This is a genomic window from Pseudooceanicola marinus (assembly GCF_002786295.1).
In the GTDB taxonomy this organism is placed as follows: domain Bacteria; phylum Pseudomonadota; class Alphaproteobacteria; order Rhodobacterales; family Rhodobacteraceae; genus Pseudooceanicola; species Pseudooceanicola marinus.
The window spans coordinates 2,501-57,535 of record NZ_PGTC01000015.1 but is presented as its reverse complement, the minus strand read 5'-3'; the positions used below and the strand labels follow the sequence as shown (position 1 = coordinate 57,535).

Sequence of the window (55,035 nt, the reverse complement as noted above, 5' to 3'; positions counted from 1 at the left end):
CCAGACGGCCTTCGATCCGGCCCACGACAGCCTGCGCCAGAACTTCAACGAGGCCATCGCGGAACTGCGAGGCACCGTGCAACAGGTGATCCGCAACGCCCGCTCGGTCTCCGAAGACGCGGATTCCATCGCCACTGCCTCGGATTCGCTGGCCAACCGGACGGAACGCCAGGCCCATTCCCTGCAGGAAACCGCGAACGCCATCCAGGAGATCAACCAGAATGTCCGCTCCACCGCCGAGGCCGCACGCAGCGCCTCCGGCGTGGCGGAGGAAGCACGCTCGCGCTCGGCGGTTTCGGATACGGTGGTGCAGCGCACGGTCAACGCCATGGCGGCCATCGAAACCTCTTCGTCGGAGATCCACAAAATCATCCAGGTGATCGAGGACATCGCCTTCCAGACCAACCTGCTGGCCCTAAACGCCGGGGTCGAGGCTGCCCGGGCGGGCGAGGCCGGGCGCGGCTTCTCCGTCGTGGCAACCGAGGTGCGGGCCCTGGCTGCGCGCTCCTCCACCTCCGCCCGCGAGATCTCGCAACTGATCGCCAGGTCTTCGGAGCAGGTGCAGAACGGCGTCGACCTGGTGAACGAAACCGGCGAGGCCCTGCGCAGCATTGCCGAAGCGGTCTCGGACGTGGCCGAACTGGTGGCGCAGATCGCCTCCTCCGCCAACGAACAATCCGGCTCCATCGCGCTAATCGATCAGGCCATGAAGGAGCTGGACCAGGTCACGCAACAGAACGCCGCCATGTTCGAGGAAACCAACGCCGCCTCCTCGGCTCTGAACCGCGAGGCGGAGGCCCTGTCGACACTGATGCTACGGTTCCAGACCGGCGAGGACCATGAGACGGGCGACGACAGTATGGGGATCTTCACTCCGTTGGACAGCGCGCCCCGCGCCCCCGTGGCGCAGAAAAAGGTGGTCAACGCCCCGCCCGCTGCGGCCAGCGACGAATGGAGCGAGTTCTGACGCATCCCCCTGGGCCCGGGCGTCGCCCTGCGCCCATCCTGCCGGACCGACAGACGAGGGTATCGGCCCGCTGATCCACACCCAGCTGATCCACGAGATGTGTCCTGCGCCCAGGTGTCAAAGGCGGTCTGTGCGGGGGCTGGGCAAGAAAAAGCCCGGGCAAAGCCCGGGCCAGTCCAACAGGGAGGTACATATCTAACCCGGATATGTGCGGGTTGGTTCCCGGGAACCTTTCTCTTGTTACGCGGCACAGCCCAAAGGAGAAAGTCCGGAATTCCTTACATTCGAAGCGGGTTCACGCCACCAGCCGATATCCGCCGCTTTCGGTCACCAAAAGGCGGGCATTGGATGGGTCGGGCTCGATTTTCTGGCGCAGGCGATAGATATGCGTCTCCAGCGTATGGGTCGTGACCCCGGCGTTGTAGCCCCAGACCTCATGCAGCAGCACATCGCGCGGCACCACGCTCTCGGTCGAGCGGTAGAGGAACTTCAGGATATTGGTTTCCTTCTCGGTCAGCCGGATCTTCCTATCCTCCTCGGTCACCAGCAGCTTCATCGCCGGGCGGAAGGAATACGGGCCCAGCTGGAACACGGCGTCCTCGCTTTGCTCATGCTGGCGCAGTTGCGCCCGAATGCGGGCCAGCAGGACCGGGAACTTGAAGGGCTTGGTGACGTAGTCATTGGCGCCGGAATCCAGACCCAGGATCGTGTCGGCGTCGCTGTCATGCCCCGTCAGCATCAGCACCGGGCTCTTCACGCCCTGCTTGCGCATCAGCCGGCACAGCTCGCGCCCGTCGGTGTCGGGCAGACCCACGTCGAGGATGATCAGCTCGAACAGGCCTTCCTTGACCTTCTGCATCGCCTCCGCGCCGGACCCGGCCTCGAAGACGTCGAAATCCTCGGTCATCACCAGCTGTTCGCTCAGCGCTTCGCGCAGATCGTCATCATCGTCGACCAGCAGGATCTTCTTCAGTTGTTGTGCCATGGCGCGCGCCTCCGCTGCAATTTCATCTGTCCTGTCAGACAGGTGGACGGGGGCTGCAAGGGTGACAAGATTTGCTGCAAATATCTCACGCATCCGTGTCCCCCACGCGGGGATTGTTTCAAACACCGTCAAGTCAGGCTATGACAACCGCCAGTTTCAAGGAAGCGCCCGATGAGTCTCGCCCCCGACATCACCGAATGCCTGGCCCGTGCGCGGACCGACCTGCGCCTGGGCGTGCCGGTGGTGTTGGCGGCCCATGGCGGCGGCGCGCTGGTGCTGGCGGCGGAGACCCTGACGCCAGCCCGACTGGCCGAGGTGCAGGGCCTGCCCGGCACTGCCGACCTGGCCCTGACCGCCCGCCGGGCCGAGACGCTGAAGGCCCGCCCCTATGACGGCGACCTGGCCCGCCTGCCGCTGCCGAAGGGCGCCGAAACCAGCTGGGTCCGGGCGCTGGCAGACCCGGCGGATGACCTGCGCCACCCGATGAAGGGCCCGCTGATGGCGCGCCGCGACGGCGAGGCGGCGCTGCACCGCATCGCGCTGAAGCTGGCGAAAACCGCCCGCCTGCTGCCCGCCGCCCTGCTGCTGCCACTGGACGCGCCCGAGGCCTTCGCCCGCAACTGGAACCTCACCCTGCTGGCGGCCGATGACGCGGCGCTGCACCTCGACCGGTTCAGCCCGATGCGCCCCGTGGTCTCCGCCCGGCTGCCGATCGAGGTCTCGGAGGCCGGACGCCTGCACATCTTCCGCCCCGAGGACGGCGGCGAGGAGCACTACGCGGTAGAAATCGGCCGCCCTGCCCGCGACACCCCCGTGCTGGCGCGGCTGCATTCGGCCTGTTTCACCGGCGACGTCCTGGGATCGCTGAAATGCGACTGCGGCCCGCAGTTGCACGCGGCCCTGGCCCAGATGGGCCAGGAGGGCGCGGGCGTGCTGCTCTACCTCAATCAGGAGGGACGCGGCATCGGTCTGGCCAACAAGATGCGCGCCTATTCCCTGCAGGACCAGGGCTTCGACACGGTGGAGGCCAACCACCGGCTGGGCTTCGAGGATGACGAGCGGGACTTCCGCCTGGGGGCCGAACTGCTCGACCGGCTGGGCTTCTCCTCCGTCCGGCTGCTGACCAACAACCCGCGCAAGATCGCGATGATGGAAAAGAACGGCATCGACGTGGTTGACCGCGTGGCCCTGAAGGTCGGCGAAAATGCCCACAACCGCGGCTACCTCGCCACCAAGGCCTCGAAGTCGGGGCATCTGCTGTGAGCCTCCGCGCGCGCCTCACACCGCAGGGCCTGCGGATCGGCAACCGCACCTTCCCCTGCGCCATCGGCCGCGGCGGGCTGAGCGACGCAAAGCGCGAAGGGGACGGTGCCACACCGATTGAGACCCTGCGCGTGGGCGAGCTGTGGTATCGCGCCGACCGCCTGGCCCGCCCGGCCCCCTGGGCCCGTCCCATCGGCCCCGGCGACCTGTGGTGCGACGCGCCCGACCACCCCGACTACAACCACCATGTCCGCGCGCCCTTTGCCGCCAGCCACGAACGGCTGCGCCGTGCCGATCCGCTTTACGACCTGGTCTTCGTGCTGGACTGGAACTGGCCCGAGGCGACACCGGGGCGGGGCTCGGCCATCTTCCTGCACCAATGGCGCCACCCCCGCTTTCCGACCGAGGGCTGCCTGGCCCTGCGCCGCGACCACCTGCACGCCCTGGCGTGCGCCCTGCCCCCGGGCTCGGAGATCACGATCCCGCCCCTCTTCGGTCTCTGACACCTCATCGGGACAGGGCCTCCCCCTTCCATCTGCCGCGCTCCAGCGGCTTGGGCAGAGCCCCTCCCCCGCCACCACCCTTGCCAGAGCAACGGTTTTCCGCCAAACCCGACGGGACGAAACAAGGGGGCCGGAATGAGCCGTATCGACGCGAAATTCGCCGATCTGAAGGCGCAGGGGAAGAAGGGCTTCGTCGCCTACATCATGGCTGGCGACCCGGACGAGGCACGCTCGCTCGCGGTGATGAAGGGGATGCCCGCCGCAGGGGTCGACGTGATCGAACTGGGCCTGCCCTTCACCGATCCCATGGCCGACGGCCCGACGATCCAACTGGCCGGCCAGCGCGCGCTGGAAGCGGGCATGACCCTGGACAAGACCCTGGCGATGGCCAAGGCCTTCCGCGAGGAGGACGACACCACCCCGATCGTCCTGATGGGCTACTACAACCCGATCTACTCGCGCGGCGTGGACACCTTCCTGGATCAGGCCAAGGCCGCCGGCATCGACGGGCTGATCATCGTCGACCTGCCCCCCGAGGAAGATGACGAGCTCTGCCTGCCCGCCCAGGCCAAGGGGCTGAACTTCATCCGCCTGGCGACGCCCACCACCGACGACAAACGTCTGCCGAAGGTGCTGACCAATACCTCGGGCTTCGTCTACTACGTGTCGATCACCGGGATCACCGGCTCGGCCGAGGCCTCCGCCGAGATGGTCGCGCCGGAAGTGCAGCGGATCAAGGCGGGCACCGACCTGCCGATCATCGTGGGCTTCGGCGTGAAATCCCCCGAGACCGCGAAAAACATCGCGGGCGTGGCCGATGGCTGCGTCGTGGGGTCCGCCATCGTGAACGAAATCGCCTCGGGCAAGCCGGTCGAGGAGATCCTGGCCTTCATCAAGAGCCTGGCCGACGGCGCCCACAGCGCCTGAGCGCCGGTGGCCTGATTGCCGGACAGACCGAAGGCCGCCCCAAGGGCGGCCTTTTTCATGGCATCCGAGGCCGTCTAGTTGCAGGTGCAATACTGCTGGTACGACGGGCCTTCGGGGTCCAGGTGCCGGCACAGCAACCCGTTGTCGACGACCTTGGAGCAGGCCTCCATGCCGCGCAGCACCAGCGGCCCCTGCGGCAGGGTGCCCGGCACCTGCGACGGCACGCCGGGCGTGCCCGGGTCGGGGTTGCCCATCCCGCGCCGATAGAGCTCCTGCATCTCGGCCAGCTGATCGAAGGTCAGCGTCGACACGCCCCGCGACAGTTCCTCGTAACGCAGCAGCTCCGCCGGCGAGAGGTTCAGCAAGGGTTCGCTTCCGCCCAGCTCCGCCACGTTGCCCGACAGGGAGGTCAACGGGTTGCTTTGCAGGCGATAATCATCGACCACAGCGCGCGCCTCGGCGGTCAGGGACCCCGGGTAGCCCGCACCGAGCGGCCCCGACGTGCTGTCGCGCTGTGCCCGCAGGACGGCCGTGCGCCGATAGGGATCGACCTCGCCCGAGGTCAGGTCGTGGCCCGTGACCTCCGGCGGCAGGATGCTGTGACCGGACAGCGCCCGCACCGAGCCGATCACCGAGGCGCCATAGTCGCGCTGCGTGATGGCGGAGGGATCGAAGCGCATGTCGACACCCCGGGGCACCATGATTTCCACCCCCAGCTGGGCCCGCGCCGCGCCCGTTCCAAGAAGCGAAAGAGAGACACCCAGTAGAAACGCCGCAATTCTGCCCATCCTTAGATCCCTCGCATCTGACAGCTGTTCGGCCACAGCCTAGCACGGCCCGGGCGCCCGGTCAGCGCCGCAGTGGCCCCGAAGGCACCCCCTAATCAGGTGAAAATGCAGGGTTTTCGAGTGTTTTCGGACCAGTTCCGGCCCACCAAAGCGCACGCCCCCGCCGGGCACGCGCCGAATGCGCCTCAGTCGCGCAGCGGGGACCGCGCCCAGCGTTGCGCCAGGATTGAGCTCAGCAGCAGCTGCGAGAGGTGGAACAGCATCGTCGGCAGGACGATGGCGCCCACGGCCGCCGCCGGGAACAGGGCCGAGGCAATGGGCAGACCGCTGGCCAGGCTCTTGGTCGAGCCGCAGAACAGCAGCACGACCCGATCCTCCCCCGGCAGGCCGAAGCGCCGGCCCATCCCCGCCATCAGCCCGAAGGCCAGCGCCAGGAACAGCCAGACCACCGCCAGCAGGATCACCAGGCTGAGCGCCGGGATCTGCGTCCACAGCCCCGCCACGGTGCCGGCGCTGAAGGCGGAATAGACGATCAGCAGGATCGCGCCCCGGTCCACCAGCATCGTCAGGACCTTGTGCCGTGCGACGAAGCCACCGATCCAGCGGCGCAGCAACTGGCCGATGACGAAGGGCAGCACGATCTGTTCGCCGATGCGGATCACCGCGTCCAGCGAAACGCCGCCGCCCTCCTGGTGCAGCACCAGCGCCGCCAGCAGGGGCGTCAGCACGACCCCCACCATGTTCGACACCGAGGCGGCACAGATGGCGGCGGGCACGTTGCCACCGGCGATGGAGGTGAAGGCGATGGAGCTTTGTACCGTGGAGGGCAGGATCGACAGGAACAGCAGCCCCGTCGTCATCTGCGGCCCCAGCACCCCGCCGAAAAGCGCGGCCATCAGCAGCCCGAGCGCCGGGAACAGCAGGTAGGTGGCGGCGAAGGTCAACCCCTGCAGCCGCCAGTTCAGGAAGCCCGCCCGGACCGACCCCGGGTCCAGCTTCGCCCCGTAGAGGAAGAACAACAGCGTGACCGCCCAATAGCTGGCGATGCCCAGCCCTTCGGCGGCGATCCCGCGCGCAGGCAGCAGGGCGCCGGCCAGCACCATGACGAACAGCAGGATCATGTAGGTGTCGATCCCGATACGTTTCAGAAAGCTCACGCGCCTCTCCCCATCTTTGGTCCGGCTCTCGCCTGAGGCATCGGCGCGGCCAAGTCAATCTCTGCCGCTCTTGCGGCGGTGTCCGGGCCTGTGCGCCCCTGTCCCTTGCCGCGCCGCGGCAGGATTGGTAAGAAAACCTGACCACCTATCCCGGGGAGCCTGCCCATGCCCGTCATCACCTGCATCGACGACCTGAAACGCCTGCACAAGCGGCGCACGCCGAAGATGTTCTACGACTACTGCGAAAGCGGCTCCTGGACGGAACAGACCTTCCGCGAGAACACCACCGACTTCCAGAAGATCCGCCTGAAACAGCGGGTCGCGGTGGACATGAGCGACCGCAGCCTGGAGACCGAAATGATCGGTCAGAAGGTCGCCATGCCCGTGGCCCTGGCCCCCGTCGGCCTGACCGGGATGCAGCACGCCGATGGCGAGATCCTGGCCGCCCAGGCGGCCGAGAAATTCGGCGTGCCCTTCACCCTGTCCACCATGTCGATCTGTTCGATCGAGGACGTGGCCGAGAACACCTCGGCCCCCTTCTGGTTCCAGCTCTACACGATGAAGGACGACGATTACCTGCGCCGGCTGATCGAGCGCGCCAAGGCGGCGAAATGTTCGGCGCTGGTCATCACGCTGGACCTGCAGATCCTGGGCCAGCGGCACATGGACCTGAAGAACGGTCTTTCGGCCCCGCCGAAACTGACCCCGAAATCCATGGCCGACCTGGCGACCCGCTGGTCCTGGGGGCTGAAGATGCTGCAGACGAAGCGCCGCGGCTTCGGCAACATCGTGGGCCACGTGGACGGGATCACCGATCCCTCGTCGCTGATGTCCTGGACCTCGGAACAGTTCGACCCGCGTCTGGACTGGAAGAAGATCGAGCAGATCAAGGAGATGTGGGGCGGCAAGGTGATCCTGAAGGGGATCCTGGACCCCGAGGATGCGAAGATGGCCGCCAAGGTGGGCTGCGACGCGATTCTGGTGTCGAACCACGGCGGGCGCCAGCAGGATGGCGCGCTCAGCTCGATCCGGGCGCTGGACCCGATCCTGCAGGCCGTGGGCGGCGAGGTCGAGGTGCATCTGGATAGCGGCATCCGGTCGGGCCAGGACGTGCTGAAGGCGGTGTCGATGGGCGCCACTGGCACCTTCATCGGCCGCGCCTTCGTCCACGGGCTGGGCGCCATGGGCCGCGAGGGGGTGGAGAAGGCGCTGGAGGTGATCGCCAAGGAGATGGACATCTCCATGGCGCTGTGCGGCAAGCGCAAGATCACCGACATGTCCCGCGACGACCTGCTGATCCCGGAAGATTTCTCGGGTCGCTGGACGGCCTGAGCGCCGGGGGCCGAAGGCGAAGCGAACACGGGGGGCTCTGCCCCCCGTCTCAGCACGCTGAGTCCCCCGGGATATTCTTGGCAAAGAGAAGACTGGGGCGGCGGATGCCGCCGCGCGGGGCGCTACCGGTCGGACGCGGATCCGGCGCCGGTATCGTCGTAAAGCTGCAGCACCTCCAGGGGCACGACTTCCAGCGCGCGGATATGCGTGGCCTCCAGCCGGACCTGGGGCGCGCAGCCCTCGTCATGGGCCTGCAGGAACCGCGCGGCGCAAAGGCACCAGCGGTCCCCGGGGCGCAACCCGGGGAAGTTGAACTGCGGGATGGGTGTCGAAAGGTCGTTGCCGACGTATTTCGAATAGGCCAGGAATTCCGCCGTCATCACCGCGCAGACCGTGTGGCTGCCCTGGTCCTGGGCGCAGGTGTCGCACTGGCCATTGCGGAAGAAGCCCGTCATCGGATGGGTCGAGCAGGGTTCGAGCACGCCGCCCAGGGCGTTGATCGAGGGGTCCTTGTCCATGGTCATGGCGCCGCTCCTTTCCGGATTTCACCCTCAGCTTAACAGCATGAACGGCCTGCGGCGAGGGGGCGCTCAGGCCGCGTGAAACCAGCGGCCGTGGAAATCCATCCGCCCCAGCACCTGCACCGCGCCGTCGGGCCAGGTGGTCAGCCGCAGAAGCGCGCCGGGCCGGTTGCCGTCCGCCTCGAAGGACAGGCGCGCCAGGGGCGCCGCCTCGGTCGCCCGGGCGCCGGCGGCCTCCAGCGCGGCGAGGCAGGCGGCCTTGGTCACCTCCGGGAAATACTGCCAGGCAATGGTGTGATAGACCAGATGCAGCCGGCCTTCCGCCGGGGGCGCCAGCCGTTCGGCCAGCCAGGCGGCCGCATCGCCCCGATCGACGCGGGGGGCCTTCACGGCCAGCGCCGCGTCAAGCAAGGCGCGCCGCTCGGGCTGATCGGGCCAGAGATAGCTGCGCAGGCGCAGCACGTCCTCCGGTTTGCCGGGATCAAGCGGGTTCAGATCGACCCCGCGGGCATCGGCCACCTGGAAGGTGCCCTCGGGCGGCAGCGGCCCCTCCCAGTCGGGTGAGAGCGTCAGCACCGGATCACGCGCGCCCCAGCCTCGCCCCCCCACCTGCAAGGCATAGCGGTCGAACCCCAGGTTCAGACCCGCCGAGGCCCCCAGTTCGGAGAGTTTCAGCGGCAGGCCCGGAAACCGTGCCGCGAGGATCTGTGCGCCGAGGATCAGCCCGGCAGCGCGGCGGATCTCGTTGGTCTGCGGCGCGCTGTCGAGCCAGTGCAGCAGATGCGCCTCATGGGTCAGCAGCGCCGGGGCCAGAGCCTCCCAAAGGGCTTCGCCCCCAACGTGATGCGGCGGATACACCGCCGCCAGCGCCCGGTCGCGGCCCATCAGGACCAGCGCGTGCAGACCACCGGCCAGCCGCAGGGCCACCGCGTCTGGGCCCAGCTGATCGGGCGCCCAATGGGCCACCCGCCGCGCCACGGCGCCGCCGCGCATCCGCTGTGACAGCAGGCGCAGCAGCCCGGCGGTGAAATCGGATCCAAGCCCCTCGCAGGACTCGGCCTGGTGCAGGAAATGCGCCTGCCAGGGGGCCGGGGCCGCGCCGGTCACCGGAACTTGTCCTTCAGCTTCTGCAGGGGCGTGCGGCGGTCCCTGGCATCGGCGGCGGCCTTCATCTGCTGCGCCTTCTGGGCGGCAGCGGCCTGGCTGCCGGAGGCGGGGGCCGGCTTGTCGGACGTCTTGCTTGCCGCATTGTCCTTGTTGCGCGGCGGGTTCACCCGCAGGGCCACGGCGTTCTGGAACTTGCCGCCCTCGCCCGCCGCCAGCTCCGGCGCGCCCTCGGCGCAGCCGCGCAGCACGTCGTCCAGCCAGCCCTGATCGGCCTTGGCGAAATCGGACAGCACGTAGGGCGCCACCTTGTCCTTGTGCCCTGGATGGCCCACGCCCATGCGCACCCGCTGGTACTCCGCCCCGATGTGCTGATGGATGGAACGCAGGCCGTTGTGCCCCGCGTGCCCGCCGCCCTGTTTCAGCCGCAGCTTGCCCGGCGCCAGGTCCAGCTCGTCATGGAAGACGGTCACATCGGCCGGCGTCAGCTTGTAGAAGCGCATGGCCTCGCCCACCGACTGGCCGGAGTTGTTCATGAAGGTCATCGGCTTCAGCAGCAGCACTTTCTCGCGCCCCAGCACACCCTCGGTGATCTCGCCCTGGAACTTGCCCTTCCACGGCCCGAAACCGTGATCTTCGGCGATCCGGTCCAGCGCCATGAAACCGATGTTGTGGCGGTTGCCGGCGTATTTGCCCCCGGGATTTCCGAGGCCGACGAAAAGCTGCATGGGAACCCTCCTTCTGCCCGGCAATATCTAGTGGAAGGGTGGGGGCGGGTCCAGCCGGGCGCGGCGGGCGGCCCCCTGAAACGCAAGACCCCCGCCGGGCCTGCGCCGGGCGGGGGTCTGTCATCAGATCCCGATGGGAGGGGAGGATTACTCCTCGCCGCCCTCTTCGGTTTCCGCTTCGTCCTCTGCGTCGTCCTGGGCAGCCAGGCCGGAGGGGGCGGTGATGTTGGCGATCACGAAGTCACGCTCGATGGTGGGCTTCACGCCTTCGGGCAGGGTCACTTCGCTGATGGTGATGGTGTCACCGATCTGCTTGCCCGTCAGGTCGACGGTGATGTGATCGGGGATGTCACCGGCGATGACCGACAGGTCGACGTCGGCACGCACCACGGTCAGCACGCCACCACGCTTCAGGCCGGGGGCCGCTTCGTGGCCGACGAACTCGACGGGGATGTGCAGGTTCACGCGGGTGGTGCGACGCAGACGCAGGAAGTCGACGTGGGTCGGCAGGTCCTTCACGACGTCACGCTGAACGGCGCGGCAGATCACGCGCACGTCTTCCTGGCCCTCAACCTTCAGGTTGTAGAGGGTCGCCAGGAAGCGGCCTTTCTTCAGGCGGGTCAGCAGGTCGTTGAAGGGCAGCTCGATTGCCAGGGGCTCAACATCGCCACCGTAAACGACACCAGGAACCATGCCAGCGCGACGCGCTGCGCGAGCGGCGCCCTTGCCCGTCCCCGCACGTTCCTGGGCCACGAGATCAGGAATTTCTCCAGCCATTTTCATTCTCCTAATGGGGCGGGTATCCTCCAAGGCTGTATACCCGCGTTCAAGTCCCGCGCGCTTACACGGATTCCTGCGCGAAGGGAAGCGGGATTCGCCCCCAGGCACCGTCTGCCGCGCACATGGCGCGTTTTGGTCCCTCTCCCCCATGCCCGCGCCCGGGCGGCGGCGGGCCGCACCCCCTGCCCTTGACCCTGCGGCGCGCCTGGGTCCATATCACGGGTGATGCCAGCCCGGCGCCCTGTCGCGTCCTGCCCGCTCCTCCCCCCACATCAGCGAAAGACACGACATGACCTTCATTGCCATGAACCGATTCAAGGTGCGCCCCGGCCACGAGGCCGCCTTCGAGGAGATCTGGGCCACCCGCGAAAGCCGCCTGAAGGAGATGCCCGGCTTCGTCGAGTTCCGCATGCTGCGCGGCCCCGAGGCCGAGGATCACCGGCTCTATTCCTCCCACACGGTCTGGGACAGCAAGGAGTCCTTCGAGGCCTGGACCAAGTCCGAGCAGTTCCGCGATGCGCACAAGAACGCCGGCAACAGCAAGACCAAGGACGCCCTGATGGGCCCGCCCAGCTTCGAGGGCTTCGAGAGCTTCCTGGAAGAGAGCTGATCCTCTGCCCGGGCGGCAAATCCTGTCGCCCGTGGCCTGGCGCCTAGACCTCTCCGTCGGTGCGGATATGGACCAGGGCGCCGCAATGCTTGCAATGCACCGCGTCCGGGTCATGCAGCAACAGCCCGCACTCGTCGCATTCGTGGCGCACCTTGGTGGGGCGGAACAGCACCTGCAATAGGCGCAGGAACAGCGACACGCCGAAGATCATCACCCCCACGGCCAGCATTCGGCCCCAGGTGCCCATCGGAGTGATATCGCCGAAGCCCGTCGTGGTCAGCGTGGTCACGGTGAAGTACAGTGCATCGGCATAGTTCCCGATGTCGGGGTTCACCCCGTATTGCGAGGCATAGATCAGCCCGGTCATCACGAAGAGGAAGACCGTCAGGTTGACGATGGCCAGCACCACTTCCTCGTTGGCGCGGAAGAAGGGCAGGTCCTGGCGCAGGCGGATCAGCGTCTGGTAGGCATGCAGAAGCCGCAGGGTGCGCAGGATCCGCAGGAAACCCAGCCCCTCGCCGGCGATCGGCGCCAGGAAGGACACCAGCGCCGCGATGTCGGCCCAGGTGGCCGGACGCAGGAACATCCGCCCCCGCCGCCGTTCCAGCCAGACCCGCACCAGGAAATCCGCCAGGATCAGCACGCCGAAGACCGCATCGGCGATCTCCACCGCCCGCGCATGGTGGAAGAAGGAGGTGACGATGACGAAAAGGATCGTCACCGCATCAAAGGCCAGAAGGGCGTAGCGGAACCGATGCGCCGCCGCGCTGTGGCCTTCGTATAGCTCGCGGATCTTCGCCTTCATTACCCCTCCGTCCTTTCGGGTCCGGCCAGTCTGCCGCCCCGTCTGCCCCTTGGCCAGTCCTGCCTTGGCGGAAGAGAGATGGGCCGAAACGAAACGACCCCGCCGGAGCGGGGTCGCAGTGGTTTCAGGCGGACCGGGGCCGCGTCACGCGCCGCTCACTCGACCTTGCGGCCCTCGGCGGCCCCGCCGGTGTCGGTCATGTCGAAGCCCAGGTAATCGGCCACGGTGAAGATGTCCTTGTCGCCACGGCCCGACAGGTTGATGACGATGATGTGGTCCTTGGGCAGGTCGCCCGCGATCTTCATCACGTGGGCGACGGCGTGGCTGCTTTCCAGCGCCGGGATGATGCCTTCGGTGCGACAGCACATCTGGAAGGCGTCCAGCGCCTCCTTGTCGGTGACGGGGACGTATTGCGCCCGGCCAATGTCGTGCAGCCAGCTGTGTTCGGGGCCGATGCCGGGATAATCCAGACCGGCGGAGATCGAGTAGCCTTCCAGGATCTGGCCGTCATCGTCCTGCAGCAGGTAGGTCCGGTTGCCGTGCAGAACGCCCGGACGCCCGCCGGTCAGCGAGGCACAATGCTCCATCCGGTCGTCGACGCCCTTGCCGCCGGCCTCGACACCGATGATCGCCACCTCCTTGTCGTCGAGGAAGGGATAGAAAAGGCCCATGGCATTGGACCCGCCGCCGACCGAGGCGATGACGGTATCGGGCAGGCGGCCCTTGCCTTCCTGCTCTTCCAGCTGCCAGCGGGTTTCCTTGCCGATCACCGACTGGAAATCGCGGACCATGGCCGGATAGGGGTGCGGCCCGGCGACGGTGCCGATGCAGTAGAAGGTATCGTGCACGTTGGTCACCCAGTCGCGCAGCGCGTCGTTCATCGCGTCCTTCAGGGTGCCGCGGCCGGATTTGACCGGCACCACCTCGGCGCCCAGCAGGCGCATGCGGAAGACGTTGGGCGCCTGGCGCTTCACGTCATGGGCGCCCATGTAGACGATGCACTTCAGGCCGAACTTGGCACAGACGGTGGCGGTGGCCACGCCGTGCTGGCCCGCGCCTGTTTCCGCGATGATCCGGGTCTTGCCCATGCGCCGCGCCAGCAGGATCTGCCCCAGCACGTTGTTGATCTTGTGCGCGCCGGTGTGATTCAGCTCCTCGCGCTTCATGTAGATCTTCGCGCCACCCAGCTCCTCGGTCATCCGCTCGGCGTAATACAGTGGCGAGGGACGGCCGACGTAATGGGTCCAGAGCTCCCGCATCTCCGCCCAGAAGTCGTCGTCGGTCTTGGCCTTCTCGTACTCGGCCTCCAGGTCGAGGATCAGCGGCATCAGGGTCTCGCTGACGAAGCGTCCGCCATGCAGGCCGAAGCGCCCCTTCTCGTCCGGGCCGGTCATGAAGCTGTTGATGAGATCGTCCATGGAAAGCTCCTGTTTCCGGGCTGCGGGGTTTCGCCTGATGTAGCCGGAAGGACCCCACCGGGCAAGGGAAACGCCACGCCGCAGGCACCGGCGGCGCCACACGGGGACCAGCGCCCGGTCTTCTCTTTGCCGGACATATCCCCCCCGTGAGGTGAATTGCGCGCGCCTCGCGCAAGGGGGCAGCACCACCGGCCCTCCGGTCTGCCCATTGCGCCCGCCCCCGTGCCACAAAACCGCCACAAGACGCCCTCAGGTTGAATTAAATACGAGCTGAGATGTTAAGAGTGATGAGGTTTGGGTGATGATTGACGGCTATATCCTGTGCTCCTCCCCGCGCAGCGGCGCGACCCTGTTGACCAACATGCTGCGCGACAGCGGCGTCGCAGGATGGCCTGGCGCCTATGTGCGCGGCGCGGGCATGCGGGCGCGGCTGCACAGCATGGAGGCCGAGGTGCCCGGCGACGTCACCGCGGCCGAGCTGGCCCGCGAGGGCTATCGTCTGGCGCGCGCGAAGGGGACCCGAGACGGGATCTTTGCCCTGCGCCTGCAACCCAGCAGCCTGGCGACCTTCCGCCTTGCCCTGAAGGCCCTGCACCCCGACCAGCCGAACGACGCCGCCCGCATCGCGGCGGACATGGGGCGCCACCGGATCATCTACCTGAGGCGCGCCGACCTTCTGGGCCGCGCCGTCTCGATGCTGCGCACGCTGCAGACCGGCTACTGGTACGAGGATGCCGAGGGCAACGAGACCGACGGCACCGCCCCGGACAGTATCCCCGTCTACGACCGCACTGCGATCGCCGGGAAGATGGAACAATTTGCCGAGATGGACGCCACCTGGGAGAGCTGGTTCGCCTCCGAGGGCATCGAGCCGATTCTGCTGGAGTATGACGACCTGGCGGCCGATCCCGAAGGGGTCCTCGCCCGGCTGCTGACGGAGCTGGGCCTTGACCCTGCCGCGGCGGAAGGGGCGGCCCCCGCCCCGGAGCAGGTTCCCGACGCGGGCGACGACGAAAGCCGCGACTGGATCCGGCGTTTCCAGGAGGACACGATGGCCTGAGCCGGGATCAGGCGGATCAGACGGCGGCGAGGGCCGCGGCGGTGAAGGCGGCGATCTTCTCCGCGTCCTTCTCGCCCGGGGCGCGTTCCACGCCCGAGCTGACATCAACCTGGCGCGCGCCGGTCAGGCGGATCGCCTCGGCCACGTTGTCGGGGCTCAGGCCCCCGGCCAGCATCCAGGGCGCCTTCCAGGTGCGGCCCGCGATCAGGCGCCAGTCGAAGGACAACCCGTTGCCGCCGGGCAGATCGGCCCCTTTGGGCGCCTTGGCATCGACCAGCACCTGGTCGGCGACTTCCTCGTAATCAGCCAGGGCCGCCAAGTCGGCCTCCTCGGCCACGCCCACGGCCTTCATCACCGGCAGGCCGGTTAGCGCACGAACCTCGGCCACCCGTTCGGGGCTTTCCTTGCCGTGAAGCTGGATCATGTCCAACGGCACCGCGTCGGTGACGGCGTGCAGCAGAGCATCATCGGGGTTCACCATCAGCGCGACCTTCGCCAGCCCCAGGGGCGCCTCGACGGCCAGGGCGCGGGCGGTCTCGATCTCGACGTGCCGCGGGCTTTTGGGGAAGAAGACGAAGCCGCCGTAGACAGCGCCGGCGCGCGCCGCGGCCTCGACATCCGCAGGGCGCGTCAGCCCGCAGATCTTCACGCGGACGGCGGGGGCACGGTTGGGCTGGACGAGCACGGGCATGGGGCACCTCGGAAACGAAAGACCGCCGGGCGCACAAGCGCCGGCGGTCTGGTCCTACACCTGACGGCGGGGCGTGACCAGCGCGAGGGGCACGCCCTCACGCCGCGCGGATCACTCCAGCAGCGCCAGGACATCGTCCTGGCCGTGCTTCTCGCCCTTCAACCTCTTCACTTCCCGCTTCAGCTTGTGGGCCTCACGCGACTGGCGACGGGCCTCGGCGCGGTGCTTGTGCTCGCGCATCCACTCCCAGAGGAAGCCGATCAGCAGGCCCACGACGATGCCGCCGAAGATCACCGCGTAAAGCGGCAGCGTGACCCCGGTGTTGAAGGCAAAGATGTCGGCCAGACCTTCGGGCAGCAGGGTCAGCTCCACCGGCTGGCGGTTCCCCAGGGCGACGGCGACCAGCGCGATGGCGATCACGGCCCAGATGGCGTAGCGGATGTATTTCATTCGTCGGCATTCCCGTTCAGGCGATCGCGCAGCAGCTTGCCGGTCTTGAAGAACGGCACATGCTTCTCCTCGACCTCAACGGCTTCGCCCGTCCGCGGGTTCCGCCCGGTGCGCGCCTCGCGCTTCTTCACCGAGAAGGCGCCGAAGCCGCGCAGTTCCACGCGGTTGCCGCGTGCCATGGCCTCGGTGATCTCCTCGAAGATCGTGTTCACGATCCGCTCCACGTCCCGTTGATACAGGTGCGGATTCTCATCTGCGATTTTCTGGATCAGTTCAGAACGGATCATCTGGTTATGTCTCCCCGAGCGATGGTCTTTTTTTCACACCATGTTCCGGGAATATAAGAGCTTTCCGGCGACACGGGAACAAGAGAGACGTCCCACGAGGAGACAATTTCCGCAGAAATCCGGCGGTTCGTCGCCTTTCGCCGCGATCATGGCGCGGCTTTTTCCGGCAATGGCGGCGCGGGCGCGATGCTGCACTGCAGCCAAGAGATTGATTCGCCAAGGTTTATGGCCCCCGTCGAATCCCTGTCGCGGCAGTCAGATAGACCCCCGGAAAATCCATCCCCCCGCACATCCGCCAGGCAAGTCCAACCCGGTCGCATACGCCCCCGTCCGGCCACGAAAAAGGCCCCGCGCAATACGCGGGGCCTTCCTGTCTTTCGCACGGTCGGTGCGATCCTTACTCGTCGTCGCCTTTCAGCGCGGCGCCCAGGATGTCGCCCAGCGATGCACCGGAGTCGGAGGAACCGTACTGTTCCACGGCCTCTTTCTCTTCGGCGATCTCGCGCGCCTTGATCGACAGACCCAGACGACGGGACTTGCTGTCCACGTTGGTCACGCGCACATCGACGTGGTCACCGACCGAGAAACGCTCGGGGCGCTGTTCGGCACGGTCACGCGACAGGTCGGAGCGGCGGATGAAGGACTTCATGCCTTCGTATTCCACTTCGATGCCGCCGTCTTCGATCGCCGTCACGTTGACGGTGATGATCGAACCGCGCTTCACGCCACCAACGGCTTCGGCGAACTTGTCGCCGCCGACGTTCTTGATGGACAGCGAGATGCGTTCCTTGTCGATGTCGACTTCGGAAACCACGGCCTGAACCATGTCGCCCTTGCGGTAGTTCTGGATGGCGTCTTCGCCACGCTCGTCCCAGCTGAGGTCGGACAGGTGAACCATGCCGTCGATGTCGCCCGGCAGGCCGACGAACAGACCGAATTCGGTGATGTTCTTGACTTCGCCTTCGACAACGGTGCCCTCGGGGTGCGTCTCGGAGAAGACTTCCCACGGGTTACGCATGGTCTGCTTGAGACCCAGCGAAACGCGGCGCTTGGCCTGGTCGATTTCCAGAACCATGACTTCGACCTCTTGCGAGGTGGAGACGATCTTGCCGGGGTGCACGTTCTTCTTGGTCCAGGACATTTCCGAGACGTGGACCAGACCTTCGACACCGGGCTCCAGCTCCACGAATGCACCGTAGTCGGTGATGTTCGTGACGCGGCCGGTGTGAACCGAAGACAGCGGGTACTTGGCGGCAACCAGATCCCACGGATCTTCCTGCAGCTGCTTCATGCCCAGGCTGATACGGTGGGTTTCCTTGTTGATCTTGATGACCTGGACCTTGACGGTCTCGCCGATCGACAGGATCTCCGAGGGGTGGTTGACGCGGCGCCATGCCATGTCGGTGACGTGCAGCAGGCCGTCCACACCGCCCAGGTCGACGAAGGCGCCGTACTCGGTGATGTTCTTGACCACGCCTTCCACGGCCTGACCTTCCTGCAGGTTCGAGATGACCTCGGCACGCTGCTCGGCACGGGACTCTTCGAGGATCGCACGACGCGACACCACGATGTTGCCGCGACGGCGGTCCATCTTCAGGATCTGGAACGGCTGCTTCAGACCCATCAGCGGGCCGGCATCGCGCACGGGGCGCACATCGACTTGGGAGCCGGGCAGGAAGGCCACGGCACCGCCCAGGTCGACGGTGAAGCCACCCTTGACGCGACCGAAGATCGCACCTTCGACGCGCTGGTCGTCGGCATAGGCTTTTTCCAGACGGTCCCAAGCTTCTTCGCGGCGGGCCATCTCGCGCGAGATGACGGCTTCGCCACGGGCGTTCTCGGCAGCGCGCAGGTAGACCTCGACCTCGTCACCGACGGAGATCTCGGGCGCTTCACCGGGGTTCGCGAATTCTTTCAGCTCGACGCGGCCTTCCATCTTGTAGCCGACGTCGATGATGGCCTGGCCCGCTTCGATCGCGATGACCTTGCCTTTGACAACCGAACCTTCGTTCGGGGTGTCCATTTCGAAGCTTTCGTTCAGGAGGGCTTCGAATTCCTCCATCGATGTGTTCTGAGCCATGTGGTCTCTGGTGTCCTAACGTATATCGCTATGCTGGCCGAGCGGTTGTCTCCGCCGGTCTTGGGGTTGGTCATTTGGGTCACCGCAAAACAAAGAGGGCCGGTTTAGTCCCGACCCCTGCTCGATCCTTCGTTGCGCGGCGTTTACGCCTGTCGACGCCGGGGAGGTAGCCAAGACGGGCCTGCAAATCAAGGGAAAAGCGACTCCACACCCGCTCTGGGCGGGTTTTGTCGGGCCTCGACGGCGCTGGCAGCGGTCGCGGCCCGGGCGACGTTAACCCGATTGAAACCGATTCCCCGCTTGGCTTGGGCCAGATCCCAGCGAAGGGCGACGAGATGACATCCCCCTATGACCAGGCCCCTCCCTCGGCTTTCTGGAGCCGTACCGCCGCCCGGCGCGCGGCCGACGAGGTGGCCGATTTCTACCAGCCCCGGCACCGGATCACCCGGGCCGATCCCATCGCCACCGCCGGATCCTGCTTTGCCCAGCACGTGGGCCGCACCCTGCGCGAGCACGGATTCAAGGTGCTGGATGCCGAACCGCTGCCGCCTATCGTGCCGCGCGACATCGCCCAGACCTGGGGCTACGGCCTCTATTCCGGGCGCTACGGCAACATCTACACGATCCGCCAGATGCGGCAGCTGCTGGAGGAGGCCTTTGTCGACCGGCGGCCCACCGAGCGGGTCTGGTCTGGCTTCGGCGCCGCCGAGGGGCGGTTCTTCGATGCGCAGCGCCCGGGCGTCGATCCCGGGGGCCTGCCCGATGCGGCAACGGTTCTGCGGCACCGTGCCTTCCACCTGTCCCGGCTGCGAGAGCTGTTCACCAAGGCGCGGCTGCTGGTCTTTACCTTCGGCCTCACCGAGGCCTGGATGAGCGCCGACGGCGCCACCGTCTTTCCCACCGCGCCGGGCACCCTGGCCGGGGAATATGACCCCGCGCGCTACCGCTTCCACAACTTCCGCTTTGCCGAGATGGTCGAGGATTTCCTCGCCGTCCGCAGCCTGCTGCGCGGGCTGGCGCCCGATTACCGCTTCCTGATCACCGTCTCCCCCGTGCCGCTGACCGCCACCGCGACCGACCAGCATGTGGAGGTCGCCACCAGCCGCTCGAAGTCCCTGCTGCGCGCCGTCTGTGCCGAACTTTACGAGACGCTGGAGGATGTCGACTATTTCCCCAGCTACGAGATCATCACCGCCCAGGCGGCGCGCGGCAGCTTCTATCGCCCCAACCTGCGCTCGGTCTCCGAGGAAGGGGTGGCCACCGCCATGGGCGCCTTCCTGGCTGCCCAGACCGGCGAAGGGGCCGTCCCTGCGGCCCAGCGCGCCCCGGGCACTCCACCCGGCCCGACCCCAGCCAGCGACGAGGATGTGATCTGCGAGGAAATGCTGTTGGAAAGGTTCGCCGGACAATGACCCAACCAACCGCCCCGCCGCGCATCCTGGTCCTGGGATCCTCCCATACCGTCGCTCTGAAGGAGGGGCATGCCCGCCTGCCCGAGGAACTGCGTGCGGCGCTGGACGTGACCTTCTTCGCGCTCGGGGGCAGCCTGATTTCCCACTACACCGTCGATGCCGCCGGCCAGTTTCGCCTGCGCGACGACGTTGCCCCGGCGCTGGCCTCGCAATGTCGCGAACAGGCCCGGGCGATCAATGACGGCACCGAGGAGGTCGATCTGGCGCCCTTCGACGTGATCTGCCTCGCGGGCACCTTCAACGGGCTGGACCCGATGATCCGCCTGCTGCCCCAGGTGGGGGTCGACGGCATGCACGACCCCGACACCGCCGCCGCGCGCGGCACCCTTCTGTCGCCAGAGGCCCTGGAGGGGATCGCGGCGCGGATGATCGACCGGGCGATCCCGGCCTGGGATTTCACCGCGCTGGCGGGCAAGCGGCTGTTCGTCATGGCCCCGCCCCTGCCCTTCGAGAAGGTCCTGCGGCCGGAGGTCGGCGGGCGCCTTGGGGCCCAGATCACGGAAGAGATCCGGGCAAACCCCGCCTATGTGCCCTGTATCCAGGCCTACCTGGCCGATCTGACCGAGGCCCTGCAGGCGCGCGCCGGGATGACCCTGCTGCCGCAGCCGCCCGAAACCCTCTCTGCGCATGGCATCCTGTCTGCGGACAGCTATGCCGACGGGGCGAAGCGGATCGGTGGCGGCGACCAGCCCGACCGCGACTTCCTGCACGGCAATGCCCGTTGGGGAGAGCTGTTCTGGACCCGTTTCGCCCCGCTCTGCGCCGCCGCCTGAGATCAGGGTGCATCGGTGGGCCAAGCCTGCGCGCGCCCGGCCCCATCCCGACGCCCCGGTCACCCGGAAACCAAAAGCGCCCGCTGAGGCCTCACCCTGGCGTTATCCCGTCCCGGCTCAGCCGCTGCTGCTCGACCGCCGAAAGGCGCGCCAGGGCGGCGGCCTCATCCCCGCCGCTTTCCGCCAGGGCGCGGGTGTAGACGCGCCGCACCGACCGGGCCGACCAGGGCAGCGCGGCCTCGGCCAGCCAACCACGCAGGACGGGAGGCAGTTGGTCAAACTCCGTCATAGGGTCCGTCGCCCGCCGGCGCCGCGCCAGCCCCGTGCGCAGGTTGCCATCCGCGCACTGCCGCATCTCCCTCTGTCGTCCGCCCATGGGTTTCGCCTGCCTCATCCGGCCCGGCGCCAGCCGGGGAAGGGGTCGGGCAGGCCCGCCCAGGCCTTCGGCGTGAAATCCTCATCCGGCATCAGGGCGGCATCCAACGCCGCGGTGATCGCCGCGCGGTCCAGACCCGCCCCGATGAACACCAACTCCTGCCGTCGATCGCCCCATGGCTCGGCCCAGTGCTGCGCCAGGTAGGCCCGGCCCTGCGGGTGGTCGGGCCGCCGCGCCTCGGGCACCGTCGCCCACCACTGGCCCAGAGGGGCCACGCGGCTGAGCGCGCCCGCCAGCGAGAACTCCGCCAGCCAGTCGGGGCGGGTGGCGATCCAGAAATGCCCCTTGGCGCGGATCACCCCCGGCAGCGGCCCGTTCAGCACCGCGTGCAGCCGTTCCGGGTGGAAGGGTCGCCGGGCCCGGTAGACGAAGGAGCTGACGCCGTACTCTTCGGTCTCGGGCACATGGTCGGAGAAACCGTAAAGCTCCTTCGCCCAGAGCGGATGGTCGTGGGCCGTCTCGAAATCGAAGAGCCCAGTGTCGAAGATCCGCCCCTGGTCGACGCGACCGAAATCCGTTTCCAGGATCTGCGCATCGGGGTTCAGGGCGGTGACGATGGCCCGCGCCGCCGTTAGCCGGTCGGGACCGGCATCGCTGACCTTGTTCAGCACCACCACGTCCGCGAACTCGATCTGATCGACCAGCAGATCGACCAGCGTCCGGTCGTCTTCGTCGCCCAGGCTTTCGCCCCGGTCGCGAATGAAGTCATGGCTGGAATAGTCGTTCAGCAGGTTCACCGTATCGACCACGGTCACCATCGTATCCAGCCGCGCCACGTCCGACAGGCTGTCGCCGGCCTCGTCGCGAAACTCGAAGGTGGCGGCGACGGGCAGCGGCTCGGCGATGCCGGTGGATTCGATCAGCAGGTAGTCGAACCGCCCCTCGGCGGCCAGGCGGCGCACCTCGGTCAGCAGGTCATCCCGCAGGGTGCAGCAAATGCAGCCGTTGGTCATCTCGACCAGCTTCTCGTCCGTATGGCTCAGCGCCGCCTCGCCGCCGCGCACCAGGTCGGCGTCGATGTTCACCTCGGACATATCGTTGACGATGACGGCGACGCGTCGCCCCTCGCGGTTGGTCAGCACGTCGTTCAGAAGGGTGGTCTTGCCCGCCCCGAGGAAGCCCGACAGCACGGTGACGGGCAGGCGCGGGTCGGCAGGGGCGGAGGCACTGGAGGGCGCGCGCGGCATTTGGATCTCCCGATTAACGTTATCGTATAACATTACATACCCAGACCCTCCCCCGGACTGCAATCCCTCATTGATCCGCTCAGGCCTCCGGTGCGTACCCTTGCCATGGAAAACGCTCTTATCCTCGGCGCCTCGGGCGGGATCGGCGCGGCGCTGGCCGCGGCACTGGAAACGAACGGCACCCGCGTCACCTGCCTGTCGCGCAGCGCGGACGGCTTCGACGTGACCGACGAGGCCTCGGTGTCGGCACACCTGGGCGCGCTCGACCCCGGCTTCGACCTGATCTTCTGCGCCACCGGCGGGCTGCAGATCGGCGACCATGGGCCTGAAAAGGCCCTGTCGCAGCTCACGCCGGAGGCGATGGCGGCACAATACGCGCTGAACTGCATCGGCCCGGCGATGGTGCTGAAACATTCCACACGGCTGCTGCCCCGCAACCGGCCTGCGCGTTTCGCCGCGCTTTCGGCCCGGGTCGGGTCCATCGGGGACAACCGGCTGGGCGGCTGGACCAGCTACCGCGCGGCGAAGGCGGCATTGAACCAGGTGATCCGCTGTGGCGCGGTGGAACTGGGCCGCACCCACCCCCAGGCGATCTGCGTGGCGCTGCACCCGGGCACCGTGGCCACGGATCTGACGCGCAGATACCTGGGCCGCCATCCGTCTGTTTCGACCGAAGAGGCCGCCCAGCGTCTGCTGTCGGTCCTGGCCGGGCTGACCGCCGCCGACTCGGGAGGCTTCTTCGACCAGCACGGCACACCCGTGCCGTTCTGAGCCCGCGCCGCGCCCTCACTGAATTGGCGTGACCCGCTTCCTCGCTTGCGCTATCAGACCCGCGCAAGATGCGAGGAGTTCCCATGTCCGCCCACGGCGCCCCCAAACCGATGACCGCCCGCGCCTCCGGCCCGCTGCAGGGCGAGGCCCATGTGCCCGGCGACAAGTCCATCAGCCACCGCGCGCTGATCTTCGGCGCCATGGCCGTGGGGGAGACCAATATCTCCGGCCTGCTGGAAGGTCAGGACGTGCTGGACACCGCCAAGGCGATGCAGAGCTTCGGCGCCACGGTGGAAAATCTCGGCGACGGCAACTGGCGCGTCCATGGGGTGGGCACCGGCGGCTTTGCCGAGCCCGATCACGTGATCGACTGCGGCAACTCCGGCACCGGGGTGCGGCTGATCATGGGCGCGGTGGCGACCTGCCCGATCTCGGTCACCTTCACCGGCGATGCCTCGCTGAATTCGCGCCCCATGGCACGGGTCACCGATCCGCTGGCCCTCTTTGGCACAAGGGCCGTAGGTCGCGCGGGCGGGCGCCTGCCGCTGACCCTCGTGGGTGCGCAGAACCCGGTGCCGGTGCGCTACACCACCCCCGTCCCCTCGGCCCAGGTGAAATCCGCGGTGCTGCTGGCGGGCCTGAACACCCCCGGCGAAACCGTGGTGATCGAGAAGGAGGCCACCCGCGACCATACCGAGCGGATGCTGGCGGGTTTCGGCGCCCAGATCTCCACCGAAGAGACCGACGAGGGTCACGTCATCACCCTGAAGGGCCAGCCCGAGCTGAAACCGCAGACCATCGTGGTCCCGCGCGATCCCTCCTCGGCCGCCTTCCCGGTCTGTGCCGCGCTGATCACGCCCGGTTCCGACGTGCTGGTACCCAACATCGGGTTGAACCCGACCCGCGCGGGCCTTTTCACCACGCTGAAGGAAATGGGCGCCGACCTGACCTACGAGAACCTGCGCGAAGAGGGCGGCGAGCCGGTGGCCGATCTGCGCGCCCGTTATTCGCCCGCGATGCAGGGGATCGACGTGCCCCCCGCCCGCGCCGCCTCGATGATCGACGAATACCCGGTGCTGTCGGTCGTGGCCGCCAATGCCACGGGCACCACCCGGATGACCGGGGTGAAGGAGCTGCGGGTGAAGGAAAGCGACCGGATCGACGCCATGGCGCGCGGGCTGCGCGGCAACGGCGTGACCGTGCGCGACGGCGAGGACTGGTGGGAAGTCGACGGCATGGGCGCGGGCAAGGTGCCCGGCGGATTCACCTGCGAGACCTTCCTCGACCACCGCATCGCCATGTCCTTCCTCTGCCTCGGCCTGTCGACGCAGGCGCCGGTAACGGTGGATGACGCGGGTCCCATCGCCACCTCCTTCCCCATCTTCATGGATCTCATGCGCCAGCTCGGCGCCACGCTGGAGTGAACCGGAGCGCCGGTCTTCGCTGGTCCTCCCTCGCGGTCGCGGGCCTTGTCTTGCTCGCGACAGCCTGGCTCTCTTCTGCCCATGCCCCACAGGGCACTTCAGACCTCGACGCCTACGTGCTGGAAGTCAGCGCCCCCTTCGTGACGATGCTGTCTCCGCCCGGCCCCATGCCTGCGTCGATGGGCGGTGCCCCCACGCCGGTGGCCGCGCTTGCCGCCGCGGGCTGGGTCGCGCTGTGCCTGTCGCTGCCCCCGTTGATGCTCCGCCCCCTGCTGGGGCGCTGCAGCGCGGTCTTCGCATTGCCCGGCGTCGCCTTCGGCATGGTGACGGGTCTCGGCTTCCTCGTCGCCCCCGGTTCGCCAACTCTGGCCCAGGGCAACCTGCCGGCATTGCTTTCGCAACTCTTCGCGTTCAATCTCCTGCTGATCCTGGGCGCAGGGCTGAGCGCCGCCGCCGCCCTGACGTTCCGTCGGCTGCGCCGTCGGTAACGACGGGACGATTCGCCCCCTTCCTCTGGCCCCGTGCAGCCAGAAGCGCTAGAAAGCAGGTCCAGAAAAGGGAACGGACATGAGCTTCACCATCGCCATCGACGGGCCGGCCGCCGCCGGCAAGGGCACGATCTCCAAGGAGGTCGCGCGACTCTTCGGGCTCGCACACCTGGACACCGGGCTGCTGTACCGGGCCACCGGCGCCCGCCGTCTGGATGGCATGGCGCCGCTGGAGGCCGCCCAGGCCCTGCGCGCCGAGGATCTGGACCGCGACGACCTGCGCAGCCCGGACGTGGCCCGCGCCGCCTCCGAAGTGGCCGCAATCCCCGAGGTGCGCACGGCCCTGGTCGATTTCCAGCGCGCCTTCGCCCGCCGTCAGGGCGGCGCCGTCCTGGACGGGCGCGACATCGGCACGGTGATCTGCCCCGAGGCGGAGGTGAAGCTCTTCGTCACCGCCAGCGATTCCATCCGCGCCGACCGCCGCTACCGCGAGCTGATCGGCAAGGGCGTCGACACCACGCCCGAAGCGGTGCTGGCCGACCTGCGCGAACGTGACGCCCGCGACAGCGCCCGCGCCACGGCGCCGCTGAAACCCGCCGCGGATGCCGTCGAACTGGACACTTCGACCATGAGCATAGAGGAAGCCGTCGCCCGCGCCTGCGAAGTGATCCGCGCGGCAATGCAGGACTAGGGCGCGCCCGCTGCCGACCCCGCCTTTTCCCTCGACCGAGACTTGGCGCGCCCCGGCTCCGGCTAGTACCCCTTCCCCCTTCCATACGCAGGCCGAAAATACTCCGGGGAGTCGCGGCCTGCCGCGACGGGGGCAGCGCCCCCGTCCCCGAGGGGTCAAAAACCGGCAACCGACAGACTGCGCCTGCCCTGTGCAAGTATGCGCAAAGCGTCCTTTTCCCTATAACATCAATGTATTGCCGCCAATCCCCCGCCCAGCGACACCGCGCGGCCCATTGAACTTGCCCGTTCGCTTCCTCAGATGACGGCCAGATATTGAAACAACGGAGCTTTCCACATGCTCAACGATGCCCTGACCTGGCGCTATGCCACCAAGAAGATGGACCCGACGAAATCCGTCCCCGAGGAGAAGGTCGCCCAGATCGTCGAGGCGATCCAGATGGCCCCCACCTCTTCCGGCACCCAGCCCTTCGAGCTGTTCGTCGTGAAGAACCCCGAGATCCGCGCAAAGCTGCGCGAGGCCGCCTGGGACCAGGCGCAGCTGACCGAAGGCTCCCATGTCCTCGTCTTCGCCGCCTGGGACAACTACACGCCTGAACGTATCGACGCCGTGCTGGCCCAGGCCGAGGCCGAACGCGGGACCAACCCCGGTCTGCAGGCCTATTACGAGCGGCTGAAATCCATGTACCTGCCCCGCCCGGCGGAGGTGAATCACGACCACGCCGCGCGCCAGGCCTATATCGCCCTTGGCTTCGCCCTGGCTGCCGCCGCCGAGCTGAAGGTGGATTCGACCCCGATGGAAGGCTTCGACGCCGCCGAGGTCGACGCCATCCTCGGCCTGCCGGAAAAGGGCCTGCATGCCGTGCTGATCCTGCCGCTGGGATACCGCGATGAAACGGGGGGCGACTGGCTGCTGCCGATGAAGAAGGTGCGCAAGCCGCTGGACGAACTGGTGCACGAGATCGCCTGACCCCAGGGCCCTGCGAGGGGTGGAACAGCCCGCCCCTCGCCCGCCGGATCAGCCCGATCCGACGCAGACCTCCGGGGCCCGCAATGGCCCGACATCAATTCAAATCACTGATAGAAAAAAATATAACCGCCTCAACAAGATTTGTCAGCATTGCTGACTGATCGGCCGTTCCCTGATCTGTCAACAAACATCCCGGCGCCTTTGCCGCTTTTTGCCTTCCCATCAGACGGCGCATCCGCTAAGGAAGGCCCCATGATGACCCAGGCCTATATCCCCACCGCACAGCGTCCGATCTCGGGCGCCGCTCTGGCTGCCGGCCTGCTTCTCCTAATCCGCCTCTGAGCGTGCCGTTTCGGCGCGACTCGCTCAGAGGACACGCCTTTCGCGCCCAGGCATCAGGAGAAAAGAGAGAGATCCCATGACATCGAACATCGTCCCCAGCGACCCCGGTCGCGTACTCATTTTCGACACCACCCTGCGTGATGGCGAGCAATCGCCCGGCGCCACCATGTCCCACGAGGAAAAGCTGGAGATTGCCCAGCTTCTGGACGAGATGGGCGTCGACATCATCGAGGCCGGCTTCCCCATCGCCTCCGAGGGCGATTTCAACGCCGTGTCCGAGATCGCGAAACTGTCGAAGAACGCGACGATCTGCGGCCTCAGCCGGGCCAACTTCAAGGATATCGACCGCTGCTGGGAGGCCGTGAAACACGCCAACTCCCCGCGGATCCATACCTTCATCGGCACCTCGCCGCTGCACCGCGCGATCCCCAACCTCGACCAGGACCAGATGGCCGAGCGGATCCACGAAACGGTGACCCATGCGCGCAACCTCTGCGACAACATCCAGTGGTCGCCGATGGACGCGACCCGGACCGAACATGACTATCTCTGCCGCGTGGTCGAGATCGCCATCAAGGCCGGCGCCACCACGATCAACATCCCCGACACGGTGGGCTACACCGCGCCGAAGGAATCGGCCGACCTGATCCGCATGCTGATCGAGCGCGTGCCGGGCGCTGACGAAATCGTCTTTGCCACCCATTGTCACAACGACCTCGGCATGGCGACGGCCAACTCCCTCGCCGCCGTCGAGGCGGGCGCGCGCCAGGTGGAATGCACGATCAACGGCCTGGGCGAACGCGCCGGCAACACCGCGCTGGAAGAGGTCGCCATGGCGCTGAAGGTGCGCCACGACATCATGCCCTACACCACCGGTATCGACACGCGGAAGATCATGAACATCTCCCGCCGCGTGGCCTCGGTTTCGGGCTTCCCGGTGCAGTTTAACAAGGCGATCGTCGGCAAAAACGCCTTCGCGCATGAATCCGGCATCCACCAGGACGGCATGCTGAAGAACGCCGAGACCTTCGAGATCATGCGCCCCGAGGACGTGGGCCTGGCCGCCACCAACCTGGTGATGGGCAAGCATTCGGGCCGCGCCGCGCTGAAGGACAAGCTCAAGCAGCTTGGCGTGGAACTGGCCGACAACCAGCTGATGGATGTCTTCACCCGCTTCAAGGACCTCGCCGACCGCAAGAAGGAAGTCTACGACGACGACATCCTGGCCCTCGTGCGCGTGTCCGACGATGCGACGCCCGACTACCTGTCGCTGAAGGAGCTGACCGTGGTCTGCGGCACCGGCGGCCAATCGGCGGACATCACCATGATGGTGGACGGCGAGGAGAAGACGGCGAAGACGACTGGCGACGGCCCCGTAGACGCGGCCTTCAACGCGGTGAAGGAGATCTTCCCGCATGAAGCCAAGCTGGAGCTTTACCAGGTTTCCGCCGTGACCAAGGGCACCGATGCCCAGGCCACCGTCAGCGTACGACTGAACGAGGACGGTCGCATCGTCACCGGCTCCAGCGCCGCGACGGATACCGTGGTCGCCTCGGTCGAGGCCTATATCCACGCGCTGAACCGCCTGATCCTGCGCCGCGGCAAGGTCGGCGCAGGCGCCGATTCGCGCGAGATCAGCTACAAGGACGTCAGCTGAGGCCCAGCCCACTGACCCCTGATGCGACGAAGCCGGCCCCGGGGCCGGCTTCTGTCGTTTCAGGGTCGCGGGATCGGCGCTCAGCCGGTCGCGATGCGGAACTCCGCCGGAACGCTTTCCTCGGCCACGGTGCGGGCATTGGGCAGGTCGTTGCCCTCGACCTTCTCCCGTGCCACGGCCTCCGGCAAGCCCAGGTCCAGCCAGCGCGCCATCAGCCGCGCCTCCAGCACCTCCAGCGGGCAACTCAGCTCCACCGTCACGTCGAAGAGCGGGCGCAGCCGGTCCCATGGGGCGCGGTTCAGCAGCAGGTAGTTGCCCTCGACCAGCAGCACGCGGGTCTCGGCCGCAATGAGGCGGGCAGAGCCGCGCGACAGATCGAGGGCCCGGTCGAAGACCGGAACTGCCAGGTCCGGGGCGCCCGGCGCCGTCAGCGCCCGAAGCGACAGGGCCAGTCCGGCGGCATCGAATGTCTCGGGCGCGCCCTTGCGCGACAGCAGTCCCCGTACCTCCAGCACGCCATTGTCGTAATGGTAGCCATCCATCGGCAGGATCTCGGTCGCCAGGCCGCGGGCGCGCAGCGCCCCACACAGCGGCTCGACAATGGTCGACTTGCCCGCACCGGGCGGCCCGGCCAGCGCCACCACCAGCCGGCCCGCCCGCGCCTCGGCGCGCAGCGCCAGCTGACCGGCCAGGGCGTCCGCGTCGGTCGCCACCGGAGCGGTCAATGCGCCCCCCGCGGGCGGAAGATCGGCGCGATCGCGTTGTAAAGCGCGACGATCACCGCGCCCAGGACAAGGCCGATCACCCCGTCCAGTGCCGCCGTCACGATCCATTCCACCGCGCCCTGCCACTGCTCGGCCACGCCGGCGGCTGCACCGACGGCGACGTGATGGATGCTCTCATAGGGCCAGTGCCAGCCCAGCTCATGCAGCCCGTGCACGATGATCGAGCCGCCGACCCAGATCATCGCCGCGGTGCCGACGATCATCAGCAGCTTCAGCAGCAGGGGCATGCCACGCACGATCATCCGGCCCAGCCAGCGGGTGATCCCCAGCCGCCCGGAGGAGGCCATCAGCAGACCCAGATCATCGGCCTTCACGATCACCGCCACGGCGCCATAGACCACAAGCGTGATGAGAACACCGGCCACCGCCAGCGCCCCGGCCTCTGTCCAGAAGGACAGGTCGGGCGGCAGGGCCGAGAGGGTGATCGTCATGATCTCCGCCGACAGGATGAAATCCGTCTTGATGGCGCCCTGAACCTTCTGCTCTTCCAGACCGATCTCGCCGTGGGTCTTCTTCTCCACCTGCTCGTCGATGTCATGGTGGGCGGGGCTGATCACGTGCCAGACCTTCTCCGCCCCCTCGAAACTCAGGTAGGCGCCACCGATCATCAGCAGCGGATAGATCAGCATCGGCGCAAAGGCCGCAAGCAACAGCGCCACGGGCAAGAGCAGCACCAGCTTGTTGAACAGCGAGCCGCGCGCGATCTTCCACACGATGGGCAGTTCGCGCTCGGCCGAGAAGCCCTGCACGTATTTCGGCGTCACCGCCGCGTCGTCGATCAGCGCGCCCGTGGCCTTGGTCGAGGCCTTCACCGCCTGTCCCACCACGTCGTCCACCGACGATGCCGCCACCTTGGCGATGGCCGCCACATCATCGAGAAGTGCCAGAAGTCCGCTCATGCCGTTCCCTCTCTGCCTCGCGCGGAAGATAGCGCGGGAGGCGGCCAGTACCACCTGAAATCGCCAGACTCTATGGACGCCGGGCGGAGGGGCACCGAATTGCCCAACCATTCCCGCCGCTTGGCCGGACCCGCTGGCCTGAGGATGCATAACACCCTTGCAGGCGCCGCGCCTGTACCTTCGCCGGATCAGGGCCTATTTCGGCGCCGGGGAGGGCAGCAACGGAGGCCCGAGATGCCGGACCAAACGCCCGAGGGAATGGAACTGACCCTCAGAACCCTGGCCATGCCGGCCGACACCAATGCCGCCGGCGACATCTTCGGCGGCTGGGTCATGTCCCAGATGGACCTAGCCGCGGCGATCCGCGCCAACGAGCGCAGCAATGGTCGCACAGTGACCATCGCCGCCGATCAGATCGTGTTCAAGAAGCCGGTGAAGGTGGGCGATACCCTGTGCGTTTACACCGCCGTCGATCACGTGGGCCGCACCTCCATGGTGATCCGGATCGAGGTCTGGGCCCGCCGTGCCTATGCCGCCGTGCGCGAGCATGTGACCGAAGCGAAATTCACCATGGTTGCCGTCGACGAAAGCGGCAAGTCGCGCCCCGTCGACCTGGCCTGAGGCCCAAGGGGGTCCGGTCGGGAGACCGCTACATCTGCCGCGCCGGCACCCCCGCGACCTTGGCCCCCGGGGCCACGTCGCGGGTCACCACGGCCCCGGCGGCCACGATAGCCCCGTCGCCGATGGTCACGCCGCCCATCACGATTGCCCCGGCGCCGATCCAGACATCCGCGCCCAGGGTGATCGGCCAGGCGATCTCCTGCCCCTCGCCGCGCAGTTTCGGGTCATGGTGGTGTTCGGGGCACAGCAGTTTCACCTGCGGGCCCAGCATGGTGCGATCCCCGATGCGCACCGGCGCGCAATCCAGCACCACGCAGCCGCTGTTCATGTAGACGTTCTCGCCCAGCGACAGGTTGAACCCGTAGACACAGTGGAACGGCGCCTCCAGGAAGGCGCTGCCGGCGTCGCCCAGCAGGGCCCGCAGCTCCGGCGCCATTGCGCCACGCGCCTCCGGGTCCATGGTGTTATGCGCCCAGCAGGCCCGCCGTGCGGGGGCGCGCAGGGCGTCGATCTCCGGGTCCATGCCGTCGTACCAGGTGCCGCCGGCGCGGAACTTCTCCAGCTCGCTGCGCCCGTCCTGGCTGATGCCCTCCTCGCTCATGTCGCCTCCGCGAAGAGGGCGGCCAGACGCGCGGCCTCTTCCTCGGTGCCGAAGGGCGTGTTGACCACGAACATTCCCGATCCGATCATGCCATGCCCCTCGCGCACGGGCGGGAAGCCCACCTCGCTGCGCAGGACCTTGGGCAGATCCAGCGCCTCCAGCGCGCGCAGCATGGGGGCATGGCGACCGTCGCGCAGGATGGGATACCAGATCACAAGAACGCCGACGTTCCAGGCCCGGTGCAGTTTCTTCACCACGTCGGGGATGCGGACATATTCCGTCTTCACCTCGTAGGAGGGATCGATCATCAGCAGGCCCCGGCGCGGCTCCGGCGGGCACAGCGACATGGCCATCTCATAGCCGTCCTGCAGGTGCACCTTCGCCCGTCGCCCCATGGCGGCCTGAAGGGCGGCGCCCTCCTGCGGGTGCAGCTCGGCCAGATGCAGGGAATCACCCTCGCGCAGCATCTCGGCGGCGATCAGCGGAGAGCCGGGATAGGCCGTACCCCCATGATCGGCCCGCACCCGGGTCAGCACCTTCACGAAGGGGTGATCGGCCGGCAGGCGGCCCGCCAGCGCGCCAACGCCCGCCGCGGCCTCCCCGGTCTTCAGCGCCTCGGCGCTGGACAGGTCGTAAAGGGCGCGACCCGAATGAGTTTCGAGGTATGTCAGGGGCTTGGGCTTCTCCGTCAGCCGCTCCAGCATGGCCGCCAGCAGGGCGTGCTTGTGCAGATCGGCGGGATTCCCGGCATGGTAGATATGTTGGTACGACAGCATGACCCCGGATACGACGCCCGTGCGCGCCGGGCAATCCCTGCCGCTTGCCCCGCTCCAAGGGCGATCACAGGGTCAGCAAATCAGGGCTTTCACGGCAAAATGGCGCTTATTCAGGCAGGAGCGCCCCTTTCCACGCGCGGCCCCTCTGAATATAAGGGCGAACGGACAGGACGCCGCCGGGGGCGCGGCGCCTGCGGGGTTACCACTATCGGGACACGACATGGGAATTTTTGACAAGATGCCGGGGCTCTTCTCCTCGGACATGGCCATCGACCTCGGCACGGCGAACACGCTGGTCTACGTGAAGGGTCGAGGCGTGATCCTGTCGGAGCCGTCGGTCGTGGCCTACCACGTCAAGGACGGCGTGAAGAAGGTGCTGGCCGTGGGCGAGGACGCCAAGCTGATGCTGGGCCGGACGCCGGGCAGCATCGAGGCCATCCGCCCGATGCGCGAAGGCGTGATCGCCGACTTCGACGTGGCCGAGGAGATGATCAAGCATTTCATCCGCAAGGTGCACAAGCGCTCGACCTTCTCGAAGCCGAAGATCATCGTCTGTGTCCCGCACGGCGCCACCCCGGTCGAGAAACGCGCGATCCGCCAGTCGGTGCTCAGCGCCGGCGCCCGCCGCGCGGGCCTGATCGCCGAACCCATCGCCGCGGCCATCGGGGCCGGCATGCCGATCACCGATCCGACCGGCAACATGGTCGTCGACATCGGCGGCGGCACCACCGAGGTGGCGGTGCTGTCCCTGGGCGACATCGTCTATGCCCGTTCCGTCCGCGTCGGCGGTGACCGCATGGACGAGGCGATCATCAGCTACCTGCGGCGCCAGCAGAACCTGCTGATCGGCGAATCGACCGCCGAACGCATCAAGACCTCCATCGGCACGGCCCGCATGCCCGACGACGGGCGCGGTGCCTCGATGCAGGTGCGTGGCCGTGACCTGCTGAACGGCGTGCCCAAGGAAACCGAGATCACCCAGGCCCAGGTGGCCGAGGCGCTGGCCGAACCCGTCCAGCAGATCTGCGAAGCGGTGATGACCGCGCTGGAGGCCACGCCCCCGGACCTGGCCGCCGACATCGTCGACCGCGGCGTCATGCTCACCGGCGGCGGCGCCCTTTTGGGCGACCTGGACCTGGCGCTGCGCGAGCAGACCGGCCTGGGCGTGTCCATCGCTGACGAAAGCTTGAACTGCGTGGCGCTTGGTACCGGCAAGGCGCTGGAGTATGAAAAGCAACTCCGCCACGCGATTGACTACGACAGCTGAGCACCCGAAGCTGAGGACCTGACAACGGGCCTCGCACGGGCCGTTTCCCTGTCTTTCTGGGGGTCCACATGGCCAAGGACAGACCACAGGACGAGGATTACATCACCCCGCTCCGGCGGCTGATCCTGTCCGTGATCGTGCTGCTGCTGATCGGGATCTTCCTGGTCTGGCGCATCGACAGCCCGCGCGTGGAACGGTTCCGCGCCGAGGTGATCGACCGCGTCGTGCCCTCGATGGACTGGGCCATGGCGCCGGTGACCGGCGCGGTGAACCTGATCCGCGATTTCCAGAGCTACCAGCGCATCGTCGAGCAGAACAACGAGTTGCGCCGCGAGTTGCAGCAGATGAAGGCCTGGAAAGAGGCCGCGCTGCAGCTGGAACAGGAAAACGCCCGCCTGCTGGACCTGAACAACGTGCAGCTGGATCCGCGGCTGACCTATATCACCGGCGTGGTGATGGCCGACAGTGGCTCGCCCTACCGGCAGTCGGTTCTGCTGAACATCGGCGCGCGCGACGGCATCGTCGATGGCTGGGCCGCGATGGACGGGATCGGCCTGGTCGGCCGGATTTCCGGCGTCGGCGACAAGATCAGCCGGGTGATCCTGCTGACCGACACCTCCTCGCGCATGCCCGTCACCATCCAGCCCTCGGGCCAGACCGCCATGGTCATGGGCGACAACACCGCCGCCCCGGCCCTCGATTTCATCGAGGACAACGATCTGGTGCGCCCCGGCGACCGGGTGGTCAGCTCGGGCGACGGTGGGGTCTTCCCAGCGGGCCTGCTGGTCGGCCAGGTGGCCGAGGACAAGGCGGGCCGCCTGCGGGTGCGCCTGGCCGCCGATTACGAGCGGCTGGAGTTCCTGCGCGTGCTGCGTCACCTGGGCACCGAAAACCTGACCCAGCCCGGCGGCATGATCCTGCCCGGGGGCAGTGCCGCCCTGCCCCCCGTGCCCGCCCCGAGCCAGGAGGGCGCGCCCGACGCCGGCGCGGCCCAGCCCGAAACCCTGCCCCTGGCCGCGGGAGGGTTGGATGGCTGACGCGATCCGCGCCTCCGCCCCCCGCCAGTGGGCCCTGCGCGTTGCCTATGCGGCGCTCTGTCTTGCGCTGATCATGTTCGCCCTGCTGCCGCTGGAAACCGTACCGCGCCTCTGGGCCGGGCCGGACCTGTTGCTGGGGCTGACCCTGGTCTGGTCGCTGCGCCGCCCGGAACTGGCGCCGCTGCCACTGATCGCGGCGATCTTCCTGCTGTCGGACCTGCTGCAGATGCGTCCGCCGGGGCTGATGGCCGCCATCGCCACCTATGTGATCTACCGCACGCAACGCCGCGCGCGCCCCATGCGCGACCGCTCCTTCCTGGCCGAATGGATGACCGCCAGCATCGCCGCCACGCTGGTCCTGCTGGGCTACTGGCTGGCGCTCGGCCTGTTCTTCCTCGACAAGCCGCCGGTGCCGGTGGTGCTGACGCAGCTTGTCATGACCGCCCTGTTCTATCCCGTCCTCGCCGCCTTCTCCTCGGCCGTCTTCGGCCTGCGTCGCGCGGCCCTGGGCGAGGTCGACAGCCTTGGACACCGGATATGAGAAGCCACCGCAACGCCCGCGATCAACAGGCCTCCGGCCGCCGCCTGACCCGCCGCGCCGCCCTTCTGGGAGGCGCGCAGCTGAGCTTCATGGGTCTGCTGGGTTGGCGCATGCGCCACCTGCAGGTGGACCAGGCCGATGAATTCCGCATGCTGGCCGAGGAAAACCGGATCAACATCCGCCTGATCCCGCCGTCGCGCGGCGAGATCTTCGACCGCAACGGCGCGGCCATTGCCAGCAACGAACCCGCCTACCGCATCACCATCGTGCGCGAGGACGCGGGCGACGTCGACGCGGTGCTGACCCGCCTGTCGCAGTTGATCGACCTGGACCCGGCCGACATCGAACGCGCCAAGGCGGAGATGGACCGCTCCGCCCCCTTCCTGCCGATCACCCTGGCCGAGCGTGTCAGCTGGGAGGACGTCAGCAAGATCGCCGTGAACACCCCCGCCCTGCCCGGCATCACGCCGGACGTGGGCCTGTCGCGTTTCTACCCGCTGGCGAAGGATTTCGCCCATGTCGTCGGCTACGTCGGGCCCGTCTCCGACTACGACCTGTCGAAGATCGAGGACCCGGATCAGCTGTTGCGCATCCCGCGGTTCCAGATCGGCAAGGTCGGGCTGGAGGCCCGGATGGAGGACGAGCTGCGCGGCTCCGCCGGCACCCGCCGGGTGGAGGTCAACGCCGTGGGCCGCGTCATGCGGGAACTGGACCGTCAGGAGGGCCAGCCCGGTGCGAACCTGCAGCTGACCACAGACGTGATGCTGCAGAACTACGTGCAGGCCCGCCTGGGCGACGAAAGCGCCGCGGCAGTGGTGATCGACACCACCAACGGCGACCTGCTGGCCGTGGGATCGGCGCCCAGCTTCGACCCGAACCTCTTCGTGCGCGGTATCTCGGTCAGCGACTACCGCGCCCTGACGCAGAACAACCACCGCCCGCTGGCAGCGAAGTCGGTGCAGGGCATCTACCCGCCTGGCTCGACCTTCAAGATGGTGGTGGCCCTTGCCGGCCTCGACGAGGGGCTGATCACGCCGGAGGAAACCTTCTGGTGCGGCGGATACCTGGAGGTGGCCAACCGCCGCTTCCACTGCTGGAAGCGCGGCGGGCACGGCCACGTCAACATGGCGCAATCCCTGCGCGAAAGCTGCGACGTCTACTACTACGAGCTGGCCAGCCGCGTCGGCATCGAGAAGGTGTCGGCCATGGCCAACCGCCTCGGGCTGGGCATTCGCCACGACCTGCCGCTGTCGGCGGTGGCCGCGGGCCTGGCGCCCACCAAGGCCTGGAAGAAGGAAGTGCGCGGCGAGGACTGGCTGATCGGCGATACCGTCAACGCCTCGATCGGCCAGGGGTTCGTTCTGGCCTCGCCGCTGCAACTGGCGGTGATGACTGCCCGCGTCGCCACCGGCCGCAGCGTCACGCCGCGGCTGATCAAGTCGATCGACGGGGTCGAACAGCCCTCCGGCTCGGGAGAGAGCCTGGGCCTGAACCCCACCCATCTGAACTATGTGCGCGACGGCATGTACGAGGTCTCCAACAGCCGCAAGGGCACCGGGTACTCCAGCCGCATCATCGCCGAGACGATGCGCATGGCGGGCAAGTCGGGCACCAGCCAGGTGCGCAACATCACCGCCGCCGAACGCGCGGCCGGCGTGACCTCCAACGACGACCTGCCCTGGGAACGGCGCGACCATGCGCTCTGGGTCGATTTCGCGCCCTTCGACGATCCGAAGATCGCCGTGGCCGTGGTGGTGGAACATGGCGGCGGCGGCTCCTCCGTCGCGGCCCCGATCGCGCGCGACATCACCCTGCAGGCGCTCTACAACGGCGATCCGCCGCTGGACGCCTACCCGGCAAAGGACCGTGACCGCATCGCCGAGCAGCAGGACCGCCTGCGCGCCCTGCGCCCCGATCTCGGCCAGGACAGCAAGAGCCGCGCATGAGCTATCTAGAGTATGCCGTAAAGACGACGCCCTCGGGGCTGCGCAAGGTCCTCTACCTGAACTGGCCTCTGGTGCTGCTGCTGACGGCGGTGGCCTCGGTCGGGTTCCTGATGCTCTATTCCGTCTCGGGCGGCAGCCTGTCGCCCTGGGCGGAGCCGCAGATGAAACGCTTCGGCGTGGGCCTGATCGGCATGTTCGTGATCGCCATGGTGCCCGTCTGGTTCTGGCGCAACGTCTCGGGCGTGGCCTACGGGCTGTCGCTGCTGCTGCTGCTCTACGTCGAATTCTTCGGCCACGTCGGCATGGGCGCGCAGCGCTGGATCAACCTCGGGTTCATCCGCCTGCAACCCTCGGAGCTGATGAAGATCGCCCTGGTGATGTTCTTGGCCGCCTACTACGACTGGCTGCCGGTGAAGAAGGTCAGCCATCCGCTCTGGGTGCTGATCCCGGTGCTGATCATCGTGCTGCCCACCTTCCTGGTGGTGAAACAGCCCGACCTGGGCACCGCCATCCTGCTGCTGACCGGCGGCGGGGCGGTGATGTTCCTGGCCGGTGTCCACTGGGCCTATTTCGCCACCGTCATCAGCGCGGCCGTCGGCCTGGTCTGGGCGGTGTTCCAGAGCCGGGGCACCGACTGGCAGCTGATCAAGGACTACCAGTTCCGCCGCATCGACACCTTCCTCGACCCGTCACAGGACCAGCTGGGCGCGGGCTATCACATCACCCAGTCGAAGATCGCCCTGGGCTCCGGCGGCTGGACCGGGCGGGGCTACATGCAGGGCACGCAATCGCGGCTGAACTTCCTGCCCGAAAAGCACACCGACTTCATCTTCACCACCCTGGCGGAGGAATTCGGTTTCGTGGGCTCGGTCTCACTGCTGGCGCTTTATGCCCTCATCATGGTCTTCTGCGTCGGCTCGGCGATGAATAACCAGAACCGCTACGCCTCGCTGCTGACCCTGGGCATCGCCACCACGTTCTTCCTGTTCTTCGCGGTGAACATGTCAATGGTCATGGGGCTGGCCCCGGTGGTGGGCGTGCCCCTGCCGCTGGTCAGCTACGGCGGCTCGGCCATGCTGGTGCTGATGCTGGCCTTCGGCCTGGTGCAAAGCGCGCATATCCACAAGCCCCGCTAAGGGCCGGGCCGCGCCCCGGCCGACCAGGCGCAGAGCGCGCGAAATAAGGGCCCGGAGCCCCTCAAACCCCTTGCTCTGCGGAGGTCCATCGCCTATACGCCGCCTGTCCGGGGCCGGAATCGGCCAGCCGGACCTGTCCCTTGTGACCCATGGCCCCGCGTCTTCGGCGCGGCCGGTCGGGACAGAGCAAGCAAACGGCGACCTGTACCTCCGCCGGGCTGCCCCTGATCCGATCAGGGCCGGGACCCGGACGAAGAGCGGAGCTCTGGGGCGGAAATGACCTTCGCGGACCAACCGCGAGCAGATAGGAGACATGCGATGGACCTGATCGCAGAACTGGAAGCGGAGCAGATCGCTTCGCTGGGGAAGACCATCCCCGACTTCAAGGCCGGTGACACCATCCGCGTCGGCTACAAGGTGACCGAAGGCACCCGCACCCGTGTGCAGGCCTACGAAGGCGTGTGCATCAGCCGCAAGAACGGCGACGGCATTGCCGGTTCGTTCACCGTCCGCAAGATTTCCTTCGGCGAAGGCGTGGAACGTGTGTTCCCGCTCTACTCGACCAACATCGACAGCATCGAAGTCGTGCGTCGTGGCCGCGTTCGTCGTGCCAAGCTGTACTACCTGCGTTCGCGTCGCGGTAAGTCGGCTCGTATCGCCGAAGTCACCAACTACAAGCCCAAATCCAACGCCTGAGGAGCCGCGTCATGAAAAAGGATATCCATCCCGACTACCACTTCATCGACGTGAAGATGACCGACGGCACCATCGTCCAGATGCGCTCCACCTGGGGCGCCGAAGGCGAAACCCTGTCGCTCGACATCGACCCCTCGGTGCACCCCGCCTGGACCGGCGGCAACTCGCGCCTGATGGACGCCGGTGGCCGCGTGTCGAAGTTCAAGAACAAGTACTCCGGCCTGGGCTTCTAAGCTTCGCGCCATGTGATGTACGGAAGGGCTCGCCAGTGGCGGGCCCTTTTCGCGTTCCGGGGGCACGCGCCGGGCGCGACGCCCGGCCCTCTTGCCTCTGCCGGCCCCAGGTCGTAGGCCCGGATCACCATCCGCCGCAGAAGGCCCAGGCCCCTGACCCTTTCCATCCTCGCCCTGACCCTGATCGCCGGTGCCCTGCTGTGGCTGCCGCAGCTGCGCCACTGGCCCACCTGGCGGGCCATGGTCACGCCGCTGGCCTCGATCATCGGCTCGGGCTTCCTGGTGCTGGGGCCGATCCTGGCCCATGGCTTCGGCGCCTGGGCGCCCGCGATGATGGGCGTGCTGTGCCTGGCCGCCTGGGCGTTCGGCGCCGCGATCCGGGCCAATATCGCCCGCCTCGGCGACACGCCCGGCCCCGAAACGCGGCTGGAGCAGCTGGCCTCGGCGCTGCTGGCCTTCGCCTACGTGATCTCGGTCGCCTACTACCTGAACCTCTTCGGCAGCTTCGCGGTGCAGCTTGGCCCCTGGCAGGACCAGTGGGTCGCGCGGCTGGTGACCTCGGTCGTTTTCGTCCTGATCCTGGTGCTGGGCTACGGCCGCGGCTTCGCCATGCTGGAACGCGCGGAATACCTGACCGTGACCCTGAAACTGGCGATCATCGCGGGCCTGCTGGCGGGGCTGACCGTCTTCTTCGGCGGCGCGGTGCAGACCGGCGGGCTGTTCCTGCCGCAGGGCAGCGAACAGGGCTGGGGCGCGCTGACCCTGGGCTTCGGCCTGCTGGTGACGGTGCAGGGGTTCGAGACCTCGCGCTACCTGGGCGACAGCTATGACGCGGGCACGCGGATCCGGTCGATGCGGCTGGCGCAAGGCGTGGCGACGGCGATCTACGTGGTCTACGTGCTGCTGCTGGTCTACGCCCACCACGTCCCCGAAGGCGCCCTGAGCGAGACGGCGGTGATCGAGATGATGCGCGACGTCTCCACCCTGCTGCCCTGGATGCTGATCGGCGCGGCCCTGGCGGCGCAGTTCAGCGCGGCGGTGGCCGACACCGGCGGATCGGGCGGGCTGATCGCCGAACTCAGCGGCCAGCGCATCAGCGCGCGTCAGGGCTACCTGGTGCTGTGCCTCGCCGGGCTGGCGCTGACTTGGACGGCGGATGTGTTCCAGATCATCAGCTACGCCTCGCGGGCCTTCGCGCTCTACTACATGGTGCAGGCGGCGATCGCGGCGCGCCACGCCACCGGCGCCCGCCGGTTTCTCTGGGGCGCACTGGCGCTGCTGGCCGCCGCCATCGCGCTTTTCGGCCAGCCGGTCGAGGGCTGACGCAGGGGCAGATCGGCCGGCCTGGGGGCCCTCCTGCCTCCCCCTGATGCCCACATGATGCCCACATGATGCAGGTGCCGGGAAATCGGTTTTCCTTCCCAGCGAGATCTTGCCGTCCCCGCCCCCGATCCCGTATGCGGAAGGAAAGACCCCGCGGCGCCCAGGGCGGCCGCGACCCCTCTCTTCCCGGGAACGGAACGTGGCACATATCATCGTCGTCGGAAACGAAAAGGGCGGGGCGGGCAAGTCCACCGTCTCCATGCACATCGGCACCGCGCTGTCCCGGATGGGCCATCGCGTGCATGCCTTCGATTTCGACCTGCGCCAGCGCAGCTTCGCGCGCTATACCTCCAACCGCATGGCAACGCTGGACAAAGCGGGGCTGAAACTGCCCTCGCCGCTGTTCTGCGAACTGCCGGAAATCGACGCCTCCACCCTGGCGCCGGGCGAGAACATCTTCGACGTGCAACTGGCCCGCGCGATGGAGCTGCATGAGGCGGAGGCGGATTTCATCCTGATCGACTGCCCCGGCTCGCACACCCGCCTCAGCCAGAACGCGCATTCGCTGGCCGACACGCTGGTGACGCCTCTGAACGACAGTTTCGTCGACTTCGACCTGCTGGCCCGGATCGACAGCGAGGGGGAGAAGATCCTCGGCCCCTCCGTCTATTCCGAGATGGTCTGGGCCGCGCGCCAGCTGCGCGCCAAGGCCGGGCTGAAGCCGATCGACTGGGTCGTGCTGCGCAACCGGGTCGGCGCCCAGGCGATGACCAACAAGAAGAAGATGGAAGCGGCGATCGAACGGTTGGCCAAGCGGATCGGCTTCCGCGTCGCGCCCGGCTTCTCCGAGCGGGTGATCTTCCGCGAGCTGTTTCCCAAGGGGCTGACCCTGCTCGACCTGAAGGACGTGGGCGTCAGCAGCCTGAGCATTTCCAACATCGCGGCGCGCCAGGAAATGCGCGACCTGATCAAGGCGCTGGATCTGCCCGGCGTGAAGGTCGATTTCTGACGCCGCGCCCCCTGCTGTCGAAAGGGACATCGACATGACCGACGCCACCCGCCCCTACCGCCTGATGGCGCTGAACAACGCCTGGTCCAACGCCCGGTTCTACCACGCCATGCGCGGCATGGGCCCGGTGGAGTTCCGCCAGAAGCGCCCCGGCTTCTTCCCCTCGCTGCGCGCCACGATGAACCATATCCTGACGGTGGACCTTTACTACATCGACGCGCTGACCGGCGGCGACCAGGGCCGCGCCCTGCGCGACCGCGAGGAGACCCGCGATGTCGCCGCGCTGGCCGTGGCGCAGGCCGAAAGCGATGCCCGTCTGACGGCCTTCTGCGAGGCGTTGACGCCGGAAATGCTGGCCGAAACGCGCGTGACCGAGCGTGAAAGCGGGCCCGTGCCGGAAAAGGTCGAGAGGCTCTTGCTGCACCTCTTCCAGCACCAGATCCACCATCGCGGCCAGGCCCATGTGCAGTTGCAGACCACCGGCATCCTGCCGCCGCAGCTGGACGAGTTCTACCTGGACTATGACCGCGCTCCCTCGGCCCGCGACTACCTGGACTGACAGCTGGCCCGCCCGACCTAGCCGGAGGCGCGGCCCGACCGGCGCTGTGCCAGGCCCCGGCGCAGCCCGTCCAGCAGCAGCGTGACCAGGAACAGCAGCGCCGCGATGCAGACCATGCTGGGGCCCGTCGGCGTGTCGAACCACAGGGATCCCTGAAGCCCGCCCAGGGCGGACAGCGCGCCGATGCCGGCGGCGGTCAGGGCCATCCCTTCGGGCGTGCGGGCCAGGGGCCGCGCGGTGGCCGCCGGGATGATCATCAGCGCCGCGATCAGCAGAGAGCCCACCACCTTGATCGCCACCGCCACCACCAGCGCCAGCGCCACGGTCAGCACCAGCTGTTCGCGCCGCGGATCGAGGCCGGAGGCCTGGGCCAGGTCCGGGTTCAGCGTCGCCGTCAGCAGCGCCTGCCAGCGCCAGGCCAGCAGCGCCAGCACCAGCACGGCACCGCCCCAGATGATCGCCAGGTCCCCCTTCGACACCGCCAGGATGTCGCCGAAGAGATAGGCCATCAGGTCGATCCGCACGCCGCTGAGGAAGGACACCGCCACCAGCCCGAAGGCGATGGCGGAATGGGCCAGCACCCCCAGCAGGGTATCCATGGCAAAGCCCCGCCCCGACAGGGTCGAGACCAGCGTCGCCATGAGCATCGACACCACCAGCACCCCGGCGAAGATCGACACGTCGAAGGCCAGCGCCAGAGCCACCCCCAGCATGGCGGCGTGGGCCGTGGCATCGCCGAAATAGGCCATGCGGCGCCAAACCACGAGGCACCCCAGCGGACCCGCCGCCAGCGCCACCCCCAGCCCGGCCAGGGCCGCGCGTACCAGGAAATCGTCAAGCATCAGCGGGCCTCGTGGCTATGGGTCGTCGGCGCCTCGGCGTCGTGGTCATGATCGTGGGCATGGTCATGGTCGCCGTGGCTGCAACCCTCATCGTGATGATGGTCGTGCTGGTGGCGATAGAGCGCCAGCGCGCCCTGGGTGCCGGTGCCGAACAGCGCCCGGTACTCCGGCGCGCTGGCCACGTGCTCCGGCGCGCCTTCGCAGCACACATGATGGTTCAGGCAGATCACCCGGTCTGAGGCGGCCATGACCACGTGCAATTCGTGGCTGACCATCAACACGCCGCAGCCCAGCTCGGTCCGCAGCTGTTCGATCAGCCGGTAGAAGGCGGCGGAGCCGGGCTGGTCCAGCCCCTGGGTCGCCTCGTCGAGGATCAGCAGGTCGGGCCGGTTCAGCAGGGCGCGGGCCAGCAGCACGCGCTGGAACTGGCCGCCGGACAGATCCGACATCTGCCGCCCGGCCAACCCCGCGCCGCCGGCATGGGTCAGGGCCTCCGTCGCAGCGGCATCGCTGACCCGGCGCGGCAGCGACAGGAAACGGCGCACGGTCATCGGCAGGGTCGGGTCGATATGCAGCTTCTGCGGCACGTAGCCAATGCGCAGGCCCGGGGCATGCTCCAGTCGGCCCTGCCGCAGGGGCACGGCGCCGATGATGACCCGCATCAGCGTGGACTTGCCCGACCCGTTCGGGCCAACGATGGTGACGATCTCGCCCCGGTCGATGCGCAGGTCGACGCCACTCAGCACCTCCTGGGTGCCGAGGCTGGCGGAGGCCCCCGTCAGGCTGACAAGGGGGCTCACGCAGCGGCGTCCCGGCAATTGGGGCACAGCCCCTCGGCCTCGACCACGGCCCGTTCGATGACGAAGCCCAGATCGGCGGCGCTGGCGCCCAGGCGCCCCTCGCGCATGTCCAGCTCGGCCTCGGCCACGGTGTCGCAGCTGCGGCAGATCAGAAAGGCGGGCGCGTGATGTTCGCCGGGATGGGCGCAGGCGATGAAGGAATTCAGCCGCTCGATCTTGTGGGCGAAGCCGTGTTTCACCAGGAAATCCAGCGCCCGGTAGGCGACGGGCGGCTGGCTGCCCAGCCCCTCTTCGCGCAGCCTGTCCAGGATGTCGTAGGCGCCCATGGCGCGGTGCCCTTCCAGCAGCAGTTCCAGCACCCGGCGTCGCACCGGCGTGAACTGCCAGCCTTCCTCGCGGCAACGCGCATCGACAAGGGCAACCCCCTCGCGGATGCATGCTCCGTGATCGTGACGTGCGAATCCGGTCGCTTCCATGACAGCCTCCTGTGCTCACTCCTCCTCTTGATATGTTATAGTATCTTCGCTATCAAGATGCGGTACGTTATACTATCACATACTCAAGGCAGGCAAACATGAAACTCAAGACGCTGAACGTGTCCCTGGCGGCACTGATCGCCGGCACCGGGCTGGCCGCGGCCGAAACGCCGCAGGTGGTGACCGACATCGCACCGGTGCATTCCCTGGTGTCGATGGTCATGGGCGATCTGGGCGAGGCCGATCTGATCCTGCCGCCGGGCGCTTCGCCGCACGGCTACGCCATGCGCCCCTCCTCGGCGCGCGCCCTGCAGGACGCCGACCTGGTGTTCTGGGTGGGCGAGGCCCTGACCCCCTGGCTGGAACGCCCGCTGAGCACCCTGCCCGACCACGGCCATGTGGTCGAACTGATGGAACTGCCCGAGGTGATTCACCTGGAGTTCCGCGAAGGCGCTGACCTGCACGCGGCGCATGGGGACGCAGGCCATGACGATCATGGCCATGATGAGCACGATCACGACGACCATGGGCATGACGATCATGGACATGACCATGAGGATCACGATCACGGCGACGATCATGCCCACGATGAACATGGGCACGACAACCATGCCCATCACGACGACCACGGCCACGACGATCACGACCATGCCGCCGAGGCGGGCCATGAAGGCCATGTGCACGAAGGGCTGGATCCGCATGGCTGGCTGGACCCGGAAAACGCGCGCATCTGGCTGTCGGGCATCGCCGGGGCCCTGGCGGAGGCCGACCCGGAGAACGCCGCGACCTACCGCGCCAATGCCGAGGCGGCCCGCACGGCCCTGGCGGAGCAAAGCGCCCGCATCGGCGCCGAGCTGGACGCCATCGCGCCGATCCGCTTCCTCGTCTACCACGACGCCTACCAGTATTTTGAGAACCGGTTCGAGCTGACCTCCTCCGGGGCCGTGTCGGACAGCGACGCCACCGCCCCCGGCGCCGCCCGCGTGGCAGAGCTGCGCGACAAGGTGACCGAGGCGGGCGTCGACTGCCTGTTCACCGAACCGCAGTTCGGCGACGGTCTGGCCAGCAGCATCTTCGAGGAAAGCGACGGCCACCTGGTGGAGATCGACCCGCTGGGCACCGAGCTGACCCCGGGCGCCGACCTCTACCCGCAGCTGCTGGACGGCATGGCCGCCAGCTTCCTCGCCTGCAAGGGCTGACCTAGGCGCCCGCCCCCTGCATCGGGGGGCGCACAAAATGAAGCCGCCCGCAGGCGGACCCACGGACGGCTTCTCCCCCAACGGGGACCCGGGCGGCGCGGAACTGGAAAGCGCCGGCCCGGGCTATGGGGTGGCTCAGGCCGCTTGCAGGGCCCGCGCCGTTTCCTTCTTCTTCGAATCCGCGGCCTTTTCGCTGTGCGCTTCGCCAGCCACAGCCTCGGGGGAGACGAAGGCGTCATGCAGCAGCTTGATCGCCCGGTCCTCGGCCTCTTGCGAGACCAGGAACTGCACGTCCACGCTGCCCGGCAGATGTTGCACGGCAAGGCATTTCACGTCGCCCGCGCGCAGCGCGGTCAGACCGCGCTCGGTCACGCCCAGACCTTCCAGCGACCGGCCGATGGCCGACACCAGGCCCAGACGGTTGATCTTCACGCTGGCGTTCGGGAAGGCTTCCAGCAGGTCGCGCTCGACCCGGCGGATCGTCTTCAGCGGCGCATCCAGGTAGTGGGTGATCGTGTTGGCGTTGGACGCCTTGGACACGATGCGCACCTTGTGACGCGCCAGCACCTCCAGGATCTTCTGGTCATAGCCCTTCACGCCGACCATGTCCTGTTCGAACACCTCCAGCGCCACGACACCCAGGCCGGTGACGATGTCGACGGTCGCGGCTTCGGCCTCGGCCTCGTCGATCAGCGTGCCGGGGTCCTGCGGCTCGAACGCATTGGCCACGCGCAGCGAGATACCGGCCTTGCGCAGGATCTTCGCCGCCTTGGGGTGGATCGCCTCCATGCCGAGGTTTGACAGCTGGTCGGCCACGTCGTAGTTGGTATGGCCCAGCTTGCGCACGTTCTCGGCGCCGACCAGGTTCGGGTCGGCCGAGGACAGGTGGAATTCCTTGTGGATGATCGCCTCGCGCGCGCCGGTGATGGCGGCGATATTGGCAAAGGTCACCTCGGAATAGCCACGGTCGAACTCGCGCATCAGGCCTTCGGTGCACTGGGCATAGCCGGTGACGATGGGCAGCTCGGTGGCGAAATCGACCTGGTCGAAGCCCGCCTTGATGCGCTGTTCCAGCGTCAGCTCGCTTTCGTCGCGCCAGCCGCTGAGGTCCACCAGACGTGCGTTCACGCCGGCGCGCTGCAGCATCAGCACGGTGACGAAGGCCGAGTGGCTTTCGCCCAGGCCCGACAGCAGTTCGCGGATGTCCATCATGTGGTCCGACAGACGGAAGTGCCCGTAGGAGCACAGACGCTGCAGGTCGAAGAGGCACGAGCGCGCGCCCTCGATCCGCTCGCGGACGAACTCGTCGGCGGCATGGATGTCGGCGGGATGGTCCAGCACCGCGCCGTGCGCCTCGCGCATGGCGCCGGCCACGTCGCTCAGGGCATCCAGCCAGCCGTGCGCGTTGTCGTCGTTGGAGAACAGCGCATAGACGCCGGGCTGGCCCGATTTCTTGTGCTCCAGCAGCAGGTTGGTGATGCCACCGAAGGCCGAGACGACGAAGACCCGACCATAGGGGTTCTCAGTGTTACCGATCAGCAGGCTGTCACGCAGCTCGTGCACCTTCGACATGGAGGTGCCGCCGATCTTCTCAACAGTATGATTTGCAACAGTCACTTGGGGGTCTCCCGGCCCTTGTCTCTGGCCGAGCTCCTTGTTTGGGGGGGGAAGAAAAGGGGGCCGGGGCCGCATGCCCCGGCCCGCGCCTTATGCGTCTTCCAGCGCGTAGGAGCCGTCTTCGCGGTGCACCTCGTTGCCGGTGACCGGCGGGTTGAAGCAGCAGGCCATGACCAGCTCTTCGTCGGCGACCAGCGTGTGCTTGTCATGCTCGTTCAGCGCGTACATCACGCCCGGCACGATCTCGTGGGTCTCGCCGGTGGCGAGGTCGGTGATCCGCCCCTTGCCCTTCATGCAGTAGACGCTTTCGAAGTGGTTCTTGTAGTGGAACGTATGCTCCGAACCGGCGTCCAGGAAGGTGATGTGGAACGAGAAGCCCATGCCGTCGTCGGCCAGCAGCATCCGGACCGAGGTCCAGTTGGCGTCCGACACGACGCGGTCTTTTTCGTCCTTGGTGATCTTGTTGAAGTCGCGAACAATCATGGGGGTTACTCCGCTGCGATTTGCATCTGGTTCTGTTTGGCGGCCGCTTCCAGCAGGATCTTCAGACCCTTGCGGAAGGTTTCCACCGGCGTGGTCAGGGGGGCCAGCACCTTGACGACTTCGTCATGGGCGCCCGAGGTCTCGATGATCAGGCCGTTGCGGAAGGCTTCGGCGCAGATGTCGCCGGCCAGATCGCCCGATCCGACGTCGACACCCATCATCATGCCACGACCTTTGATCTTGGCACCGGGAATTTCCTTCGCCATTTCGTGCATGGCCTCGGAGAGGATTGCGGACTTGGTCTCGATTTCCTTCTGGAAGGCATCGTCGGCCCAGAACTTCTCGATCGCCACGCGGGCGGTCACGAAGGCATGGGTGTTGCCGCGGAAGGTGCCATTGTGCTCGGCGGGCTTCCAGACGTCGTGCTGCGGGCGCACCAGCAGCGCGGCGAAGGGCAGACCCATGCCCGACAGCGACTTGGCCATCGGCACCAGGTCCGGCTCCACGTCCATCTCCTCGAAGGAGAAGAAGGTGCCGGTACGGCCGATGCCGGCCTGGATGTCATCGAGGATCAGCAGCGCGCCGTGCTTCTTCGCCAGGCGACCGATGCCTTCGATCCATTCCTTCGAGGCGGCGTTCAGGCCACCTTCGCCCTGCACGGGCTCCAGGATGAAGGCCGCAGGGGCGTCGATGCCCGAGCTGGGGTTGTCCAGCATCTGTTCGATGATCGACAGGGTGTCCACATCATCGCCAAAGGCGCCTTCGTAAGGCATGCGGGTCACGCCGTGCAGGTCCATGCCGGCACCGCCACGCTTGCCTTCGTTGCCGGTCGCGGCCAGGGCGCCCAGGGTCATGCCGTGGAAGCCGTTGGTGAAGGAAATGATGTTGGTGCGGCCAGTGACCTTGCGGGCCAGCTTCATCGCCGCCTCGACGGCGTTGGTGCCCGTGGGGCCGACCATCATCACCTTGTGGTCCATGCCGCGCGGCTTCAGGATATTGTCCTCGAAGCTCTGCAGGAAGGCCGACTTAGTTTCGGTGTACATGTCCAGGCCATGGGCGATGCCATCATTGCTGATGTGCTCGATCAGGGCCTGCTTCATGTCCGGGTCATTGTGCCCGTAGTTCAGCGAGGAGCAGCCGGCGAGGAAGTCGATATACTCGTGCCCTTCCGCGTCGGTCATGATCGACCCGCTGGCCTTGGTGAAGACGGTGTCGAAGCTGCGGCAGTAGCTGCGCGCCTCGGACTCACGTCGTGCAAAAATCTCTTTGTCGGCTGTCGTAACAGTCGTCATGGGGGGTACCTCTGGGGGTTCGATTTGGGGGAAGTAGAGTCGAGCGCGCGGGGCTCAGGCGGCCTTAGCCGCCCCGCCCTCTTCGGAACGCAGGTCGATGGTGACCATGTGCTCGGTGTCGTGATGACCGTTGAAGTGATCATCCTCGGTGTAATGCGGCACATCCGTCAGGCTGCCACCCATGCGTTCGGTGAAGCGCCGGAACAGCGCCCAGGAGGCGTCGTTATCCTTGGTGATCGTCGTCTTGATCCGCTTCACGCCAAGCTCTTCGCGATTCAGGAGATGGGACAGCATCTTGCCGCCCAGGCCCATGCCACGCGCTTTCGCGGAAACAGCAACCTGCCAGACGAACAGCGTCCCCGGCTCGGTCGGGACCATATGGCCCGAGATCCAGCCGATCACGCCCTTCTCTGCCTCCTCGGCCAGCACGCAGGTATCCGCGAAGTGATCGCATTGCACCAGGTTGCAGTACATCGAGTTCTCGTCCAGCGGTTTGCACGCGCGCACGAGCTCCCAAATGTCTGAGCCATCCTCGGAGGTGGGTTTCCGCAGGGTCAGGTTCGTCGGTCGAAGTGTTCCAGTTCCGTCAAGCATGTGTCTCGCACTCTTTTTGCTTCGATGAACAAAATAGTGGTGCTGAGAGATATTTCAACCACTCAAAGTATTTTTTGCTAAGAACCCTTATTTATAGGGACCTGTACCTTGAATTCCGAGTTGAGACAAAGAATATCGTAAAGCATGCGAAAGCGGATTGATATGGATAAGCAAAGAATTGCCTTCGCCGGCTCAGGATGCGATCCTTCGAGGACTGCAAGATTGGGGCTTACGGGTATGGACCGGACGGATGACAGCCTGATCGCGCTGCGGAGAATCCTGCGCGCGACAGAGCTTTTCGGCAAGGAATTGGCGCAGGCGGCGGGTTTGTCGCCCGTGCAGTTCCGCGTGATGCAACTGGTGGCCGAAAAGGGCCTGACGACGCCCAAGGCGTTGTCGGTCCAGATGGGCGTGACCCAGGGCACCATCACAGCCCTGCTGGACAAGCTGCAGAAGCAGGGGATGCTGACGCGCGAACGCTCCGAGGTGGACCGCCGGCAGATGAACATCGCCGTGACCGAGCGCGGACGCGAGACGCTGGCCAATGCCCCCGATCCGCTTCAGCAGCGCTACGTGCGAAAGTTCGAATCGCTGAAGGACTGGGAACAGGCCCAGCTGGTCGCCTCGCTGGAACGTGTGGCGTCGATGCTGGATGCCGAGGACCTGGATGCCTCGCCGGTTCTCGACACCGGCGATTTCAAGGGCCGCCCCTCCTGAAGCGGCCGGACGTGCGCAGCGGGCTCCCGCTGCGCAGATGCGCCCCGCTCAGCGGAGCGGAACACTGACCCGGAACTGGACGGTTTCCATCCCGGGATTCGTCCCCGAGATCTCGGCGTTCGACCGGTGGTCATAGACCAGACCGTAGCGCCAGCCGTTCCGCGCCTCGAAGCCCACTTCGATGCCGGACCGGAATTCCACCACATGACCCAGGTCGGGCCCGTCACCCTGCGCGTAGAGGCCCGGCATCAGCGAAAGCTGCAGGTACAGCTGGTCCAGCTCTGCCGTCCAGGATGCGCCGAGGCCGACCCAGGCATCCCCCTCGTCAGTCACCGACAGGCCGAAGCTGGGCTGGAAGGGTCCATAGCTGGTCCCGAAGTCATATTTCATGTAGATTTCTTTCGAAATCTGGTCTTCTTGGAACCAGACGTCGCCCGCGCTGAATGACAGGCGTTGCTCTGCCGGCGCCTCGGCCAGACAGCCGGTGGTGCCGCAATGGCTCATCCCCATGTCGGTCAGGCCCGCGGCCAGAAACAAGACAGCTAGTGCTCCGTCCATTCCACTTCACTCCTCTACCTGCTCCGGTCCTAGCCTACGGCGCCCTTGGTGTCATCCGTTGTCCGACCAACTCAGAACAATTCGCGCAGCGCCGGGTCCAGGAGAATACGAAAATCATCCGCTCGCACAGCCGGTACGCTGAACAGGTGTGTCTGCCCCTTGGTCTTGCGCGCGCCCTCCAGCACGGCACGCGCCCGATCGGCGGCCTGCGAGGACGGCACATCCTCGGCCGCGGCAAAGCGCGCGGCGATCTTCTGACGGATCTCCTCGCCCTTGCGCCAACCGCGCAGGAAGCTGCCCCGGGCCCTGTCACTGCCCGCCGTGGCCGCCTCGGCGATCCGCGACCGTTCCGCGCGTCGCTGCAGCTGCTCCTCTGAGTTGAGGAACCTCAGGTGCAGCAGGGCGAGTTCCGGGCGCAGATCAAAGCGCCCCTTGCACCCGTGCCCGCCAGCCGACAGCCGCGCCGGCGCAACCAGCAGGCACGGCTTTGAATATGTCGCACTGAGAAGGGCGCGCGGGCACTGGTCGAGGATGGGGCGCACCGGGTCGAGCGGCGTGTCGTCTTCCGGCACAATCTCATAGCCGGCGGGGGCCGTGACCGGGCCCAGCTCGGCCTGTTGCAGATGCGTGGCGAGGCTCTCTCCGGGCGTGAGGGAGATGATCAGCTCGTCGACATCCCCGACGATGACCCGATCATAGTAGCGGGTGAGCCCCGAGGCCCAGTCGGAGAGCATGTCCCACCGGGTTTCATCGAACCGCTCGTCCGGTGGATCGCGGGGAATGGCGATGACGTTGCAGCCGCGGGCGATTTCCGCCACCTCCGGCGCACCGCCGTGGCTGATGACATAGAGCGCGTCACGCCCGAAAAGCGCTCCGTAGTAGCGTACCCAGAGATCGAGGAAGAAGTGATCCTTCCACACCATGGTGACGCAGGCGGTTCTCATCGCAATCCCTCGTATCGACCGCACCAGTGGTACAGAGAGGCCTTCTCCCTGGCAACCGCGTGCTCTCTGCCAGCTGGGCCAGGAAAGTCCGGAGATGGATCGCAATATGGCCGTCCGGCGGCCTGGTCCTCTCCCGGTGGCGAGCGTCATATGCTGGCCTTTGGCGCGAGCGTGTTTCGCGCCTTCGCGTCGTGATATTTCTGTTTGGGAACGACAAAAACCCGCCGTCCCTTTTTGGGTCGGCGGGTTTTTGTTCATCGTGTTTGGATTTTTACTAGGTCTGGCGGCGACTTACTCTCCCACGACTTAAGCCGCAGTACCATCAGCGCGACGGCACTTAACTTCCGGGTTCGGAATGGGACCGGGTGTTTTGCTCGTGCTATGACCACCAGACCGAGGAAAAATCCAACTTGAGAGATATCAATCAGTCCGCGTCAGTGACTTCTGATCGTTCCTGATTTCTACTGGAACGGATCAAGCCTATCGGGCCATTAGTACCGGTCAACTGAACACATTGCTGTGCTTACATCTCCGGCCTATCGACGTGGTGGTCTACCACGGCCCTCAGGGATACCTTGTTTTGAGGGGGGCTTCCCGCTTAGATGCCTTCAGCGGTTATCCTTTCCGATCATAGCTACCCAGCACTGCTATTGGCATAACAACTGGTCCACCAGTGGATCGTTCACCCCGGTCCTCTCGTACTAGGGGCAACTCCTCTCAAGTATCCTACACCCACGGCAGATAGGGACCGAACTGTCTCACGACGTTCTAAACCCAGCTCACGTACCTCTTTAAACGGCGAACAGCCGTACCCTTGGGACCTGCTCCAGCCCCAGGATGAGATGAGCCGACATCGAGGTGCCAAACACTGCCGTCGATATGGACTCTTGGGCAGTATCAGCCTGTTATCCCCGGCGTACCTTTTATCCGTTGAGCGATGGCCCTTCCACTCGGGACCACCGGATCACTATGGCCGTCTTTCGACTCTGCTCGACTTGTCAGTCTCGCAGTCAGGCTGGCTTCTGCCATTGCACTCAACGAGCGATTTCCGACCGCTCTGAGCCAACCTTCGCGCGCCTCCGTTACGCTTTAGGAGGCGACCGCCCCAGTCAAACTACCCGCCACACAGGGTCCCGGAACCCGATAAGGGATCGCGGTTAGACATCAAGCAGAACAAGGGTGGTATCTCAAGGATGACTCCACAGGAACTGGCGTCCCTGCTTCGAAGTCTACCACCTATCCTGCACATGTTGTGCCTGATGCCAGTGTGAAGCTGTAGTAAAGGTGCACGGGGTCTTTCCGTCTAACCGCGGGAAGCCTGCATCTTGACAGGCAATTCAATTTCGCTGAGTCGATGTTGGAGACAGCGGGGAAGTCGTTACGCCATTCGTGCAGGTCGGAACTTACCCGACAAGGAATTTCGCTACCTTAGGACCGTTATAGTTACGGCCGCCGTTTACCTGGGCTTCAATTCGGAGCTTGCACCCCTCCTTTTAACCTTCAGGCACCGGGCAGGCGTCAGACCCTATACGTCGTCTTGCGACTTCGCAGAGCCCTGTGTTTTTAGTAAACAGTCGCCACCCCCTGGTTTGTGCCCCCGGATCCAAGTTGCCTTGAACCCGGGCCTCCTTCTCGCGAACTTACGGAGGTATTTTGCCGAGTTCCTTCAACATCGTTCTCTCAAGCGCCTTGGTATTCTCTACCAGTCCACCTGTGTCGGTTTAGGGTACGGTCTCATGTGGGGCTATTTCCTGGGACTGATTAGCGGCCCACCCAATCCGATAAGGGTGAACAACCTTCACAATCCGTCACATCCCACTGGCCCAGGAATATTAACCTGGTTCCCATCGCCTACGCCTTTCGGCCTCGGCTTAGGGGCCGGCTTACCCTGCTCAGATTAGCTTTAAGCAGGAACCCTTGGACTTTCGGCGAGAGTGTCTCTCACACTCTTTGTCGCTACTCATGTCATCATTCTCGCTAGTGATCTCTCCACCGGATCCCTCACAGGCCGGCTTCACAGAAAGCTTCGAGCCTTCAATACCTTCCGGAGAAGGTGAAGAAGGCATGAAGCTATGTCACACTACGCTCCGCTACCACTGCATACGCAGTCCTCAGCTTCGGCTCATGGCTTGAGCCCCGTTACATCTTCGCCGCAGGACAACTTGATTAGACCAGTGAGCTGTTACGCTATCTTTAAAGGATGGCTGCTTCTAAGCCAACCTCCTGGTTGTTTTGGTCGTCCCACCTGCTTTCCCACTTAGCCATGAATTGGGGGCCTTAGCTGGAGGTCAGGGTTGTTTCCCTCTCCACTACGGGCGTTAGCACCCGCAGTGTGTCTGCCATCTAGTACTCCCGGGTATTCGGAGTTTGGTTAGGATCAGTAAGCCTGTGGGGCCCCATTACCCATCCAGTGCTCTACCCCCCGGGGTATTCGGATGACGCTCTACCTAAATAGATTTCGCGGAGAACCAGCTATCTCCGAGTTTGATTGGCCTTTCACCCCTAGGCACAACTCATCCCGACCTTTTTCAACAGGTGTGGGTTCGGACCTCCAGTACGTGTTACCGTACCTTCATCCTGGTCATGCCTAGATCACTCGGTTTCGGGTCTGATCCCACGAACTCGACGCCCTATTAAGACTCGCTTTCGCTGCGCCTACACCTATCGGCTTAAGCTTGCTCGTGAGACCAAGTCGATGACCCATTATACAAAAGGTACGCCGTCAGCTCTCGAGGAGCCTCCGACTGATTGTAGGCGTTCGGTTTCAGGTACTGTTTCACTCCCCTCGTCGGGGTGCTTTTCACCTTTCCCTCACGGTACTGGTTCGCTATCGGTCAGCAAGGAGTACTTAGCCTTCGAAGGTGGTCCTCCGATCTTCAGACAGGATTTCACGTGTCCCGCCCTACTTAATACGTCCGATCATGCTTCCCATACGGGACTGTCACCCACTATGGTCTGTCTTTCCAAACAGTTCTGGTCACATTCACGGCTCGGCTGGTCCCCGTTCGCTCGCCGCTACTAGGGGAGTATCAATTGATGTCCTTTCCTCCGGGTACTTAGATGTTTCAGTTCCCCGGGTTTGCTCTTCAAACCCTATGTGTTCAGGTAAGAAGTACCTGGTTCAACAGGTTATAAATCACCGCTTGCGCGGCTATTATAACTTGCTGTCAGGTGGGTTGCCCCATTCGGAGATCCAGGGATCAAAGCCTATTCTCGGCTCCCCCTAGCTTATCGCAGAGTATCACGTCCTTCATCGCCTCTTGCTGCCAAGGCATCCACCAAACGCCCTTCTCGCGCTTGATCCGATCCAGAAGAAGACAGGAAACTGTCGCGACGCATTGTATCGTGCGGGCTGGTTCGTCCGCTGCGTCTCTGTTCTGGATCAGAAGTCATACATTTTCCCGCCTGGACCTACGTC

Annotated in this window: 56 protein-coding genes and 2 rRNA genes (1 of these 58 running past the window's edge); 28 read left to right on the top strand and 30 right to left on the bottom strand. The window is 66.5% G+C overall.

Annotated elements, in window-relative coordinates:
• Positions 1-967, top strand: partial view of a methyl-accepting chemotaxis protein gene (locus CVM50_RS09520; RefSeq protein WP_085889210.1) — the 3' portion only. It extends 674 nt beyond the left edge of the window; only the last 967 of its 1,641 coding nucleotides appear in the window; its start codon lies beyond the left edge, outside the window; the stop codon is at positions 965-967.
• A gap of 295 nt (positions 968-1,262) precedes the next feature.
• On the opposite strand, the gene CVM50_RS09515 is transcribed toward CVM50_RS09520, so the two are convergent.
• A complete protein-coding gene (locus CVM50_RS09515) occupies positions 1,263-1,952 on the bottom strand; it encodes a response regulator transcription factor (RefSeq protein WP_085889211.1) in 690 nt (229 codons plus the stop codon).
• Between the two features lie 171 nt (positions 1,953-2,123).
• On the opposite strand from CVM50_RS09515, the gene ribA reads away from it, so the two are divergent.
• From ribA to trpA, 3 genes are all read left to right on the top strand, one after another.
• Positions 2,124-3,215 carry a GTP cyclohydrolase II gene (gene ribA / locus CVM50_RS09510; protein ID WP_085889212.1) on the top strand — a complete coding sequence of 364 codons (1,092 nt, stop codon included), beginning with the start codon at positions 2,124-2,126 and terminating at the stop codon, positions 3,213-3,215.
• Entirely contained in the window at positions 3,212-3,718 is a 507-nt protein-coding gene (locus CVM50_RS09505; protein WP_085889213.1) for a L,D-transpeptidase family protein, read from the top strand. Before ribA ends, CVM50_RS09505 begins: the two co-directional genes overlap by 4 nt.
• A gap of 135 nt (positions 3,719-3,853) precedes the next feature.
• Positions 3,854-4,645, top strand: a complete 792-nt coding sequence (trpA, locus tag CVM50_RS09500; protein WP_085889214.1) for a tryptophan synthase subunit alpha — start codon at positions 3,854-3,856, stop codon at positions 4,643-4,645.
• Positions 4,646-4,719: 74 nt separating this feature from the next.
• Here the strand turns inward: trpA and CVM50_RS09495 are convergent, their stop codons facing one another.
• Both CVM50_RS09495 and CVM50_RS09490 read right to left on the bottom strand, forming a co-directional pair.
• The gene (locus CVM50_RS09495; protein ID WP_143515629.1) at positions 4,720-5,433 is read right to left on the bottom strand and encodes a hypothetical protein; all 714 of its coding nucleotides are present in this window, start codon (positions 5,431-5,433) and stop codon (positions 4,720-4,722) included.
• Positions 5,434-5,618: 185 nt separating this feature from the next.
• Positions 5,619-6,590: a bile acid:sodium symporter family protein gene (locus tag CVM50_RS09490; RefSeq protein ID WP_085889216.1), complete on the bottom strand. Its 972-nt coding sequence runs from the start codon at positions 6,588-6,590 to the stop codon at positions 5,619-5,621.
• Between the two features lie 165 nt (positions 6,591-6,755).
• Between CVM50_RS09490 and CVM50_RS09485 the strand changes: the two genes are divergently transcribed.
• Positions 6,756-7,922, top strand: coding sequence for an alpha-hydroxy acid oxidase (locus tag CVM50_RS09485; protein WP_085889217.1), 1,167 nt, complete (start codon positions 6,756-6,758; stop codon positions 7,920-7,922).
• A gap of 122 nt (positions 7,923-8,044) precedes the next feature.
• Here the strand turns inward: CVM50_RS09485 and CVM50_RS09480 are convergent, their stop codons facing one another.
• The 4 genes from CVM50_RS09480 to CVM50_RS09465 form a co-directional block, all read right to left on the bottom strand.
• On the bottom strand, positions 8,045-8,440 hold the full coding sequence (locus CVM50_RS09480; RefSeq protein ID WP_085889295.1) for a DUF2237 family protein: 396 nt from the start codon (positions 8,438-8,440) through the stop codon (positions 8,045-8,047).
• 72 nt (positions 8,441-8,512) lie between these two features.
• On the bottom strand, positions 8,513-9,550 hold the full coding sequence (locus CVM50_RS09475; protein ID WP_085889218.1) for a DUF2332 domain-containing protein: 1,038 nt from the start codon (positions 9,548-9,550) through the stop codon (positions 8,513-8,515).
• Positions 9,547-10,275, bottom strand: a complete 729-nt coding sequence (gene pth, locus CVM50_RS09470; protein ID WP_085889219.1) for an aminoacyl-tRNA hydrolase — start codon at positions 10,273-10,275, stop codon at positions 9,547-9,549. The genes CVM50_RS09475 and pth overlap by 4 nt, the downstream gene beginning before the upstream one ends.
• Before the next feature lie 147 nt (positions 10,276-10,422).
• A complete protein-coding gene (locus CVM50_RS09465) occupies positions 10,423-11,052 on the bottom strand; it encodes a 50S ribosomal protein L25/general stress protein Ctc (RefSeq protein ID WP_085889296.1) in 630 nt (209 codons plus the stop codon).
• Positions 11,053-11,344: 292 nt separating this feature from the next.
• On the opposite strand from CVM50_RS09465, the gene CVM50_RS09460 reads away from it, so the two are divergent.
• Complete coding sequence (locus CVM50_RS09460; protein ID WP_085889220.1) at positions 11,345-11,665, top strand: antibiotic biosynthesis monooxygenase family protein; 321 nt, start codon at positions 11,345-11,347, stop codon at positions 11,663-11,665.
• A 43-nt stretch (positions 11,666-11,708) separates the two neighbouring features.
• Here the strand turns inward: CVM50_RS09460 and CVM50_RS09455 are convergent, their stop codons facing one another.
• The gene (locus CVM50_RS09455) at positions 11,709-12,470 is read right to left on the bottom strand and encodes a potassium channel family protein (RefSeq protein ID WP_085889221.1); all 762 of its coding nucleotides are present in this window, start codon (positions 12,468-12,470) and stop codon (positions 11,709-11,711) included.
• A 155-nt stretch (positions 12,471-12,625) separates the two neighbouring features.
• A complete protein-coding gene (trpB, locus tag CVM50_RS09450) occupies positions 12,626-13,888 on the bottom strand; it encodes a tryptophan synthase subunit beta (protein WP_085889222.1) in 1,263 nt (420 codons plus the stop codon).
• A 301-nt stretch (positions 13,889-14,189) separates the two neighbouring features.
• On the opposite strand from trpB, the gene CVM50_RS09445 reads away from it, so the two are divergent.
• The gene (locus CVM50_RS09445) at positions 14,190-14,948 is read left to right on the top strand and encodes a Stf0 family sulfotransferase (RefSeq protein WP_085889223.1); all 759 of its coding nucleotides are present in this window, start codon (positions 14,190-14,192) and stop codon (positions 14,946-14,948) included.
• Between the two features lie 16 nt (positions 14,949-14,964).
• On the opposite strand, the gene CVM50_RS09440 is transcribed toward CVM50_RS09445, so the two are convergent.
• The 4 genes from CVM50_RS09440 to rpsA all read right to left on the bottom strand — a co-directional run bounded on the left by CVM50_RS09440 (position 14,965) and on the right by rpsA (position 18,456).
• Complete coding sequence (locus CVM50_RS09440) at positions 14,965-15,639, bottom strand: phosphoribosylanthranilate isomerase (protein ID WP_085889224.1); 675 nt, start codon at positions 15,637-15,639, stop codon at positions 14,965-14,967.
• Positions 15,640-15,750: 111 nt separating this feature from the next.
• Positions 15,751-16,089, bottom strand: a complete 339-nt coding sequence (locus CVM50_RS09435; protein WP_085889225.1) for a lipopolysaccharide assembly protein LapA domain-containing protein — start codon at positions 16,087-16,089, stop codon at positions 15,751-15,753.
• A complete protein-coding gene (gene ihfB / locus CVM50_RS09430) occupies positions 16,086-16,376 on the bottom strand; it encodes an integration host factor subunit beta (protein WP_085889226.1) in 291 nt (96 codons plus the stop codon). The genes CVM50_RS09435 and ihfB overlap by 4 nt, the downstream gene beginning before the upstream one ends.
• A 397-nt stretch (positions 16,377-16,773) precedes the next feature.
• Positions 16,774-18,456, bottom strand: coding sequence for a 30S ribosomal protein S1 (gene rpsA / locus CVM50_RS09425; RefSeq protein WP_085889227.1), 1,683 nt, complete (start codon positions 18,454-18,456; stop codon positions 16,774-16,776).
• A 335-nt stretch (positions 18,457-18,791) separates the two neighbouring features.
• On the opposite strand from rpsA, the gene CVM50_RS09420 reads away from it, so the two are divergent.
• Positions 18,792-19,868: a GSCFA domain-containing protein gene (locus tag CVM50_RS09420; protein ID WP_085889297.1), complete on the top strand. Its 1,077-nt coding sequence runs from the start codon at positions 18,792-18,794 to the stop codon at positions 19,866-19,868.
• A complete protein-coding gene (locus tag CVM50_RS09415; RefSeq protein ID WP_085889228.1) occupies positions 19,865-20,701 on the top strand; it encodes a hypothetical protein in 837 nt (278 codons plus the stop codon). Before CVM50_RS09420 ends, CVM50_RS09415 begins: the two co-directional genes overlap by 4 nt.
• Before the next feature lie 91 nt (positions 20,702-20,792).
• Here the strand turns inward: CVM50_RS09415 and CVM50_RS09410 are convergent, their stop codons facing one another.
• Both CVM50_RS09410 and CVM50_RS09405 read right to left on the bottom strand, forming a co-directional pair.
• A complete protein-coding gene (locus CVM50_RS09410; protein WP_085889229.1) occupies positions 20,793-21,056 on the bottom strand; it encodes a DUF6525 family protein in 264 nt (87 codons plus the stop codon).
• A gap of 35 nt (positions 21,057-21,091) precedes the next feature.
• Positions 21,092-22,324, bottom strand: coding sequence for a GTP-binding protein (locus tag CVM50_RS09405; RefSeq protein WP_085889230.1), 1,233 nt, complete (start codon positions 22,322-22,324; stop codon positions 21,092-21,094).
• 105 nt (positions 22,325-22,429) lie between these two features.
• Between CVM50_RS09405 and CVM50_RS09400 the strand changes: the two genes are divergently transcribed.
• The 6 genes from CVM50_RS09400 to CVM50_RS09375 all read left to right on the top strand — a co-directional run bounded on the left by CVM50_RS09400 (position 22,430) and on the right by CVM50_RS09375 (position 28,666).
• Complete coding sequence (locus CVM50_RS09400; protein WP_085889231.1) at positions 22,430-23,095, top strand: SDR family NAD(P)-dependent oxidoreductase; 666 nt, start codon at positions 22,430-22,432, stop codon at positions 23,093-23,095.
• 83 nt (positions 23,096-23,178) lie between these two features.
• The gene (gene aroA, locus CVM50_RS09395; RefSeq protein WP_085889232.1) at positions 23,179-24,519 is read left to right on the top strand and encodes a 3-phosphoshikimate 1-carboxyvinyltransferase; all 1,341 of its coding nucleotides are present in this window, start codon (positions 23,179-23,181) and stop codon (positions 24,517-24,519) included.
• Between the two features lie 50 nt (positions 24,520-24,569).
• Positions 24,570-25,007 carry a hypothetical protein gene (locus CVM50_RS09390; protein ID WP_157792163.1) on the top strand — a complete coding sequence of 146 codons (438 nt, stop codon included), beginning with the start codon at positions 24,570-24,572 and terminating at the stop codon, positions 25,005-25,007.
• A gap of 79 nt (positions 25,008-25,086) precedes the next feature.
• A complete protein-coding gene (locus CVM50_RS09385) occupies positions 25,087-25,698 on the top strand; it encodes a (d)CMP kinase (protein ID WP_085889234.1) in 612 nt (203 codons plus the stop codon).
• A 336-nt stretch (positions 25,699-26,034) separates the two neighbouring features.
• Positions 26,035-26,667 (top strand): NAD(P)H-dependent oxidoreductase, encoded by a 633-nt coding sequence (locus CVM50_RS09380; protein WP_085889235.1) that lies wholly within the window; start codon positions 26,035-26,037, stop codon positions 26,665-26,667.
• Between the two features lie 418 nt (positions 26,668-27,085).
• Positions 27,086-28,666: a 2-isopropylmalate synthase gene (locus tag CVM50_RS09375; RefSeq protein ID WP_085889236.1), complete on the top strand. Its 1,581-nt coding sequence runs from the start codon at positions 27,086-27,088 to the stop codon at positions 28,664-28,666.
• A gap of 80 nt (positions 28,667-28,746) precedes the next feature.
• Here CVM50_RS09375 and CVM50_RS09370 read toward each other — a convergent pair whose 3' ends face one another.
• Both CVM50_RS09370 and CVM50_RS09365 read right to left on the bottom strand, forming a co-directional pair.
• Entirely contained in the window at positions 28,747-29,391 is a 645-nt protein-coding gene (locus tag CVM50_RS09370) for a nucleoside/nucleotide kinase family protein (protein ID WP_232618202.1), read from the bottom strand.
• Positions 29,388-30,350: a DUF808 domain-containing protein gene (locus CVM50_RS09365; protein WP_085889238.1), complete on the bottom strand. Its 963-nt coding sequence runs from the start codon at positions 30,348-30,350 to the stop codon at positions 29,388-29,390. The genes CVM50_RS09370 and CVM50_RS09365 overlap by 4 nt, the downstream gene beginning before the upstream one ends.
• A gap of 234 nt (positions 30,351-30,584) precedes the next feature.
• On the opposite strand from CVM50_RS09365, the gene CVM50_RS09360 reads away from it, so the two are divergent.
• Positions 30,585-30,971, top strand: coding sequence for an acyl-CoA thioesterase (locus CVM50_RS09360; RefSeq protein ID WP_085889239.1), 387 nt, complete (start codon positions 30,585-30,587; stop codon positions 30,969-30,971).
• Between the two features lie 28 nt (positions 30,972-30,999).
• Here CVM50_RS09360 and CVM50_RS09355 read toward each other — a convergent pair whose 3' ends face one another.
• Positions 31,000-31,572: a sugar O-acetyltransferase gene (locus CVM50_RS09355; RefSeq protein ID WP_085889240.1), complete on the bottom strand. Its 573-nt coding sequence runs from the start codon at positions 31,570-31,572 to the stop codon at positions 31,000-31,002.
• Positions 31,569-32,348 carry a 23S rRNA (adenine(2030)-N(6))-methyltransferase RlmJ gene (gene rlmJ, locus CVM50_RS09350; protein ID WP_085889241.1) on the bottom strand — a complete coding sequence of 260 codons (780 nt, stop codon included), beginning with the start codon at positions 32,346-32,348 and terminating at the stop codon, positions 31,569-31,571. Before rlmJ ends, CVM50_RS09355 begins: the two co-directional genes overlap by 4 nt.
• A 220-nt stretch (positions 32,349-32,568) precedes the next feature.
• Between rlmJ and CVM50_RS09345 the strand changes: the two genes are divergently transcribed.
• From CVM50_RS09345 to CVM50_RS09295, 10 genes are all read left to right on the top strand, one after another.
• Positions 32,569-33,615 (top strand): rod shape-determining protein, encoded by a 1,047-nt coding sequence (locus tag CVM50_RS09345; protein ID WP_085889242.1) that lies wholly within the window; start codon positions 32,569-32,571, stop codon positions 33,613-33,615.
• A gap of 68 nt (positions 33,616-33,683) precedes the next feature.
• Complete coding sequence (gene mreC, locus CVM50_RS09340; protein WP_085889243.1) at positions 33,684-34,652, top strand: rod shape-determining protein MreC; 969 nt, start codon at positions 33,684-33,686, stop codon at positions 34,650-34,652.
• Positions 34,645-35,193 carry a hypothetical protein gene (locus CVM50_RS09335; RefSeq protein WP_085889244.1) on the top strand — a complete coding sequence of 183 codons (549 nt, stop codon included), beginning with the start codon at positions 34,645-34,647 and terminating at the stop codon, positions 35,191-35,193. The genes mreC and CVM50_RS09335 overlap by 8 nt, the downstream gene beginning before the upstream one ends.
• Positions 35,190-37,139: a penicillin-binding protein 2 gene (gene mrdA, locus CVM50_RS09330; protein ID WP_085889245.1), complete on the top strand. Its 1,950-nt coding sequence runs from the start codon at positions 35,190-35,192 to the stop codon at positions 37,137-37,139. The genes CVM50_RS09335 and mrdA overlap by 4 nt, the downstream gene beginning before the upstream one ends.
• Positions 37,136-38,275, top strand: coding sequence for a rod shape-determining protein RodA (rodA, locus tag CVM50_RS09325; RefSeq protein WP_085889246.1), 1,140 nt, complete (start codon positions 37,136-37,138; stop codon positions 38,273-38,275). Before mrdA ends, rodA begins: the two co-directional genes overlap by 4 nt.
• A 318-nt stretch (positions 38,276-38,593) precedes the next feature.
• Entirely contained in the window at positions 38,594-38,971 is a 378-nt protein-coding gene (gene rplS / locus CVM50_RS09320; protein WP_085889247.1) for a 50S ribosomal protein L19, read from the top strand.
• Between the two features lie 11 nt (positions 38,972-38,982).
• On the top strand, positions 38,983-39,204 hold the full coding sequence (gene rpmE / locus CVM50_RS09315; protein WP_085889248.1) for a 50S ribosomal protein L31: 222 nt from the start codon (positions 38,983-38,985) through the stop codon (positions 39,202-39,204).
• A gap of 240 nt (positions 39,205-39,444) precedes the next feature.
• Positions 39,445-40,527 carry a hypothetical protein gene (locus tag CVM50_RS09305; protein ID WP_232618201.1) on the top strand — a complete coding sequence of 361 codons (1,083 nt, stop codon included), beginning with the start codon at positions 39,445-39,447 and terminating at the stop codon, positions 40,525-40,527.
• A gap of 199 nt (positions 40,528-40,726) precedes the next feature.
• Positions 40,727-41,536 carry a division plane positioning ATPase MipZ gene (locus CVM50_RS09300; protein WP_085889250.1) on the top strand — a complete coding sequence of 270 codons (810 nt, stop codon included), beginning with the start codon at positions 40,727-40,729 and terminating at the stop codon, positions 41,534-41,536.
• A gap of 34 nt (positions 41,537-41,570) precedes the next feature.
• On the top strand, positions 41,571-42,095 hold the full coding sequence (locus tag CVM50_RS09295; protein WP_085889251.1) for a DinB family protein: 525 nt from the start codon (positions 41,571-41,573) through the stop codon (positions 42,093-42,095).
• 17 nt (positions 42,096-42,112) lie between these two features.
• Here CVM50_RS09295 and CVM50_RS09290 read toward each other — a convergent pair whose 3' ends face one another.
• The 3 genes from CVM50_RS09290 to CVM50_RS09280 are packed head-to-tail and all read right to left on the bottom strand — an operon-like array spanning position 42,113 to position 44,213.
• Positions 42,113-42,937, bottom strand: coding sequence for a metal ABC transporter permease (locus CVM50_RS09290; protein WP_085889252.1), 825 nt, complete (start codon positions 42,935-42,937; stop codon positions 42,113-42,115).
• Entirely contained in the window at positions 42,937-43,737 is an 801-nt protein-coding gene (locus CVM50_RS09285; RefSeq protein ID WP_085889253.1) for an ATP-binding cassette domain-containing protein, read from the bottom strand. The genes CVM50_RS09290 and CVM50_RS09285 overlap by 1 nt, the downstream gene beginning before the upstream one ends.
• Positions 43,734-44,213 (bottom strand): Fur family transcriptional regulator, encoded by a 480-nt coding sequence (locus CVM50_RS09280; protein ID WP_085889254.1) that lies wholly within the window; start codon positions 44,211-44,213, stop codon positions 43,734-43,736. The genes CVM50_RS09285 and CVM50_RS09280 overlap by 4 nt, the downstream gene beginning before the upstream one ends.
• Before the next feature lie 98 nt (positions 44,214-44,311).
• Between CVM50_RS09280 and CVM50_RS09275 the strand changes: the two genes are divergently transcribed.
• On the top strand, positions 44,312-45,412 hold the full coding sequence (locus CVM50_RS09275; RefSeq protein ID WP_085889255.1) for a zinc ABC transporter substrate-binding protein: 1,101 nt from the start codon (positions 44,312-44,314) through the stop codon (positions 45,410-45,412).
• A 135-nt stretch (positions 45,413-45,547) separates the two neighbouring features.
• Here CVM50_RS09275 and CVM50_RS09270 read toward each other — a convergent pair whose 3' ends face one another.
• The 4 genes from CVM50_RS09270 to ectA all read right to left on the bottom strand — a co-directional run bounded on the left by CVM50_RS09270 (position 45,548) and on the right by ectA (position 49,398).
• Positions 45,548-47,029, bottom strand: coding sequence for an aspartate kinase (locus CVM50_RS09270; RefSeq protein ID WP_085889256.1), 1,482 nt, complete (start codon positions 47,027-47,029; stop codon positions 45,548-45,550).
• Between the two features lie 90 nt (positions 47,030-47,119).
• Positions 47,120-47,512, bottom strand: a complete 393-nt coding sequence (locus CVM50_RS09265; RefSeq protein ID WP_085889257.1) for an ectoine synthase — start codon at positions 47,510-47,512, stop codon at positions 47,120-47,122.
• 5 nt (positions 47,513-47,517) lie between these two features.
• Positions 47,518-48,804: a diaminobutyrate--2-oxoglutarate transaminase gene (gene ectB, locus CVM50_RS09260; RefSeq protein ID WP_085889258.1), complete on the bottom strand. Its 1,287-nt coding sequence runs from the start codon at positions 48,802-48,804 to the stop codon at positions 47,518-47,520.
• A gap of 54 nt (positions 48,805-48,858) precedes the next feature.
• Entirely contained in the window at positions 48,859-49,398 is a 540-nt protein-coding gene (gene ectA, locus CVM50_RS09255) for a diaminobutyrate acetyltransferase (RefSeq protein WP_085889259.1), read from the bottom strand.
• A gap of 237 nt (positions 49,399-49,635) precedes the next feature.
• Between ectA and CVM50_RS09250 the strand changes: the two genes are divergently transcribed.
• Complete coding sequence (locus CVM50_RS09250) at positions 49,636-50,115, top strand: MarR family winged helix-turn-helix transcriptional regulator (protein WP_085889260.1); 480 nt, start codon at positions 49,636-49,638, stop codon at positions 50,113-50,115.
• Positions 50,116-50,163: 48 nt separating this feature from the next.
• Here the strand turns inward: CVM50_RS09250 and CVM50_RS09245 are convergent, their stop codons facing one another.
• The 4 genes from CVM50_RS09245 to CVM50_RS09230 all read right to left on the bottom strand — a co-directional run bounded on the left by CVM50_RS09245 (position 50,164) and on the right by CVM50_RS09230 (position 54,920).
• Positions 50,164-50,673, bottom strand: a complete 510-nt coding sequence (locus tag CVM50_RS09245; RefSeq protein ID WP_085889261.1) for an acyloxyacyl hydrolase — start codon at positions 50,671-50,673, stop codon at positions 50,164-50,166.
• Positions 50,674-50,744: 71 nt separating this feature from the next.
• On the bottom strand, positions 50,745-51,617 hold the full coding sequence (locus CVM50_RS09240; RefSeq protein ID WP_085889262.1) for a hypothetical protein: 873 nt from the start codon (positions 51,615-51,617) through the stop codon (positions 50,745-50,747).
• A 278-nt stretch (positions 51,618-51,895) separates the two neighbouring features.
• Positions 51,896-52,010 (bottom strand): 5S ribosomal RNA (gene rrf / locus CVM50_RS09235).
• Positions 52,011-52,087: 77 nt separating this feature from the next.
• Positions 52,088-54,920: ribosomal RNA gene (locus CVM50_RS09230) — 23S ribosomal RNA — on the bottom strand.
• Between the last annotated feature and the right edge of the window lie 115 nt (positions 54,921-55,035).

What these genes read in the sequence shown, in the direction of transcription:
- CVM50_RS09515 (WP_085889211.1), bottom strand. Translation starts at nt 1,952, where the DNA reads ATGGCACAACAACTGAAGAAGATCCTGCTGGTCGACGATGATGACGAT.
- ribA (WP_085889212.1), top strand. Translation starts at nt 2,124, where the DNA reads ATGAGTCTCGCCCCCGACATCACCGAATGCCTGGCCCGTGCGCGGACC.
- trpA (WP_085889214.1), top strand. Translation starts at nt 3,854, where the DNA reads ATGAGCCGTATCGACGCGAAATTCGCCGATCTGAAGGCGCAGGGGAAG.
- CVM50_RS09495 (WP_143515629.1), bottom strand. Translation starts at nt 5,433, where the DNA reads ATGGGCAGAATTGCGGCGTTTCTACTGGGTGTCTCTCTTTCGCTTCTT.
- CVM50_RS09485 (WP_085889217.1), top strand. Translation starts at nt 6,756, where the DNA reads ATGCCCGTCATCACCTGCATCGACGACCTGAAACGCCTGCACAAGCGG.
- CVM50_RS09480 (WP_085889295.1), bottom strand. Translation starts at nt 8,440, where the DNA reads ATGGACAAGGACCCCTCGATCAACGCCCTGGGCGGCGTGCTCGAACCC.
- pth (WP_085889219.1), bottom strand. Translation starts at nt 10,275, where the DNA reads ATGCAGCTTTTCGTCGGCCTCGGAAATCCCGGGGGCAAATACGCCGGC.
- CVM50_RS09465 (WP_085889296.1), bottom strand. Translation starts at nt 11,052, where the DNA reads ATGGCTGGAGAAATTCCTGATCTCGTGGCCCAGGAACGTGCGGGGACG.
- CVM50_RS09460 (WP_085889220.1), top strand. Translation starts at nt 11,345, where the DNA reads ATGACCTTCATTGCCATGAACCGATTCAAGGTGCGCCCCGGCCACGAG.
- CVM50_RS09455 (WP_085889221.1), bottom strand. Translation starts at nt 12,470, where the DNA reads ATGAAGGCGAAGATCCGCGAGCTATACGAAGGCCACAGCGCGGCGGCG.
- trpB (WP_085889222.1), bottom strand. Translation starts at nt 13,888, where the DNA reads ATGGACGATCTCATCAACAGCTTCATGACCGGCCCGGACGAGAAGGGG.
- CVM50_RS09445 (WP_085889223.1), top strand. Translation starts at nt 14,190, where the DNA reads ATGATTGACGGCTATATCCTGTGCTCCTCCCCGCGCAGCGGCGCGACC.
- CVM50_RS09440 (WP_085889224.1), bottom strand. Translation starts at nt 15,639, where the DNA reads ATGCCCGTGCTCGTCCAGCCCAACCGTGCCCCCGCCGTCCGCGTGAAG.
- CVM50_RS09435 (WP_085889225.1), bottom strand. Translation starts at nt 16,089, where the DNA reads ATGAAATACATCCGCTACGCCATCTGGGCCGTGATCGCCATCGCGCTG.
- ihfB (WP_085889226.1), bottom strand. Translation starts at nt 16,376, where the DNA reads ATGATCCGTTCTGAACTGATCCAGAAAATCGCAGATGAGAATCCGCAC.
- rpsA (WP_085889227.1), bottom strand. Translation starts at nt 18,456, where the DNA reads ATGGCTCAGAACACATCGATGGAGGAATTCGAAGCCCTCCTGAACGAA.
- CVM50_RS09420 (WP_085889297.1), top strand. Translation starts at nt 18,792, where the DNA reads ATGACATCCCCCTATGACCAGGCCCCTCCCTCGGCTTTCTGGAGCCGT.
- CVM50_RS09415 (WP_085889228.1), top strand. Translation starts at nt 19,865, where the DNA reads ATGACCCAACCAACCGCCCCGCCGCGCATCCTGGTCCTGGGATCCTCC.
- CVM50_RS09410 (WP_085889229.1), bottom strand. Translation starts at nt 21,056, where the DNA reads ATGCGGCAGTGCGCGGATGGCAACCTGCGCACGGGGCTGGCGCGGCGC.
- CVM50_RS09405 (WP_085889230.1), bottom strand. Translation starts at nt 22,324, where the DNA reads ATGCCGCGCGCGCCCTCCAGTGCCTCCGCCCCTGCCGACCCGCGCCTG.
- CVM50_RS09400 (WP_085889231.1), top strand. Translation starts at nt 22,430, where the DNA reads ATGGAAAACGCTCTTATCCTCGGCGCCTCGGGCGGGATCGGCGCGGCG.
- aroA (WP_085889232.1), top strand. Translation starts at nt 23,179, where the DNA reads ATGTCCGCCCACGGCGCCCCCAAACCGATGACCGCCCGCGCCTCCGGC.
- CVM50_RS09385 (WP_085889234.1), top strand. Translation starts at nt 25,087, where the DNA reads ATGAGCTTCACCATCGCCATCGACGGGCCGGCCGCCGCCGGCAAGGGC.
- CVM50_RS09380 (WP_085889235.1), top strand. Translation starts at nt 26,035, where the DNA reads ATGCTCAACGATGCCCTGACCTGGCGCTATGCCACCAAGAAGATGGAC.
- CVM50_RS09375 (WP_085889236.1), top strand. Translation starts at nt 27,086, where the DNA reads ATGACATCGAACATCGTCCCCAGCGACCCCGGTCGCGTACTCATTTTC.
- CVM50_RS09365 (WP_085889238.1), bottom strand. Translation starts at nt 30,350, where the DNA reads ATGAGCGGACTTCTGGCACTTCTCGATGATGTGGCGGCCATCGCCAAG.
- CVM50_RS09360 (WP_085889239.1), top strand. Translation starts at nt 30,585, where the DNA reads ATGCCGGACCAAACGCCCGAGGGAATGGAACTGACCCTCAGAACCCTG.
- CVM50_RS09355 (WP_085889240.1), bottom strand. Translation starts at nt 31,572, where the DNA reads ATGAGCGAGGAGGGCATCAGCCAGGACGGGCGCAGCGAGCTGGAGAAG.
- rlmJ (WP_085889241.1), bottom strand. Translation starts at nt 32,348, where the DNA reads ATGCTGTCGTACCAACATATCTACCATGCCGGGAATCCCGCCGATCTG.
- CVM50_RS09345 (WP_085889242.1), top strand. Translation starts at nt 32,569, where the DNA reads ATGGGAATTTTTGACAAGATGCCGGGGCTCTTCTCCTCGGACATGGCC.
- mreC (WP_085889243.1), top strand. Translation starts at nt 33,684, where the DNA reads ATGGCCAAGGACAGACCACAGGACGAGGATTACATCACCCCGCTCCGG.
- CVM50_RS09335 (WP_085889244.1), top strand. Translation starts at nt 34,645, where the DNA reads ATGGCTGACGCGATCCGCGCCTCCGCCCCCCGCCAGTGGGCCCTGCGC.
- mrdA (WP_085889245.1), top strand. Translation starts at nt 35,190, where the DNA reads ATGAGAAGCCACCGCAACGCCCGCGATCAACAGGCCTCCGGCCGCCGC.
- rodA (WP_085889246.1), top strand. Translation starts at nt 37,136, where the DNA reads ATGAGCTATCTAGAGTATGCCGTAAAGACGACGCCCTCGGGGCTGCGC.
- rplS (WP_085889247.1), top strand. Translation starts at nt 38,594, where the DNA reads ATGGACCTGATCGCAGAACTGGAAGCGGAGCAGATCGCTTCGCTGGGG.
- rpmE (WP_085889248.1), top strand. Translation starts at nt 38,983, where the DNA reads ATGAAAAAGGATATCCATCCCGACTACCACTTCATCGACGTGAAGATG.
- CVM50_RS09305 (WP_232618201.1), top strand. Translation starts at nt 39,445, where the DNA reads ATGGTCACGCCGCTGGCCTCGATCATCGGCTCGGGCTTCCTGGTGCTG.
- CVM50_RS09295 (WP_085889251.1), top strand. Translation starts at nt 41,571, where the DNA reads ATGACCGACGCCACCCGCCCCTACCGCCTGATGGCGCTGAACAACGCC.
- CVM50_RS09290 (WP_085889252.1), bottom strand. Translation starts at nt 42,937, where the DNA reads ATGCTTGACGATTTCCTGGTACGCGCGGCCCTGGCCGGGCTGGGGGTG.
- CVM50_RS09280 (WP_085889254.1), bottom strand. Translation starts at nt 44,213, where the DNA reads ATGGAAGCGACCGGATTCGCACGTCACGATCACGGAGCATGCATCCGC.
- CVM50_RS09275 (WP_085889255.1), top strand. Translation starts at nt 44,312, where the DNA reads ATGAAACTCAAGACGCTGAACGTGTCCCTGGCGGCACTGATCGCCGGC.
- CVM50_RS09265 (WP_085889257.1), bottom strand. Translation starts at nt 47,512, where the DNA reads ATGATTGTTCGCGACTTCAACAAGATCACCAAGGACGAAAAAGACCGC.
- ectB (WP_085889258.1), bottom strand. Translation starts at nt 48,804, where the DNA reads ATGACGACTGTTACGACAGCCGACAAAGAGATTTTTGCACGACGTGAG.
- ectA (WP_085889259.1), bottom strand. Translation starts at nt 49,398, where the DNA reads ATGCTTGACGGAACTGGAACACTTCGACCGACGAACCTGACCCTGCGG.
- CVM50_RS09250 (WP_085889260.1), top strand. Translation starts at nt 49,636, where the DNA reads ATGGACCGGACGGATGACAGCCTGATCGCGCTGCGGAGAATCCTGCGC.
- CVM50_RS09245 (WP_085889261.1), bottom strand. Translation starts at nt 50,673, where the DNA reads ATGGACGGAGCACTAGCTGTCTTGTTTCTGGCCGCGGGCCTGACCGAC.
- CVM50_RS09240 (WP_085889262.1), bottom strand. Translation starts at nt 51,617, where the DNA reads ATGAGAACCGCCTGCGTCACCATGGTGTGGAAGGATCACTTCTTCCTC.